The 57671-nt window shown below is 59.5% G+C and carries 47 protein-coding genes and 2 tRNA genes (2 of these 49 only partly in view); 23 read left to right on the top strand and 26 right to left on the bottom strand.

Going from position 1 to position 57671, the window contains the following annotated elements; all coding sequences use genetic code 11:
- The 4 genes from ACVWZU_RS00490 to ACVWZU_RS00475 form a co-directional block, all read right to left on the bottom strand.
- Positions 1 to 1991, bottom strand: the beginning of a protein-coding gene (locus tag ACVWZU_RS00490; protein WP_457442795.1) for a PAS domain S-box protein. 2332 nt of this gene lie to the left of the window's left edge; the window shows 1991 of its 4323 coding nt (coding positions 1-1991); its start codon is at positions 1989 to 1991; its stop codon lies off the left edge, out of view.
- Between the two features lie 241 nt (positions 1992 to 2232).
- On the bottom strand, positions 2233 to 5019 hold the full coding sequence (locus ACVWZU_RS00485) for a cation-translocating P-type ATPase (protein WP_457442793.1): 2787 nt from the start codon (positions 5017 to 5019) through the stop codon (positions 2233 to 2235).
- A 134-nt stretch (positions 5020 to 5153) separates the two neighbouring features.
- Positions 5154 to 5225: transfer RNA gene (locus tag ACVWZU_RS00480), tRNA-Thr, on the bottom strand.
- An 8-nt stretch (positions 5226 to 5233) separates the two neighbouring features.
- Positions 5234 to 5319, bottom strand: a tRNA-Tyr gene (locus tag ACVWZU_RS00475).
- Positions 5320 to 5540: 221 nt separating this feature from the next.
- On the opposite strand from ACVWZU_RS00475, the gene lysA reads away from it, so the two are divergent.
- The 3 genes from lysA (at position 5541) to ACVWZU_RS00460 (ending at position 8815) form a co-directional block, all read left to right on the top strand.
- Positions 5541 to 6920: a diaminopimelate decarboxylase gene (gene lysA / locus ACVWZU_RS00470; protein WP_457387260.1), complete on the top strand. Its 1380-nt coding sequence runs from the start codon at positions 5541 to 5543 to the stop codon at positions 6918 to 6920.
- A gap of 218 nt (positions 6921 to 7138) precedes the next feature.
- On the top strand, positions 7139 to 8062 hold the full coding sequence (gene cdaA / locus ACVWZU_RS00465) for a diadenylate cyclase CdaA (RefSeq protein WP_414328940.1): 924 nt from the start codon (positions 7139 to 7141) through the stop codon (positions 8060 to 8062).
- Between the two features lie 6 nt (positions 8063 to 8068).
- Positions 8069 to 8815: an isoprenyl transferase gene (locus tag ACVWZU_RS00460; RefSeq protein ID WP_414350149.1), complete on the top strand. Its 747-nt coding sequence runs from the start codon at positions 8069 to 8071 to the stop codon at positions 8813 to 8815.
- A 38-nt stretch (positions 8816 to 8853) separates the two neighbouring features.
- Here ACVWZU_RS00460 and ACVWZU_RS00455 read toward each other — a convergent pair whose 3' ends face one another.
- From ACVWZU_RS00455 to ACVWZU_RS00435, 5 genes are all read right to left on the bottom strand, one after another.
- Positions 8854 to 9453, bottom strand: a complete 600-nt coding sequence (locus ACVWZU_RS00455; RefSeq protein WP_011433251.1) for a CPP1-like family protein — start codon at positions 9451 to 9453, stop codon at positions 8854 to 8856.
- A 68-nt stretch (positions 9454 to 9521) separates the two neighbouring features.
- The gene (locus ACVWZU_RS00450) at positions 9522 to 10727 is read right to left on the bottom strand and encodes a cysteine desulfurase family protein (protein ID WP_457442791.1); all 1206 of its coding nucleotides are present in this window, start codon (positions 10725 to 10727) and stop codon (positions 9522 to 9524) included.
- A gap of 120 nt (positions 10728 to 10847) precedes the next feature.
- Positions 10848 to 12158 (bottom strand): rod shape-determining protein RodA, encoded by a 1311-nt coding sequence (gene rodA / locus ACVWZU_RS00445; RefSeq protein ID WP_457442789.1) that lies wholly within the window; start codon positions 12156 to 12158, stop codon positions 10848 to 10850.
- 223 nt (positions 12159 to 12381) lie between these two features.
- Complete coding sequence (locus tag ACVWZU_RS00440; protein WP_457442787.1) at positions 12382 to 17004, bottom strand: NINE protein; 4623 nt, start codon at positions 17002 to 17004, stop codon at positions 12382 to 12384.
- A gap of 410 nt (positions 17005 to 17414) precedes the next feature.
- Positions 17415 to 18947, bottom strand: a complete 1533-nt coding sequence (locus tag ACVWZU_RS00435) for an ABC transporter ATP-binding protein (RefSeq protein WP_457442785.1) — start codon at positions 18945 to 18947, stop codon at positions 17415 to 17417.
- 119 nt (positions 18948 to 19066) lie between these two features.
- Between ACVWZU_RS00435 and ACVWZU_RS00430 the strand changes: the two genes are divergently transcribed.
- From ACVWZU_RS00430 to ACVWZU_RS00420, 3 genes are all read left to right on the top strand, one after another.
- On the top strand, positions 19067 to 20065 hold the full coding sequence (locus tag ACVWZU_RS00430; protein WP_011433256.1) for a ribose-phosphate pyrophosphokinase: 999 nt from the start codon (positions 19067 to 19069) through the stop codon (positions 20063 to 20065).
- 158 nt (positions 20066 to 20223) lie between these two features.
- A complete protein-coding gene (locus ACVWZU_RS00425; RefSeq protein ID WP_457442783.1) occupies positions 20224 to 23292 on the top strand; it encodes a PAS domain S-box protein in 3069 nt (1022 codons plus the stop codon).
- On the top strand, positions 23289 to 24299 hold the full coding sequence (locus ACVWZU_RS00420; RefSeq protein WP_414350654.1) for a response regulator: 1011 nt from the start codon (positions 23289 to 23291) through the stop codon (positions 24297 to 24299). Before ACVWZU_RS00425 ends, ACVWZU_RS00420 begins: the two co-directional genes overlap by 4 nt.
- Here the strand turns inward: ACVWZU_RS00420 and ACVWZU_RS00415 are convergent, their stop codons facing one another.
- Positions 24300 to 25478: a septal ring lytic transglycosylase RlpA family protein gene (locus ACVWZU_RS00415; protein ID WP_457442781.1), complete on the bottom strand. Its 1179-nt coding sequence runs from the start codon at positions 25476 to 25478 to the stop codon at positions 24300 to 24302. It abuts the gene before it with no gap.
- 144 nt (positions 25479 to 25622) lie between these two features.
- On the opposite strand from ACVWZU_RS00415, the gene purM reads away from it, so the two are divergent.
- From purM to ACVWZU_RS00390, 5 genes are all read left to right on the top strand, one after another.
- Positions 25623 to 26687, top strand: a complete 1065-nt coding sequence (gene purM / locus ACVWZU_RS00410; RefSeq protein ID WP_457442779.1) for a phosphoribosylformylglycinamidine cyclo-ligase — start codon at positions 25623 to 25625, stop codon at positions 26685 to 26687.
- Between the two features lie 215 nt (positions 26688 to 26902).
- Positions 26903 to 27937 (top strand): ABC transporter ATP-binding protein, encoded by a 1035-nt coding sequence (locus ACVWZU_RS00405; protein ID WP_457402528.1) that lies wholly within the window; start codon positions 26903 to 26905, stop codon positions 27935 to 27937.
- 240 nt (positions 27938 to 28177) lie between these two features.
- Positions 28178 to 28963, top strand: a complete 786-nt coding sequence (locus ACVWZU_RS00400) for an ABC transporter permease (protein ID WP_011433262.1) — start codon at positions 28178 to 28180, stop codon at positions 28961 to 28963.
- Between the two features lie 47 nt (positions 28964 to 29010).
- Positions 29011 to 30573, top strand: a complete 1563-nt coding sequence (locus tag ACVWZU_RS00395) for a GldG family protein (RefSeq protein WP_457442777.1) — start codon at positions 29011 to 29013, stop codon at positions 30571 to 30573.
- A 14-nt stretch (positions 30574 to 30587) separates the two neighbouring features.
- On the top strand, positions 30588 to 32072 hold the full coding sequence (locus ACVWZU_RS00390) for a DUF4340 domain-containing protein (RefSeq protein ID WP_457442775.1): 1485 nt from the start codon (positions 30588 to 30590) through the stop codon (positions 32070 to 32072).
- Between the two features lie 4 nt (positions 32073 to 32076).
- Here ACVWZU_RS00390 and ACVWZU_RS00385 read toward each other — a convergent pair whose 3' ends face one another.
- From ACVWZU_RS00385 to rpsF, 4 genes are all read right to left on the bottom strand, one after another.
- Positions 32077 to 32610: a universal stress protein gene (locus tag ACVWZU_RS00385; RefSeq protein WP_414343284.1), complete on the bottom strand. Its 534-nt coding sequence runs from the start codon at positions 32608 to 32610 to the stop codon at positions 32077 to 32079.
- Positions 32611 to 32819: 209 nt separating this feature from the next.
- Positions 32820 to 33518, bottom strand: coding sequence for a M14 family zinc carboxypeptidase (locus ACVWZU_RS00380; RefSeq protein ID WP_457442773.1), 699 nt, complete (start codon positions 33516 to 33518; stop codon positions 32820 to 32822).
- A gap of 27 nt (positions 33519 to 33545) precedes the next feature.
- Positions 33546 to 33944, bottom strand: a complete 399-nt coding sequence (locus tag ACVWZU_RS00375; protein ID WP_414380957.1) for a single-stranded DNA-binding protein — start codon at positions 33942 to 33944, stop codon at positions 33546 to 33548.
- Between the two features lie 73 nt (positions 33945 to 34017).
- Complete coding sequence (gene rpsF / locus ACVWZU_RS00370) at positions 34018 to 34308, bottom strand: 30S ribosomal protein S6 (protein WP_011433268.1); 291 nt, start codon at positions 34306 to 34308, stop codon at positions 34018 to 34020.
- Positions 34309 to 34540: 232 nt separating this feature from the next.
- Here rpsF and ACVWZU_RS00365 point away from each other — a divergent pair, with 232 nt between their 5' ends.
- The 4 genes from ACVWZU_RS00365 (at position 34541) to ACVWZU_RS00350 (ending at position 37284) form a co-directional block, all read left to right on the top strand.
- The gene (locus ACVWZU_RS00365) at positions 34541 to 34786 is read left to right on the top strand and encodes an acyl carrier protein (RefSeq protein ID WP_041436540.1); all 246 of its coding nucleotides are present in this window, start codon (positions 34541 to 34543) and stop codon (positions 34784 to 34786) included.
- A gap of 45 nt (positions 34787 to 34831) precedes the next feature.
- Positions 34832 to 36112, top strand: coding sequence for a beta-ketoacyl-ACP synthase II (fabF, locus tag ACVWZU_RS00360; protein ID WP_457442771.1), 1281 nt, complete (start codon positions 34832 to 34834; stop codon positions 36110 to 36112).
- A 12-nt stretch (positions 36113 to 36124) separates the two neighbouring features.
- Positions 36125 to 36394: a hypothetical protein gene (locus tag ACVWZU_RS00355; protein ID WP_414343277.1), complete on the top strand. Its 270-nt coding sequence runs from the start codon at positions 36125 to 36127 to the stop codon at positions 36392 to 36394.
- Between the two features lie 77 nt (positions 36395 to 36471).
- Positions 36472 to 37284: an HAD family hydrolase gene (locus tag ACVWZU_RS00350; protein ID WP_457442768.1), complete on the top strand. Its 813-nt coding sequence runs from the start codon at positions 36472 to 36474 to the stop codon at positions 37282 to 37284.
- Here ACVWZU_RS00350 and queA read toward each other — a convergent pair.
- From queA to ACVWZU_RS00330, 4 genes are all read right to left on the bottom strand, one after another.
- Entirely contained in the window at positions 37281 to 38459 is a 1179-nt protein-coding gene (gene queA / locus ACVWZU_RS00345; RefSeq protein WP_457442766.1) for a tRNA preQ1(34) S-adenosylmethionine ribosyltransferase-isomerase QueA, read from the bottom strand. The two genes, ACVWZU_RS00350 and queA, sit on opposite strands and share 4 nt — an antisense overlap.
- Before the next feature lie 142 nt (positions 38460 to 38601).
- Positions 38602 to 39183 carry a dCTP deaminase gene (gene dcd / locus ACVWZU_RS00340; protein ID WP_414344682.1) on the bottom strand — a complete coding sequence of 194 codons (582 nt, stop codon included), beginning with the start codon at positions 39181 to 39183 and terminating at the stop codon, positions 38602 to 38604.
- A gap of 123 nt (positions 39184 to 39306) precedes the next feature.
- Positions 39307 to 40014 (bottom strand): cob(I)yrinic acid a,c-diamide adenosyltransferase, encoded by a 708-nt coding sequence (locus ACVWZU_RS00335; RefSeq protein WP_457442764.1) that lies wholly within the window; start codon positions 40012 to 40014, stop codon positions 39307 to 39309.
- Positions 40015 to 41092: 1078 nt separating this feature from the next.
- Positions 41093 to 42304: a phosphodiester glycosidase family protein gene (locus tag ACVWZU_RS00330; protein WP_457442762.1), complete on the bottom strand. Its 1212-nt coding sequence runs from the start codon at positions 42302 to 42304 to the stop codon at positions 41093 to 41095.
- Between the two features lie 336 nt (positions 42305 to 42640).
- Between ACVWZU_RS00330 and ACVWZU_RS00325 the strand changes: the two genes are divergently transcribed.
- Positions 42641 to 43567: a D-isomer specific 2-hydroxyacid dehydrogenase family protein gene (locus tag ACVWZU_RS00325; RefSeq protein WP_457442760.1), complete on the top strand. Its 927-nt coding sequence runs from the start codon at positions 42641 to 42643 to the stop codon at positions 43565 to 43567.
- A 56-nt stretch (positions 43568 to 43623) separates the two neighbouring features.
- Here ACVWZU_RS00325 and ACVWZU_RS00320 read toward each other — a convergent pair whose 3' ends face one another.
- From ACVWZU_RS00320 to gltX, 5 genes are all read right to left on the bottom strand, one after another.
- Entirely contained in the window at positions 43624 to 44706 is a 1083-nt protein-coding gene (locus ACVWZU_RS00320; protein ID WP_457402509.1) for an isocitrate/isopropylmalate dehydrogenase family protein, read from the bottom strand.
- 167 nt (positions 44707 to 44873) lie between these two features.
- The gene (locus ACVWZU_RS00315) at positions 44874 to 45092 is read right to left on the bottom strand and encodes an ATP-binding protein (protein ID WP_457442758.1); all 219 of its coding nucleotides are present in this window, start codon (positions 45090 to 45092) and stop codon (positions 44874 to 44876) included.
- A 20-nt stretch (positions 45093 to 45112) separates the two neighbouring features.
- Positions 45113 to 46348: an RNA-guided endonuclease InsQ/TnpB family protein gene (locus tag ACVWZU_RS00310; RefSeq protein ID WP_457442756.1), complete on the bottom strand. Its 1236-nt coding sequence runs from the start codon at positions 46346 to 46348 to the stop codon at positions 45113 to 45115.
- A gap of 4 nt (positions 46349 to 46352) precedes the next feature.
- Positions 46353 to 46691, bottom strand: a complete 339-nt coding sequence (locus ACVWZU_RS00305) for a hypothetical protein (RefSeq protein ID WP_457442754.1) — start codon at positions 46689 to 46691, stop codon at positions 46353 to 46355.
- 79 nt (positions 46692 to 46770) lie between these two features.
- The gene (gene gltX, locus ACVWZU_RS00300) at positions 46771 to 48210 is read right to left on the bottom strand and encodes a glutamate--tRNA ligase (protein ID WP_457442752.1); all 1440 of its coding nucleotides are present in this window, start codon (positions 48208 to 48210) and stop codon (positions 46771 to 46773) included.
- 234 nt (positions 48211 to 48444) lie between these two features.
- Here gltX and ACVWZU_RS00295 point away from each other — a divergent pair, with 234 nt between their 5' ends.
- Positions 48445 to 48795: a hypothetical protein gene (locus ACVWZU_RS00295; protein ID WP_011433285.1), complete on the top strand. Its 351-nt coding sequence runs from the start codon at positions 48445 to 48447 to the stop codon at positions 48793 to 48795.
- 286 nt (positions 48796 to 49081) lie between these two features.
- Here the strand turns inward: ACVWZU_RS00295 and miaB are convergent, their stop codons facing one another.
- Positions 49082 to 50416 (bottom strand): tRNA (N6-isopentenyl adenosine(37)-C2)-methylthiotransferase MiaB, encoded by a 1335-nt coding sequence (gene miaB / locus ACVWZU_RS00290; RefSeq protein ID WP_457442750.1) that lies wholly within the window; start codon positions 50414 to 50416, stop codon positions 49082 to 49084.
- Between the two features lie 121 nt (positions 50417 to 50537).
- Here miaB and ACVWZU_RS00285 point away from each other — a divergent pair, with 121 nt between their 5' ends.
- The 3 genes from ACVWZU_RS00285 to argB all read left to right on the top strand — a co-directional run bounded on the left by ACVWZU_RS00285 (position 50538) and on the right by argB (position 52943).
- A complete protein-coding gene (locus tag ACVWZU_RS00285) occupies positions 50538 to 50972 on the top strand; it encodes a BlaI/MecI/CopY family transcriptional regulator (protein WP_011433287.1) in 435 nt (144 codons plus the stop codon).
- On the top strand, positions 50969 to 51850 hold the full coding sequence (locus ACVWZU_RS00280) for a M56 family metallopeptidase (RefSeq protein ID WP_457442748.1): 882 nt from the start codon (positions 50969 to 50971) through the stop codon (positions 51848 to 51850). Before ACVWZU_RS00285 ends, ACVWZU_RS00280 begins: the two co-directional genes overlap by 4 nt.
- A 154-nt stretch (positions 51851 to 52004) precedes the next feature.
- The gene (argB, locus tag ACVWZU_RS00275; RefSeq protein WP_457442746.1) at positions 52005 to 52943 is read left to right on the top strand and encodes an acetylglutamate kinase; all 939 of its coding nucleotides are present in this window, start codon (positions 52005 to 52007) and stop codon (positions 52941 to 52943) included.
- Here the strand turns inward: argB and ACVWZU_RS00270 are convergent.
- Positions 52940 to 53749, bottom strand: a complete 810-nt coding sequence (locus tag ACVWZU_RS00270) for a hypothetical protein (protein ID WP_457442744.1) — start codon at positions 53747 to 53749, stop codon at positions 52940 to 52942. The genes argB and ACVWZU_RS00270 overlap by 4 nt on opposite strands.
- 262 nt (positions 53750 to 54011) lie before the next feature.
- Between ACVWZU_RS00270 and ACVWZU_RS00265 the strand changes: the two genes are divergently transcribed.
- Entirely contained in the window at positions 54012 to 55223 is a 1212-nt protein-coding gene (locus ACVWZU_RS00265) for an RNA-guided endonuclease InsQ/TnpB family protein (RefSeq protein ID WP_457442742.1), read from the top strand.
- A gap of 30 nt (positions 55224 to 55253) precedes the next feature.
- The gene (locus ACVWZU_RS00260; protein ID WP_457442740.1) at positions 55254 to 57122 is read left to right on the top strand and encodes an ABC transporter ATP-binding protein; all 1869 of its coding nucleotides are present in this window, start codon (positions 55254 to 55256) and stop codon (positions 57120 to 57122) included.
- A 21-nt stretch (positions 57123 to 57143) separates the two neighbouring features.
- Here ACVWZU_RS00260 and ACVWZU_RS00255 read toward each other — a convergent pair whose 3' ends face one another.
- Positions 57144 to 57350: a hypothetical protein gene (locus tag ACVWZU_RS00255; protein ID WP_041436551.1), complete on the bottom strand. Its 207-nt coding sequence runs from the start codon at positions 57348 to 57350 to the stop codon at positions 57144 to 57146.
- Between the two features lie 178 nt (positions 57351 to 57528).
- Here ACVWZU_RS00255 and ACVWZU_RS00250 point away from each other — a divergent pair, with 178 nt between their 5' ends.
- On the top strand, positions 57529 to 57671 hold the beginning of the coding sequence (locus tag ACVWZU_RS00250) for a hypothetical protein (protein ID WP_041436554.1). The gene runs 229 nt beyond the window's last position; 143 of the gene's 372 nt are visible here — the first part of the coding sequence; the start codon lies at positions 57529 to 57531; the stop codon falls past the right edge of the window.

Genomic DNA, 57671 nt, shown 5'->3' with positions numbered 1-57671 from the left:
AGGGGCTGCACAAACACGTCTTCCCAGACAACTCGGCCATCCTGCCGCTGCCATTGCCACTCAAAGCGGGCGGATCCCTGGCAGCGGGCTTGCTCCAAGTAGGACTGCAGCGAGAACTCCCCGCCCCGAAGAGCCTGGCGATAGGGAGACTGCTCGGAAGCGTCGAAGGCTCGCAGCTCCTCCAGGCTGAAAAACCCGTAGGCGGCAATGGCTTGGGAGTTGGCCTCCAGGATCTCGCCGGTCTCGGCATGACGGATGAGGATGGCCACAGCGGCATTCTCAAACAGCGCCCGGAACTTCTGCTCGCTTTCCTGGACGGCCTGCTGGGATCGCACCCTGTCGGTTACATCCCGGACGATCACCACCACCTCTTGGGGGTTGAGGGGCACAATGCGCACCTCTTCGTGGCGGGTCTCCCCTTCAATCTCGATGCTTTGGTCGTAGCGCTGCCGCGTCTGGGTAGCTATAGCCTGCTGAACAAAGAAAAGCCGCCGCTCGGCCAACTCCGGTGGCAAAAGCTCCTGCAGGGATCGGCCCACGTAGGTGTCGGGTGAGCTATAGGGAACAACCTCGCCCCCCCAGACAAAGCTCAAGCAAATGCCCTGGCTATCCAGGCGGAAGATCAAGTCGGGAATGGCTTCTAGAATGGCTCGCTGCACCTGTTCAGCGGCTTTCAAGGCCAGCTCTGCCTGCTTGGCTTCTGTAATATCCCGCACGATTGCCAGGACTTCCTGGCTGTTCAGAGGCACAATGCGGGCCTCTTCGTAGCGTACCTCCCCTTGAACTTCAATGCTGTACTCGTAGCGCTGTTGGGTTTGGGTGGCCAGAGCCTGCTGAACATAGAAAAGCCGCTGCTCTGCCAGCTCCAGCGGCAGAATTTCCCGGGGGGATCGGCCCAAGTGCTGCTCGGCTGGAGTGTAGAGATGGATATCGCCTCCGGAAATAAAGCTCAGGCAGATGCCCTGGCTATTCAGGCGAAGGATGAGGTCGGGGATGGCTTGGAGAATGGCCCGCTGGGTGGCTTCCATTTCTCTAAGGGCCAACTCCGCCTGTTTCCGCTCGGTGATATCTCGCACCAGGATGTAAATTTTGTCTCTCCCGTGAGCGACAACGCAGGCTCTCCGATAGCAGCGGATCCCCGGCTCAATCTCAACTTCGTACTCTAGGTACTGCGGCGTCTGGCTGACCAAGGCCCCCTCCGCCAGAGATGGATACTGCTCTTTCAGCGAGCCAGTAAACACGTCTTGGGCGCGGCAACCCACGTAAAACTCAGGCGGATGTCGGGTGGGAACGTAAGGGGAAGGCTTGCAATGAAGAATGACTCCCTCGGCGCTGAGCTCAAAAATCAAGTCGGGAATGGCCTCGTAGAGGGCGCGGTAGCGAGACTCGCTTTCCTGTAGAGCCCGCTCCATCTTGACCCGCTCGCTGATGTCGCGGCTGGTGATGAGGATCCCGTCTCCCACCGGCACCACTTGGTGATGGATCCAACTGGCCTTCAAGCCCGGCTGCCCCGAAATGGGGAACTCCTCTTCCAGAGGAATGCCGGTTTCCACCACTCGCTTGTATTTCTCAAAAAAGCCCCCCCAGCGGTTGATGGGCAGCAGCTCGCACAGCCGCTGGCCGATGATCTGCCGGCGCTGGAGGGAAATGAGCTCTTCCCCCTTGGCGTTGACATCCACAAAGACAAAGTCGCGGATCTCGCGGGTAACGGGATCCCGCACCGCCTCCAGCAGGTAAATAGCATCCAAGCTGGCTTCCAAGGCTGCCCGAAAACGAGCCTCTGGGCTGGGGGTGCCTCTAGGAGGTTGGAAGGGAAATCTTCGAGAAAGGCATCCCAGGATCCCTCTGAAGACAGAAAGCGGCTGACTTTCCCCCAGGCTGACGCCAAGCAGCAGGAGAGCCAAGAAGAGGGATCCCAGCAGCCAAAAGGCAAGGCCAGAGGGATCCACCAGGCCCACCGTTTTCCCTACCGCCCATAGCTCTCTGTGCATAGAACCCAGAGATTCCTGCCCCCTTTCCACAGTATCCCAGCAAGTCTTTCCAGCTTATCTTGGAGGTCAAAAGGGGAAGCTCAGCTAACTTGCGGAAATGGCCTCTATGCAATGGGCAGGATTCCTCAAGAGTGGCTTTTTGGGGAAATGAGTCTTGGCTCAAAGCTTTGTTTCTGGGTGCAGCAGGGAGAGAGACTCTTTATTGTGAAGATGCTTTATTGTGAAAAATAATTGTGAAGATTCAGCGGGATCCCTTGCGCCAGCGGCAATAGAGTTTTTCCAACTCCACCCAGACCATAACCACGGTGCTAAAGCCCAAGCAGATCAAAAGTTCAGTGCGGGTTAGCTCCTCTGTGCCAAAGAAGCTGCGCAAGAAAGGCACATAGAGCAGAGCCAATTGCAAGAGCAGAGTGGTCAGGACCGCGCCCAGCAGGTAGGGGTTGGAAAAAGGGTTGGTCTCGATGGTGAGCTTCTCGTTGGAGCGCACGGCCAGCGCATGGCCCATCTGGGCGATACACAGGGTGGTGAGGACCATCGTGCGCCAGTGGGGGATGTAGGCTTCCACAATGGCCATCATGAGGATTGTGGAGATGGCAAAAACCACGCCGATGCGCACCATGTAGGCTCCCAGCCCCTGGGCGAAGATGCTCTCTTTGGGGTTGAGGGGGGGGCGCTGCATCACCCCTGGCTCCGCCGGTTCCAAAGCCAAAGCCAGAGCGGGCAGGCCGTCAGTCACCAGGTTCATCCACAGGATCTGTAGGGGCGTCAGCGGCACTCCCAAGCCCAGGATGGGGGCGGCAGCCACTGTCAGCACCTCACCGATGTTGCTGCCCAAAATGTATTTCACAAAGCGGCGGATGTTGCTGTAGACCACTCGCCCTTCTTCAATGGCGGCCACGATGGTGGCGAAGTTGTCGTCCAGCAGCACCATGTCGCTGGCCTCTTTGCTCACATCGGTGCCCGTGATGCCCATGGCGATGCCGATATCCGCCTGGCGCAGAGCAGGCGCGTCGTTAACCCCATCCCCGGTCATGGCCACAAACTCGTTTTGCTTTTGCAGGGCTTGCACAATGCGCAGCTTGTGTTCGGGTGCCACGCGGGCATAGACGTTGACCGTCTGCACCGTTTGCAGCAGCTCCTCGAAACTCAGGCGGGAGAGGGTGCGTCCGTCAATGGCCTGATCTTCGGACTCGAGAATGCCCAGCTGGCGGGCAATGGCAACAGCTGTCAGTTGGTGGTCGCCGGTAATCATCAACGTGCGGATCCCAGCTTCTCGGCAGCGGGCCACGGCCTCTCGTGCCTCTGGTCGCGGAGCATCGTGCATCCCCATCAGGCCCAGCCAAACCAGGTTGTGCTCCACCTCTTCCCCGTTGTCCGGGATCCGCTCTAGCCTCTGGGTGGCTACCCCCAGAACCCGGATACCTTGGGCGGCCAGGCGGTTGTTGGTGCCGAGGATGGCCTGGCGATCGGTTTCCGACAGCTCCTGCCAAGTGCCCCCTTTCTGGATACGATCACACCGCTCTAGCACCAGCTCTGGGGATCCCTTGGTGTAGACGCAGTAGCCGCCATTTTCTTGGATCACCACGCTCATGCGTTTTCGTTCCGAGCTGAAGGGGAGCTCCTGCACCCGTGGGTAGCGCTCCTGTAGGGAGCCTTTATGGAGGTTGGCTTTGGCGGCTGCCACCAGCAGGGCGGCCTCGGTGGGATCCCCCAGGATGGACCAGGTGGGCGTTGAAGGGGGAGAAGAAACTGCAGACCGTGGGTTGCGACCGGCAACGGGTTGGAGACTGGCCTGCAACAGGGCATCGTTGCAGAACACCACGGCCCGCAAGATGGCCTGCAGATCCGGGGCGCTCCCGGGATCTATGGGCTGGCCGCCGCAGTAGAAGGATCCCTTGGGAATGTAACCGCTGCCGCTGACGTGGTAATGGCGGTCGGGGGTAATGATGTCGGTTACCACCATTTTGTTTTCCGTGAGGGTGCCGGTTTTGTCGGAGCAGATGGTGGTGACGGATCCCAGGGTCTCTACTGCCGGCAGGCGGCGGATGAGGGCGTGGCGGCGCACCATGCGTTGGGTGCCAATGGCCAGGGTGACAGTGATAACCGCGGGCAGCCCCTCTGGTACCACGGCCACGGCCATGCTCAAGGAAGTTTCCAAAAGCGAGGTAAAGGGGGCCATGCTCCCGGCTTGCAGCAGCCCTATCCCCACCACCAAGGCCACCAAAGCCAGGGATCCCGACACCAGCACATTGCCCAGTTGGCTCATGCGCCGCTGCAGGGGAGTGGGCTCGTTTTCCACCGTTTGTAGCAGCTTCGCCACCTTGCCCAGCTCCGTGTTCATGCCGGTGGCAGTAACCAAGAGGATCCCTCGCCCCTGAATCACTTCGGTGCCCATGAAGGCCATGTTGCGCCGTTCCCCCAGCTCGATGTCCGGCGGGAGGACGCAGTCTGCCTGTTTGGTTACAGGGGTGGCTTCTCCGGTCAAAGCTGCTTCCCGCACCTGCAGGTTCACGGCCTCGGCCAAGCGCCCATCGGCTGGGATCTGTACCCCGGCTTCCAGCAGCACGCGATCCCCCGGCACCAGTTGGCTGGCTGGAACTTCTTGCCACAGGCCATCCCGCTCCACCCGCACGGTAGGGGAGGCCAGTTTTTTCAGGGCCGCCAGCGCTTTTTCCGCCCGACTTTCTTGCAAATAGCCCAGGCCACCGTTAAGGCCAACGATCAACAAAATGGCCAGGGCATCTTTGGGAAACTCGCCTTCTTGCAAGTCCAAAGTGGCTGAGATCGCCGCTACGGCGATCAGCATCAGCAGCATGATGTTGCGGAATTGATCCAGCAGGACTTGCCAGGAGCTACGGCCAGAAGTGGTGATCAGCTCATTGGGGCCATATTGCCGCTGCCTCTGGATCACCTGCTGAGTGGTGAGGCCGCGATCGGGATCGGTCTGCAACTTCTGGATGGCAGTGGCGAGGGTGAGGCTATGCCAGGCAGGAACAGAAGCAAGGGGGGATCCATCCGGTGGGATCATCGCGACCACTCGAGGGTTCTTGCCGCATTTTGACATACTCCCCGCCCTCGAGGGGGAGGATTCTTGTCATCTCCCCAGTTGTTCGGGCCATAGCTCTTCTGGCGCCAGCGGCTGGGATCATCTTCAGAGCGCCAAGCCCACGACGAGGATCGAACTCGTGACCTCCCCCTTACCAAGGGGGTGCTCTACCACTGAGCCACGTGGGCAAAGCCGATGGTGGGCCGAGTTGGATTCGAACCAACGTAGGCGTAAGCCAGCGGATTTACAGTCCGCCCCCTTTAACCCCTCGGGCATCGACCCGTTGACACCGGTCTTTCATCATAGCAGAAGGTGTTGCGTAAGTCAGACACACTCCCACTGTGCCAATTGTCAGCCATCTCAAAACCGAGGAGTCAGAGTCGAAGCGGAACGAGGCAGCCCCAGAGCTGGGTATAAAGGGATCGGGTTAGGGCTGGGCACTTTTCAAGACAAACTGAATAAGGAACTTGATATCGTTTAAGACAGTTTTCTGACTCCTGACCATGATTTCGACCCTCGGCACTCCCACCCATCCAGAGCAGACCCTTTCCCCCAACCAGTCTTTGCGCCCCTTGACCAGCCGTATCAACAGCCGGGGGCACTTGGAAATTGGGGGGTGCGACGTGGTGGAGCTGGTGCGCCAGTTTGGATCCCCTCTCTACATCCTGGACGAATGGACGCTGCGCCGCGCCTGCCAGCTTTACCGTGACACCTGGGCCCGCTGCTACGCCGGGGGATCCCGGGTTTTGTACGCCACGAAAGCCTGGAACTGCCTGGCCATTTGTGCTCTGGCGCTGCAAGAAGGGCTGGGGTTGGATGTGGCTTCCGGCGGGGAGCTGTACACGGCCCTGCAGGCGGGGGCCAAAGGTGAAGATCTCTATCTGCACGGCAACGCCAAGTCTCTCGACGAGCTGAACTTGGCCCTGGAGACGGGCTGTACTTTGGTGGTCGATAGCCTGTACGAACTGCAGCAGGTGTCGGCCCTGACCACGCCCGCACGGCCAGCGCGGCTGCTCCTGCGGGTTAACCCCGGTATCGACGTCCACACCCACGAGTACATTCGTACCGGGCAAACCGACAGCAAATTCGGCATCGGGCGATGGCAATTGCCGGAAGTGCTGGATTTTTTGGCCGCCCATCCTCAGTTGCAGTGCGTCGGGCTCCATGCCCACATTGGGTCACAGATTTTTGATCTACAGGGCCACCGCGACCTGGCGGGGGTGCTGGCCCAGATCTGGCGGCAAGGGCTGGGCAGAGGGTTGCCCCTACAAGAGCTGAATGTGGGTGGGGGCCTGGGGATCCGCTATATCGAATCCGATGATCCCCCCTCCATCCCGGAGTGGGTGGAAACTGTGGCAACGGCGGTGCAACAAGCCTTTGCCCAGTCCGGGATCCCTTTGCCCAAGGTGCTCTGCGAGCCTGGACGATCTGTGATTGGGCCGGCTGCCGTGACCGCCTACACCCTGGGAGGGCAAAAGCGGATCCCTCCCAGCGATGACCTGCCCCAAGGACGCACCTACATCACCATCGACGGTGGTATGTCCGACAACCCCCGCCCGATCACCTATCAAGCCCGCTATACCGCCCTTCTGGCCAACCGACCAGAGGCAGAGGCCACGCAGCGGGTAACGGTGGCCGGCAAGCACTGCGAGTCGGGGGATGTGCTGTTGAAGGATGTGCTTCTGCCCGCCCCAATGGCAGGAGAAGTGTTGGTGGTTTTGGCGACGGGGGCCTACAACTACAGCATGGCTTCCAATTACAATCGCTTCCCTCGGCCAGCCGCGGTGCTGGTCAACGAGGGAGAGGCCCAGTTGATTGTGCGGCGAGAAACTTATGCCGACTTAATCCGTCAGGATGTTCTGCCGGAGCGGTTGCTGCGTTGAAGGGGAAGTTTGCCCATACCCATCTGGTCAGTAGAGGCACAGCCTTTCCTGGCAGCGCCGACCGCAGCCAACGCACCTCATGCGAGAAAGACTGGAAAACAGCCAGGAGGTGAGTGGTAGGCTGGTCTGGGGGCCGCAGTCCAACAGGGGTTCTGAGGTGCAGAACGGCACCAGGCAGAAGGTCCGCAATGAGGGGAGCGTGAACGGGGTTTTTCGCCATGCTGGCGGCCTTATGGGCTTGGCTACAGCAGTTTAACTTTCTCAGCCTCTTGGACTGGGCTCTGGCTGTCTTTCTGTTGGCTTTGGCTCTCTACTACACCCGCGAAAGTCGTGCTGGGGTGCTGGTGAGGGGATTTATAGTGCTGCTGGTGCTGTACCTGGCCACAGCCTCTCTCCCCTTGGTTCACCTGATCTTGGATCGCCTGCTCCTGGGCGCAGCTGTAGCCATGGGCGTGCTCTTTCAACCGGAGTTTCGGCGGCTGCTGGAGCAATTGGCAAGAGCCATCCGCATGGAGTGGCCGAGCAACGCAGGCGATGACGAGGAGGATCCTGAGGAAGATTTGGTGGAAGAACTGGTGCAAGCAGTGCGAGAACTTTCCCAAAACCGCACAGGAGCGCTGATTGTGATCGAGCCGGAGCAGCCAATTGACTCGCGGGTATTTACCGACAAAGGAGTACCTCTCCAGGCGCGGGTGTCGCGGGAGATCTTGCAGACCATTTTCCAGACTTCAACTTTGTTGCATGATGGGGCTGTGGTCATCCATCGGAATCGCATTCGCGCAGCGGGGGTCATCCTGCCGGTTTCGGAGCGGGCCGCCTCTCGACAGCTGGGCACACGGCACCGCGCTGCGATGGGGATCACAGAGCAGACCAATTGCTTGTGTATTGTGGTCTCAGAAGAAACGGGATCCATTTCCCTGGCGGAGGGTGGGCGCATCGAGCGGCCTCTGACCAGTGCCAAGTTACACGAACTGCTGGTACAGCGGTTGCGCAATCCCCGCGATGCCAAAAAACGAGATGCTCCGCTAAAGGGATTGTGGGCCCACCCCTGGTTTCGCAATGGGCCGCTGCGCTGGTGGGGATCCCTTGCCGATCTGACTAAACTCTTTCGCAAACCTGAGAAAACCCTCCCCGAAGACTGAATCTCCATGACCCTTTCTCCTGCCCATCTTCTGCAGTTGCCTGCCGACCTAGATCCGCAGTTGTTGCCCCGCCATGTGGCGGTGGTGATGGATGGCAACGGGCGTTGGGCGCAAAAACGGGGTTTACCCCGCAGCGTTGGGCATCAGCGAGGGGTATCGGCCCTGAAGGAGCTGCTGCGCTGTTGCAATGATTGGGGGATCCCAGCCCTTACCGCCTATGCCTTCTCCACCGAGAACTGGGGCCGGGCCCGCGAGGAAGTGGATTTCCTCATGACTTTGTTCGAGCAGGTGCTGTGGCAGGAATTGGGGGAAATGGTGCAGCAGGGGGTGCGCATCCAGTTTGCCGGCCAGTTGTCGGCTCTGCCCCACTCTCTGCAGGAAACCATCGTGCATGCGGTGGAATGCACCCAGCACAACAAGGGCATTTGCCTGACGGTGGCCCTCAACTACGGGGGACGACAGGAGATCCTACAAGCCTGCCGCTCCATTGCCACCTTGGTGCAGCAGGGGCTGCTGCAGCCGGATCAGATTGACGAGGCCCTCTTTTCCCAATTTCTCTACACCACCGGCTTATCGGATCCTGATCTGCTGATCCGTACCAGCGGCGAGATGCGCATCAGCAACTTCCTGCTCTGGCAGATGGCCTACACCGAGCAGTATTTCACCCCCATCCTCTGGCCGGATTTCGACCGAGCCGCTTTTCACCAAGCCTTGCTTAGCTATCAGTCGCGGCAGCGGCGGTTTGGCAGGTGAGGATGATCCCTGGTTGGATATCCGTTGCCAACCGGCAGCTAGCGCAGAAAGCTGGTCACCAACCACATCACCGTAAACGTGATCCCCACCAACAGCGCACCAGGAGCATCGCCACCGGTGAGGGGAAGGGCAATGCCGTAGGCCAACATCAGCCCCAGGCTCAGGCCCGCCAGGGCCAAGAGAAAAGCGCGAATGAAGCGGCGCTCTTTGCGGTACAGGAAATAGATACAAGCCATCAGCCCCAAGGCCAGTTGCAGCGAGGGGTACTCATCGGGAGCCAGGATAACCCAACCCCCCAGCCCACCCAGCAGCGCCGCAGGCCAGAGGGCATCGGCGGTAGAGGGGGTATCCAACCAGCGGCTGACCCAGGGGGGATTTTGGGCAGCAGGGCGGGGCAAACTCAGCTCCGGCTCAGGATGGGCAGCCCGTTGTTCGGCGTAGCGGATGCGATCGGGAACGGCGATTTTGCCCTCTTTGCGCAGGCGCAGGCGCTGCATCAGGATGGCATCGTAGGCTTGCTCCACCCGCTCTTGCTGCTGTTCATCGGCGCCCAAGCTGGCCAGGAGCCGAGCCCGCGCCGATTGAATCTCTTCAAAAGAGGCTTCTTCGCTAATTCCCAACACCTGATACGGACTCATCTCAGCCATAGCGACCAGCCCTGTAACTCTTTATCACCTTAACCCAGCCTGCCCGACCTTCGATCCGGCTACGTGACGGGGATCGACAACGGGGATTGAGTTGCCGCATTCCCCAAGGCTACGGATTTGGAGATGGAGGCAAGCTCCGTTTGTAGACATCGGGCCACATACTCAACCGCAGCGTAGGTGGTGGCTTTGCCAAGGCTAAGGCGAATGGATCCCAGCGCCTCGGCTTCTGAGTGGCCCATGGCCAAGAGGATGCGGCTGGGGATCAGTTGGCCGCTGCTACAGGCGGAGCCGGCGCTAATGGCGATCCCCTGGCGGCTTAGGGCCCTGACCAGCACATTCCCCGGGATCCCTGCGGCGCAGTAGCTGAGGTGGTGGGGCAGACGCTGCTCCAAACGGACGGGGCCGGTCAGCCGCAAACCGGGCGCCTCCGCTAGCAACTGGGCCAAATGCCGTTGCAATTGCCGCAGGCGGGCCGTTTCTTGAGATAGCTCTTGGGCCGCCAAAGCTGCCGCCACTCCCAAGCCGACAATGCCCGGGATCCCTTGGGTGCCAGCCCGCAGCCGCCGTTCTTGCCCACCCCCCCGCAGCAGCGGTCGCAGCTCCACCCCTGGGCGCACGTACAGCGCCCCCACCCCCTGGGGCCCGTAGAGTTTATGCCCGGAAAGGGAGAGCAGATCCACCGGCAGTTGCGCCAGATCCAGCGGGATCCGCCCCACCGTCTGCACAGCGTCGGTGTGGAAGAGCACCCCCGCCTGGCGACAGATCTGACCCAGCTCTGCAATGGGCTGCAGGGATCCCACCTCATTTTGGCCGTGGACGATGGAGACCAAAACGGTATTGGGTTGCAGCGCCTGGATCAAAGTCTGGGGATCCACCTGGCCGGCGGCGTTCACCAGCAGACGGGTGACCTGCCAGCCTTGGGACTGCAACTGGCGGGCAGCATTCTCCACCGAGGCGTGCTCGACGCTGGAGATGATGAGATGTTGGGGAGTAGAGTAGCGCTGGGCCACCCCAAACAGGGCCAGGTTGTTGGACTCCGTCCCGCCTGAGGTAAACAGCAGCGCCTCCGGCTCACAGTTAAGCAGCTCGGCCACCTGCTGCCGCGCCCGCTCCATGGCCATGGCGGCCCGTTCTCCCCACCCGTGCAAGCTGGAGGGGTTGCCCCAGCTTTCCTGCATCGCCATCTGCATGGCCTCGATCACCTCAGGCCGAGGCGGAGTGGTGGCGCTGTGGTCAAAGTAGAGGGCAGGATCCAAACGCAACATGCCAGCTCGACCAGCCGGGGCTCCGTGTTCCTATCTTAAGATCCTTGGCCAGTGTTGCCCAACGCTGGCAGCAGCTTCCCCTTGTTGAGGCCAAACCCGCTGGAGGCAAATTGAGCCTGCCTACTTGAAAAGACTAGTACGCTGGCGGTGCATCACCACCGATTCCACCAAGCCAATGGCCAGAAAATTGGTCAGTAGAGCCGAGCGGCCATAACTTAGAAAAGGCAAAGGCAAGCCGGTAATCGGGGCCAGGCCGATGGTCATGCTGATGTTCACCACCGCCTGAAAGAGGATCATCGCCAGCACCCCAATGGCAATCAGGGATCCAAAATTGTCCTTGGCCCCTTGGGCAATCCAGATCAGCCGCGCACACAGGATCCAAAACAGGATCAGCACCGTCAGGGTGCCGATAAAACCCATCTCTTCCCCAATGGCCGAGAAAATAAAATCCGTGTGCTGTTCGGGGATGAAGTCCAGCTGGGTTTGGGTGCCCTGCTGGATACCGCGGCCCCAGAGGCCGCCGGCTCCGATGGCAATGCGGGATTGAATGAGGTGATAGCCGGATCCCCAAGGCTCTTGCATGGGATCGATGAAAATCTCCAGCCGCCGCCGCTGATAGGGCTTGAGAAGGTGCCAAGCTAGCTGCCCCAACTGCCCCGAGAGCAGGTTGATCACCCCAAAAGTTACGGCCCCCGTCCACCGCCAGGGGAGACGCCAAGCGGCCAACCCCGCCATTCCCAGACACCAGAGCAGCCAAATCCAAAGCATCCAGCTCTGCTCTGGGCGAGTGTGTAAGCCATAGAGAATGGCTCCCACCCCCGGCGACAAAAGCAAGAGGATCCAACTGCCCTTGGCCCCGGCCCAGTAGAGCATGACCAGCACAATCACCACAAACACCAGGGCAGTGCCCAGGTTGGGCTGCAGGAAAATCAAGATCCAGGGGGGAGCGACGACGGCAACAGCCACCCAAATCTGGCTGAAGTACTTGATCGGCCAGTGGTGCAGGAGAGCAGCCAGGGTAACAATTACCCCCAGCTTGGCAAACTCAGAAGGCTGCACCTGAAAGCCGGCGATGGAGAGCCAGCGCTCCGCTCCTCCGCCTGCTGTGCCGAAAAAGAGCACTGCAATTAAACTCGCCAAGGTCAAGAAGTAGGTGAACCAGTGCCAGCGCAACAGCCGCTCATATGGAATCCGGGCCACCACTCCCAAAAACGCCAGGCTGATCCCGGCCATGATCAACTGCTGCAGCCAATAGTGGCTGATGGGACGCTCCCAGACTGCGCTGCGGATGGCAAGAATGCCGATGCCTGTCAAGGCCAGCACCGTGGCCAGCAACATGCCATCGAACTCGCGCCAAGGAGCCAAGATCTGCCGCAGAAGCTTTTTCCACCTAGGCTGAGAAGACACCTTTGGGTCAACGTTGCCCAGCAATAGACCCCATCCTCCAAAGAAAGGCCAGCCTCAGTTTGACATACCCCCTGCCCTACCGACTTGTTTTCTCATCACTCGCGTTGAGTGTCGATTCCTCGTCGATCCATTTTCTGGCGTGTTCGCCTCCTCTGATAGGGCCTCAGTAGTGCTCCGCACCGCTGTCGCGAACAGGTCAGCCCTCCTCAAGTTGATCCTGCTCAGATTGGCTGGACTCAGGATTCTTTCATTCCCAGCTCTGCAGTTGCCCTAGCCAAGCGGAGAGGCGGGATCCCACCTCTTCTCGACGCCTTTCAAGATTGGCTGCCGTCCAAATCAGAAGCAGGCCCAGCAGGATCCCAGTGGCCCAGAACAGCAGCGAATAAGCTGTCACCAGTAGCCATCCCTGCCGCAGGATCCCCAGCCCAAAAGCCAGCGTGCCCACGAAGAGATAAGCTCTTACCCGCAAGGCCAAGCCCAGCAGACCCAAAGCTAAGCCCAGCCCCACCGGCCAAAATCCCGCCCACAGTTGCCCGTGGGTTTCCACCATCACCACCAGCAGCCATGTGCCCAAGGAAACCAGCCGCAGCCAATGTCGCCCCTGTCGCCCGCTGGCTTCCTGTAATCCCGGATCCACCTGAGCCACATAGAGCAGGGATCCCACCAGGGGCAGGGCATAGAACGTCAGGGAAGCCCAATCCTGATGCCAGCCGTAACTCCACAGGATCCAGTTGCTCAAGAACAGGCTGACATAGCCCAGGCGCACCTGGGATCTCCAGATAGCCAGCAGGGCATAGTAGGTTGCCCCCAGCAGCAGATTAAGGGTGTTATTTCCTCCCGCGGTTACCAGAAACGCAGTCAGGGGTAGCACCAAGGCCGTATTGTGCCAGGGATCCGACGGCCAGCCCCACCCTCGCCAGGGCAAGCCATGGTAAACCAGCCCCAGCCCACAGAGCAGGGATCCGGCCCACCGCGCTATGGATAGCTGCGGCAGCCCCAGGAACACACCGCCCAGCAGAACCCCAGCCCCCTGCCATGCGCTGAGGTAACCCCAGACCGTTGGCGCCCAATTTCGCTCTGTTGGAGATTCTAGAGTTGAGGTTCTCCCCTGTCCGGCGGCATAGGCCACCAGGCCGGATCCCGTCAGCACCCAGAGCCACTTCCCCCAAGGGCTGAGACCGAGATCCCAAAAGGCGAACAGAAGGAGTAGGCTGGCCAAGCCCCAGTTGCCGGCGCCTATCCGCTGCAGCCAGGCCGCTTTCAGCCGCAGGGTCGCCACCAGCCAAGGGGGACAAAAGCCGTAGCCCCAGGCCAAGCTCAGCCCTAACAGAGCGATCAACACCAACCCATTTGCCAGGGATCCCCCAGTTCGCTGGCTGAGGAAGTAAACCCAGCTCTCGTAGGCGGCCACAGACACGCCCCAAGCGCCCAGGAGCCCTTTCCAGTTGGCAGGACGGAGGTCTTCCCGGCCTTGCTCTTGCGCCCGTTGGACCGCCTGTCGACGCCCCAGGCCCAGCAGCACGATGGAGAGACCTAAGCTGCCCAAGCCCGTTACCTCACTCCACTGGGCATGGGATCCCAGCCAGCCCAACCCTGCATAGATCAAAGGCCCCGTCCGCCAGAAGCTCAGGGCCCTGACCTGTTGCAGGAGCTGCCCCCCCAAAGACTTTGTCCCGCCAGCGCGAGCGGCCCCCTCAAGCAAGAGTTTTTCCGGCCCAATCCAAAAGAGGATCCCCAGGCTCAGATTGATGACGGCAAGCAGAGGGGCAACAGGACGGGATCCCTGTACAGCCCACAACACGCCGCTTGCCGCCAGTAGCTCCAAAGCCCAGCCCAGCCCGTACAACAACCCATCCATCTGACCCTTGATCTGGCCAGATGAAAGGGCTTGGGCAATTTCAGGGGCATCCCCTGTCGGAGAGGACTCCGTCCCGCTAGCGCTAGGGGGGAGGGTCTGAGAGGATCCCGTCTCGGCAATGGGAGCAGAGAAGACCGGAGCAACCTCTACCCAAAGTCGGAGACCAATGGCCAGCCAGGTAACCCCAGAGGCCAGCGGTATGGCTGCCGAGAAAGCAGGGGGCGAGGAAGGGGTGAAGAGGGCCGCCGCGGTGGGCAACGTTAGGGAGAGCAAGAGCACCAACCCCAAGGGTATACCCCAGCCATCCAGGGCTGGCCGGTAAGCGGCTTGCAGGCGAGAAGAGAGGTGCCGGATGCCGTAGCGACAGCCGCTCAAGAGCAACAGCAGCGCTGCCAAGACCAGCAGCCATTCCGCTTCCGTAAGTGTCGGCAAGAGCCGGCTGATCCCCACCAGGCCGAACCCTGAGCCGAAGGCCACCGCCAGCAGGGCTTCCCCCTCTGCTCCAGGAGTAGGGGAACTTGGCAAGGGACAAGCCCATAGCCACACCTGGGTAGCTAGCAGCAGCAACCCCAGCCCTAGCCCGAGCAGATCCGGGCCCGGCCTGCCCAAGGTGAGCAACTGCGCCATCACCAGCGAGAGCACGGCCCAAAGACGCAGGGATCCCCGCACTGGGATCCCCTGCTGCCAGGAAAGGGATCCCAATCCCCCTTGCTCTGGGCTCTGCAGCCAGCGGGGCATGAACTCCAGGGGGGGCAGGGCCAATACCTGAGCTGCCGTTAAAGCAAGAGGCACCAGCAGCCACAGCCAGCCAAAGGATTGTTCACCCGTCGCAGACAACTCGGGGAGCCGTTGCAGCAAAAACGCCAAGTAGCTGGATCCCACCAGCACCAGCCCTATGCCATCTGCACTTCGCTGCCACAGCTCCGCAGGCACTCCCCAAAAAAAGCGCTCTGACCCACCCAGAGCCACCCGCCCTGCCCATTGCAATAGGCCCACCAGCAGCAGAACCACTCCCCAACTGGACAGGCTAGTGCTCCGCACCGCTGGCGCGAACAAGTCGGGCAAAAGCCAGCGGATCCCGGCTAGCAGTGCCCCCACTCCGTAGGCGTGGGTCAGGAGTACCCAAAGAAAGTTGGGAGTTTCTCCTGATCTGGACTTTTGTTGTAGCCACCAGGCCAGGATCCCGGCGCTCAAAAGCAAGTGCCAAAAGCGAATGGCCGGATAGGGAAGGCTCAAGAGCAGCAGGGATCCCCCTAGCCCCAAAACCAAGCGCTCTGTTGGTTCCACCAGCCCAGAAAAGTCTGTCTCGCCGGCTTCTGGAGTGCTCCTCTGCCAGCGGGCCGCCAACCCCAGCCACAGCACCTCGTAGGGCAGCAGCGCCAACCCCAGCAAGCCCCAAGGGGAATCAAGGGGCTGAAACCAGTTGGTTACTGTAGCTACAACCTCTTGCCGCCAGCTTGCTGGCCACACCTGCCAAAAAGCCCAGCAAGTTTCCAGGCCCAGCAAGAACAGCAACGTCAAATGCACCCTAAGGACTTCGTCCCGCTGGGGCGACTGGGTGTGTCGGCGCAAGCGCCCGATTAAGACATGGATCCCCAGCAGGCTAATCCCCAGCAACTGCCAGCCGCTGAAAGGGCTCTCCGCCAAGCCAATGGCAGCCAGCAGCCAGCCCACCACCAACAGCACCCAGCTCCCCTCCCACCAGCGGGAGAGCGTCCCCTCCTGAGCGCCTTCTGCTACGACGTCCGGGGATCCCTGGGGCCATTCCGCTGCCAGCCAACCCAACAGGGCCACCGCCAACCCCAACTGCGGCACTTGGACATGCCCAGACAGCAGCCCCCGTAGGATTAACAGGGATCCGGCAGCCCCGATTAGCCAGATCTTGGAGCCCCGTAATTCCCGAGACCGGCGGCTCCAGGTGTAAATCACGGTGCTGAGGATCCCCAGATACAGGATCCCCAGGACAAAAGCAGGGCGAAGCTCCTGCGGCCCCAAGCTCCAGAAAGCTTGCAAGCCAGAGAGGGCCAAAAAGTTCACCAAGGTTCCGTAAAAGGCATTGGGCTCCACACCGCTGTCGCGAAAGCCGGCACCTGAACCCAGCGAGCGCACCCGACCCTCAGCCGTCAACGGGATCCCCAGCAGCAAGCCCAGCGCCAGGATGCGGATCCCCCAAAGGATCCCCAGCCCATCCAGGGCCCACACGTTCACCGGCACCAGCAGCAGGGCAATAGCCTCCAAGGTTTGACCGGTTAGACGCAGCCCTTCCTGCCGTTGGATCCATCCAGCACCTACCCCAAAAGCCGCCGTATAGGCCAAGAGCACCCCATACTGAGCAGTTGGAGAAAATTGCTCCCAGTGGCTGGCCGCCAGCACCCCGGAGGACACCACCACCAAAAACAGGCCCAGCAGCAACAGCCAAGTCACGCTTAGCTCGGACAGCAAGTTCCGCAGCAAAACAGCCAGTGCCGGGGTAGGGGGGGGCAAGGACTCCGTCCGAGTAGCGCGAGTGGATTGAGGGGCAGCTTGGGGCTCTTCTCCCCCCTCGACCGCAGGTTCCTCAACCCCAGATCCGGCCAGGCGAGCATTTCTTTCTCGCACCATCCCTGGGATCCAAATCAAATCCAGGAGCTGTCCGATCCCCAGCAGCCCAAAGGTCAACAGCCAGAGCAAACCCGTCCGCCAGCGGCCCAGATAAAAACGGTGCAGGCCACAGATGCCAAACAAACCCAAAATCCAGAGCACGTAGGCCGAGTCAAGACGAGCCGGGATCTCGTCGCTGGGGGAAACTGCCGCTGACCTTGGTTCCTCCGCCTCCAGCCGATACTGCTCCACCAGCAAGCGAAAGTGCTCTGGAGTCAGCAAGCTCAGCTCCAGCCAGGCCCGCAAACCCTGCAAGACTTGCTGCCGGGATCCCCGAACGGTGAGCTCCAAAAGGACTTGCTCCGAGGAGGGCGAGCGGTCAGATTGCAGCTCCTCTGCTCCTGGAGGCAAGAGGCGATCCTGGGATCCCATGGCCGGACTCCTTGAGCAAAAGGCTTGGGGCTACTGCTACTCTAAGCCTTGCTCTAGCCGGTTGCCATGCCGTTCTCAAATCCTTCTGATACATTTACGCTGAACACTGCTGAACATCACTGTTCAACTATGCAGCGATAGCATTCTGTTTGTTTCCAAACAGAATGGCGGTATCCCGCAAAGCTTTGAGTAGAATACCCAAAGCGCAGTTTCCGTGTCGTCTTACTACCAATTTTCTGCTTTGCTTTGGCTACCATGTTGGCAGACTCGAAAGTAAACAGAAAGATCAACTGGTAGTAATCCGTACTGAACATATTATACACTATTTTCAGTATAGTTGAGCTTATTATTGACTAGAGTCATGCTCTTGCTCCGGCAGAGTGTCAGTTCCTGCTGATGCGACCAGCCCTCTAAACCTCAGTTGGGATCCCTGGGATCTCGCTGCTGTGAGTGCTGCGCAAGACGGGAAGCGTCATCATCTGCCCCAGCCGCGAAACGGTGAGCTCCGCCGCCGGAATGGGCTCCGAGACCTGTCCGCCGCTGAACACCATCACTCGGTCGCTGTACTGCAGGATCTCGTCCAAATCCGCCGAGGCAAAAAGAATAGCCGTACCCGCTTGGGTGCGTTCCAGCAATTGCCCCCAGACCCACAGCGCCGACTCAATGTCCAACCCTCGCGTTGGGTGCTCCATCAGCAAAAGACTCAGGGGTGTGGGCAAGAGAGCCAACTGGCTGCGCTGTTGGTTGCCCCCCGAGAGTTGCTCCACCCGGCTGTAGGGGTGACCGCGAATGCTGAAGTATTCAATGGCCGCTTGGGCCTGTTGACGGGCCAGAGCCCAGTTGATCCAGGGATCCTGCTGCTGGAGGGCAAAATGCTCCTGCAAGGTTAAGCCGGGGATCAGCCCTTCCCGCAGCCGATCCGCCGGAGAAAACCCCACCCCACAGCGCAGATAGTCGCCGTAAGGACGGCCTGTCATCTCCTGCCCCCCCAACAAGATCTGGCCCCGCCTGGGCGGCAACAACCCTGCACAGGTGAGCAGGAAAGAGCGTTGCCCACTGCCTTCCAAACCGGCCAACCCAATCACTTCCCCCGGCTGCACCGCCAGATCTGGCAAAGCCAAGGCAAACGGCTCATGCCGCACCACCAGGGAGCGCAACTCCAACAGGGGATCCGCTCTCCTTTGCGGAGAATGGGGCCGAGCCGGGGGTGTCAACTCCCGCCCGAACATCCAATCGATCAACCGCTGTTCCAACAGGGCAATGTCTTCACCCCTAACAGGCAGCTCCCCCACCACCTCCCCCTGCCGCATCACCGTCACCCGATCGCAAAGGCATTCCACATCGGCCAGCTTGTGGGAGACGAAGATCACCGATTTGCCCTGCTCCGCCAACCTTCTCAGAGCCGCGAACAGAAGATCTTTTTGCGCTGCAGAAATGCCCGTCGTTGGCTCATCCAAAATCAAGGTGTTGATCCCCAGGGAAAGCAACCGCAGCATTTCCAGTTGTTGCCGTTCCCCCACCGTCAAGCTGCCGATGGCTCCATCGGGGTTGAGGTTGAAACCAAACTCTTCACAGGCTTTCTCGAGACGTCTTCGGCTTTCCCGCAGCCCCAAGCCCAAGCGCCCCCGCTGCCCGGCAATAAAGTTTTCTAGTACCGTCAGAGAAGGAAAATCCAAGGGATCCTGGTGCAACATGCCAATGCCCAGGCGAATGGCCGCTGCAGGGCTGTCGATGCGAACCGGTTGCCCATCGATCCAAATCTCCCCCTGATCGCAGCGCAGAAAGCCGCTCAGGATCTTGACCAAGGTACTTTTGCCGGCCCCGTTTTCCCCAAGCAGGCCGTGGATCGTGCCCGCCTCCACCCGTAAGGACACATCGCGGTTCGCCTGTACCGCCCCAAAACGCTTGTGGATGTGCAGCAGCTCGACCTTCATTCTGCTCATAGTAACCTGCCTCCCCAGAAAATCCCCAAGAATACAGTTGCTGAGGTTGCAAGTGCTGGTGCTACGATAGCGACAGCTCGCCGTTAGGCGTTGGCTGCGGACGAGTTCAGCATCGATCTGTGGTTCGCCCTGCCCCTCTTCTCCGCCCTTCCCCCCTGCCACCCATCTCGGATAGCAACCGCCTCAAAATCTTCTCAGGCAGCGCTAACCCGGCTCTGGCTCAAGAGGTGGCGCGTTACTTGGGCATGGATCTGGGCCCGATGTTGCGCAAGCGCTTTGCCGATGGCGAGCTGTACATCCAAATTCAGGAGTCGATTCGGGGTGCCGATGTCTACTTGGTGCAGCCCACTTGCCGCCCCGTCAACGACCACCTGATGGAACTGCTGGTCATTATTGACGCCTGTCGCCGCGCCTCTGCCCGGCAGATCACCGCTGTCTTGCCCTACTACGGCTACGCTCGTGCCGACCGCAAAACGGCAGGACGAGAAGCGATCACCGCCAAGCTGGTGGCCAACATGATCACCCAGGCAGGGGCCCATCGCGTGCTGGCCATGGATCTGCACTCGGCCCAGATTCAAGGCTACTTCGACATTCCCCTCGACCACGTCTACGCCCAGCCGGTATTACAGGCTTACCTCAAGGAAAAGGGCTTGCTCGACGAAGACATTGTGGTCGTCTCTCCCGATGTGGGGGGTGTGGCTCGTGCCCGTGCCTTTGCCAAAAAACTCAAGGAAGCCCCTCTGGCAATCATTGACAAGCGCCGCCAAGCCCACAACGATGTGGAAGTCATGAATCTGATTGGGGATGTGCGGGGGAAAACTGCCATCCTTGTGGATGACATGATCGATACCGCAGGCACCATCTCGGAAGGGGCAAAATTGCTGCGCAAGCTGGGGGCCAAGGCGGTTTACGCCTGCGCCATTCACCCTGTTTTTTCTGAGCCGGCCATTCAACGCCTGCGGGGTGGCCTGTTTGAAGAGGTGATCGTCACCAACACCATCCCCATCCCTCCAGAGCAGCACTTTCCCGAGTTAACCGTTCTCTCGGTAGCCAATGTGCTGGGGGAAGCGATCTGGCGCATCCATGAAGATAGCTCCGTCAGCAGCATGTTTCACTAAAGTAAGTTTCAAAGTAAGTTTCTCCAGAGTATCGCTAGAGTAGAGTGGGTGCAGAATGGGTGCGCCTGCTCCTTTTCCCTGTGGAGATCAGCCCAACCAGGCACCCCCGATCTGTCGTGATGGACTGGGTTGAGCCAGCTCCTCGGCCAGGTTTTCCCATGTCACCTCCCATTTCTCGCTCGCCAAGATCCGTTGTGCACGGTTTTGCTTTCCCGCGGACTGCTCCCAGGGAAGGGCAGTCCCTTCAAACCGAACTGGGTACAGCGCTGTACCCGCTGTTGCAATTACTGGGTCAACTGCTGAAAGTGCCCTTGGTCTATCTGGAACTGGATCAGCCGGGATCGGATCCCCACTCATCTTCAAAAGGGATCCTCTACCGGGATCCGCAAGGGATCCCAGCCGGCGAACCCTTCAACCTCAATGCCAGTCCTGGGGCTGAGCAATGGCCTTTTCATGAATCCTTCCTCTTGCAGACTGAGCAGGGGATCCGGTTGGCCGATCTGCACCTGCTTGACTGCCATCCTCGCCAACTGAGTTCCTTTGAACGGGAACAGATTGACCTCGTTGCCCTCAGCCTGAAGCACATTCTTCTCCAGGCCCAGGAGCATCGGCAAACCCTCGAGCAGCTCCAATCCCAACTGCAGGACAGCCGCAGCACTGCTGCCCGCTACCAGCAGATCTTCGAGAACGCCGTCGAAGGCATTTTTCAAACCACCCTAGAGGGCAAATATCTGGTTGCCAACCCGGCCTTGGCCCATATTTTCGGCTACGAATCCCCTGAGGATTTGATGCACAACGTCTCCGATATCGGCACCCAAATCTATAGCGATCCGGAGCAGCGAGCCGAATTCATTCAGCGCATGCTGAGAGAAGGTCAAGTTGTGAATTTTGAACACCAAGTTTGCCGCAAAGATGGCAGACTGATTTGGATTTCTTTAAATGCCCGCACCATCTACAACAACCAAGGGGATCCCCTCTATTTTGAAGGATTTGTTACCGACATCACAGCATCCCGTCAACTGAAAGAACGACAACAACAATTGGAAGAGGCCCGCCGAGAGAGCGAGCATCGTTTTCTGCAACTGGCAGAGAATACGCAGCAACTGTTTTGGATCACAACACTCTACAGCAAAGAGCTGATCTACGTCAGCCCAGCCTGCGAAGCCCTTTGGGGCCTTTCCGCCGAAGAGGCTTACGCCAACCCCCAAGCCTGGATGCGCCAAATCCACCCCGACGATCGCTGGTTGTTCCCCACCATCCTCAAAGCCCAATCGGAGGGCAAATCCACCGATGTCGTCTTCCGCATTTATCGCACCGATGGCCGCCTGATTTGGCTGCGGGAACGCACCTTTCCCATCGCCGACAAAGAGGGCAAAATCTATCGGGTGGCAGGGATCGTCGAAGACATCACCGAGTCCAAGCAACTGGAAGCCGAACGGCGTCGTATAGAGCAAGCCTGGCAACAAAGCGCCAACCATTTTCGGCAGATTTTTGAGCTGGCCCCCAATGGAATTGCCCTTGTGGACTTGCAGGGGCGATTTATCCAGGTCAACGATGCCTTTGCCCAGATTGTCGGCTACACCCCCGAAGAATTGAAGCATCGGCAGCAACTGGACATTCTCCACCCCGAAGATGTCAACCCACTGCTGGGGGCCAATGAGGCTTTGTTGGCGGGGAAGGTCTCCGTCAGCCAGCGCCAGATTCGCTACACCCATCGTTCCGGTCAGATTGTTCATGTGCTGTTTCAGGCCACCCTGCTCACCGACGAGGAAGGACAGCCCACCCAGTTTCTCAACCAGGTGATCGACATCAGCGCCCGCGTGGAGGCAGAAATTGCCCTCAAAGAAAGTGAAGAACGCTTCCGCCAATCCTTTGAATGGGCCCCCATTGCCAAGGCCATGACCCACGTGGATGGCACCTATTTGCAAATCAACGCCGCTTTTACCGAAACCCTGGGCTACACCCTGGAGGATCTCAAAGGGAAAACCGTCCTCGACATCACCCATCCCGACGACATCGCCACCACTCTGGAAAACAGCAACCGCCTGCTGGCCGGCCAGGTGCATCAGTGCGAACAGGAACAACGCTACATCCACAAGAACGGCCAAATAGTCTATGCCATTCTTCGCATCACCCTGGTGCGCACGGCCCAAGGGGATCCCAGCTACTTTCTAAGCCAGATTTTGGACATTACCGAGCGCAAGCAAGCCGAGGCAGCCCTTCGCCAAAGTGAGCTGAGTTTACGGGGCATCTTCCAGCAGTCAGCCCTGGGCATTTCCATCGTCGATCATCGGGGCCATTACCTAAAAGTGAACCCCGCTCTGGAAGAGATCTTGGGCTATGGCGCTGCCGAACTGACCCACATGAGCTTCTGCGACCTCACCCATCCCGAGGACATTCAGGAAGATTGGCAACTCTTCCAGGAGGTTTTGAACGGCCAACGGGATCGCTACCACCTGGAAAAACGCTACATCCACCGCAGCGGAAAGGTGGTTTGGTGCCGCCTGGCAGTCTCTGCAGTCCGGGATCCCAAGGGCAAAAACCTCTTCATCATCGGCATTTGCGAAGACATTACCGAAGAAAAACGGGCAAAGCTGCAGATCCAAGCTGCCCTTCAGGAAAAAGAAGTCCTGCTGCGGGAGATTCACCACCGCGTCAAAAACAACCTGCAAATCATCTCCAGCCTGCTGCGGCTCCAAGCTGACCAAATCAAAAGCCGCAAGTACGCCCGCGTTTTTAAGGATGCCGGCAGCCGTATTCAAGCCATGTCTTTGATCCACGAAGGTTTGTACCAATCCAACAATCTGGCCGCTGTGGATCTCAAGCAGTACCTACACAATTTGATCTCCAACCTCTTTCACTCTTACGGGGTAAACCCCGAGAGCATTCGCGCCAACATCCGCGCCGAAGGGATCCGCCTCAACCTGGACGATGCGGTCTTGTGTGGCCTGATCATCAACGAGTTGGTGACCAACAGCCTCAAGTATGCCTTCCCGAAGGGCCGCAGCGGGGAGATAGAGATTCATTTCAGCCAAACCCGCAAATATACTCAGTTGCGAGTCTCCGACAATGGCGTTGGCTTGCCCCCGAACTTTGACTTCAAGGAAACTCAATCTCTGGGTTTACAACTGGTTGCAACCCTCACCGATCAGCTACAGGGCAAGATACAATTGAGGAGCAAACCGGGTACCACCTTCATCATTACCTTTCCGAGGAGCGAGCCTTGAAGAGAGTTCCACCCCTTGTCAAAGGCAGTATCCTGGTCGTCGAAGACGAGAAGATCATCGCCAAGGACATTGCCAACGTTCTGAAAAAATTTGGCTACGCTGTGCCCGCCATTGCTTCTTCCGGGGAAGAAGCAATCCGAAGGCTGGAAGAGATGCCGGTGGACTTAGTCTTGATGGATATCGTCTTAAAAGGCGATATCGATGGTATAGAAGCCGCCAAGCGGATTACCGAGCGCTTCAACATTCCGGTGGTGCATCTGACGGCCTACGCCGACGAAGACACCCTCTCCCGCGTCAAAGAGACCCGACCCTTTGGCTACATCATCAAACCCTTCAAAGAGCGGGAACTCTACACCACCATCGAAATTGCCCTGCACAACCACCGCCAGAGCCTCGAGAACCGCAAGCTGGAAGAAAAAAGAATCGAAGAGCTGCGGCAAAAACTGCAGCAGTTGCAGCAGTTCACGGACGTGAAGGGCACTCTGTTCAAGAAATTCTTGCAGGATCTGAGCGAGCCCCTCTCGAACCTCAGCTTTGCCTTGGGGCTGCTCAAAGATGCCGAGTCGGAGCAGAAGCGGGAACACTACCTGCAGGTGCTGGAGGATGAATTTCGCCGTGAGCTGGAGCTGATCCACCAAACCTCTAACCTGGAAAATCTTTTAAACCTGGAAAATGTCGGCCTGTTGAGCCAGTTCAGCCTGCTGCGTCCCCAGGAGCCCAGCCGTAGTCACCGGTTGGAGGAGGAAGCGCCCACCCCTGCAGCCACGGCCCCCCAAGAGTCGGCAGGCTCTGCCCCCACACCCAGCCCCACCGCCGTTACGGCGCCACGGGCACCGCTGCGCCCCCTCAACCAGACTCAGTTGGCGGAACGTTTGGGGGTGGTGGTTTCCGCCATTACCTATTGGAAATTCAAAACCGGGTTTCCGGAGTGGAGCCGCAGCCGGGATCCCGAGGGCATTTCTTGGCGCTATTCCCCCGATTCCAAGCGCTTTTCACCCGTGCCCTAGCTAGCGTTGCACCACTTCCACCCGCACAGGCGCCAGCCCCGAGCGCACCATCCCCAACACCTCTGCCGCCCGCAGGGAGAGGTCGATGATCCGACCGGGGATAAAAGGGCCGCGATCGTTGATGCGCACGACAGCCTGGCGTCCGTTTTTCAGGTTGGTCACCCGTACCTCGGTGCCAAAGGGCAGGGTGGGGTGGGCAGCCGTCATCTCATGGCGGGTTGGGTGCAGGTCATACCAAGAAGCAATGCCCTCTTGCACAGGCCCAACCACGCGGACAGGGGCGGGTTCCTGTTGAGGGGCTGTTTTCGGCTTGGAACCTGCAACAGCGGCTTTGGCGGTCAGAGCAGCCGGTTGAGGCAGGGCCGGAGCTGAAATGGGCGGGGCATCGAGCAGCAGACGGCGCAGACGATTGGCAGCCAAAACAGCCACATCCACCGGGCGCTGGTTGTCGATCAACAGCACTCCATCGTCGATGCGCAGCAATTCCTTGTTGTTGACCTGAATGGTGTAGAGAGGAACACCCAAGCCTTGTTCGGCCAATTCCAAACCTGCCCAACCTAGGGTGATGGTGGTGTCTTTCAGGGATCCCTGGGCCATTTGGTTGAGCTGGGCCACAAGGGTGCTGGCCCGCATCAGCGGTGGTTCTAGCCCAGGGTGCTCGACAAAACTGACAATGGGCAGATCCCGCACATAGACAGTAACCACCTGTTGCCCGTCCATCTGATAGTCGTAGAGGGTGGAGATGGGCTGGTTGGTGTGCTGCTGTTGTTCGCCGATCTTGAGAATGGGTTCTTCTGCTCGACGGGGCAGGATCGCCTGGCGAGATCGGTTCAAGGGATGATCCAAGTTCAGGGTACCCAGTTTGGCAGGGGCAAGACCCTCGTGGCCGGAGATAGGGGTTTGGGGAATTCTCGGCAGCGTTCTGACTGGGGCTGCGGCAGCAGTGGCGGGTTGGGAAGGGGGAACGAGGTCGGTGGCCGGGGAGGGCAATTGGGAGTCAGATGACAGCTCCGCTGCTCGGGTGCTCAGGGATCCGGTTCGCGTTGAGGCTTGTGCTCGCGAAGTCAAGCTGCCCAACATGCCTGCCGGCAAGCCCAAAGCCGTGACACAGAGACAACTGACCAAGCCCATTTTGCGGGCGGGATCCAGTCCCTGTCCAAGCTGTTTCCAATTTCGCATGAGGCCGCGCTCCTCTCCAATCTCGTACAACTTCCAGTGCGACGGTTAAAACAGAAGTTAATGTACCATAGGTTTCTGAGTTGACCCGTTTGTACGGTCGGACACAGGAGCTCAAGTCTTGATAGCATAAGGGGTTTTGGCATTTTGGACTACCGCTCAGCAGGGGTTGACATCGATCTGGGCCACGCCTTTGTCAGGGGGATCCGCGAGCGCGTTGAACGGATTCAAGTTCCGTCTTCAGGTTCTTCAGAAACCTTGGGTGGCATCGGCGGCTTTGCCGGCCTGTTTGAGCTGCCGACAGGGTATCAAGCGCCGGTGTTGGTGGCGGGCACCGATGGGGTGGGGACAAAGCTGGATATTGCCCAGCAGTGGGGTCAGCACCAGGGGGTGGGCGTCGATCTGGTGGCGATGTGCGTCAACGACGTGCTGACGGTGGGGGCCCGGCCGCTGTTTTTCTTGGACTATGTGGCCACTGGCAAGCTGGAGCCAGAAGCCCTGTGGCAGGTGATCGACGGCATCTTGGCGGGCTGCCAGGAGGCGGGCTGCCAACTGCTGGGCGGGGAAACGGCGGAGATGCCGGGGTTTTATCCCCCTGGGAAATACGACCTGGCGGGGTTTTGTGTGGGAATTGTGGAGAAGGCGGCCATTCTGGATGGGTCGCGGGTGCAGTTGGGGGATCGGTTGTTGGCTTTGCCCAGCAGCGGCCTGCACAGCAACGGCTACAGCTTGGTGCGGCGGATTGTGGCCGACCGGGGCTGGCGCTGGGATCACCGGCCTCCCGGCTGGGATCGGCCTTTGGCGGAAGTATTCCTCACCCCCACCCGCATCTACGTGCAGGCGGTGCAGCGGCTGCAGGCAGCAGGGATCGCCATCCACGGCATGGCCCACATCACTGGCGGCGGGATCCCGGAAAACTTGCCCCGCTGTTTGGCCCCCAACCAGGCGGCGCGGCTGCAGCCCCATAGCTGGCCCATCCCACAGGAGTTTCTCTGGCTCCAAGAGCAGGGCCAGGTGGAGACCTTGGAGATGTTCCGCACCTTCAACCTAGGGGTGGGCTATGTGCTGGTGATCCCCCCTGAGGCGGAAAATCAGGTGAGATCCCTGCTCCCCGAAGCCTTCCCCATTGGGGAGGTGGTGGCGGCCTGTCCAGGGGAAAGCCGCGTTCTGGGACTGGAACAGTGGGGATCCCTCACAAGCCCTGCCGACTAGCCAACCGATGGATCCCCACCAAAAGGGGGAAAGGGATCCCAGTTCCCTCGACTCATCCTCGCTGCCGCTATGCTAAGTTGGCATGTGGCCTCAGCGCTGTTGCCCGCCTTCTTGCCCGAGCCTGCTTCCCGACATTTGTCCTCTTTGGGAATAGGGGTAACTCGGCCTTGGACCGTTTGCTAATCGCTGCTGACCCTCTAGGTTAGGAGTTGCTGATGACAGGTTTACCCACTGCTCGTGCAACCGCGGGTGCCATCGAAGTTGAGCATCTGAGCAAAACCTACGGCAGCTTCACTGCCATCCGCGATGTTTCCTTCCAGGTGAACGCCGGCGAGATCATGGGTTTTTTGGGGCCGAATGGGGCTGGCAAGACCACTTCCATGCGCATTTTGGCGGGGTATCTGCCTGCCAGCGAGGGGACGGCGCGGGTGGCCGGGTTTGATGTTCACGAAAACTCGATGGCGGTGCGGCAGCGCATTGGCTATCTGCCGGAAAACCCACCCCTCTACCCCGACATGACGGTGGAGGCGTACCTGCACTTTGTGGCCCAGATCAAGCGGGTCAGCGCTGGCGACCGGCCCAGGCGGGTGGACGAGGCGATCCGGCGCTGCAGCCTGGAAGAAAAGCGCCACACCCTCATCCGCAAGCTCTCCAAGGGGTTTAAGCAGCGGGTGGGCATCGCCCAAGCTCTGGTTCACGACCCGCCGGTGATCATCCTGGATGAGCCCACCATTGGGCTGGATCCCAAGCAGATCATCGAGGTGCGCAAGCTCATCAAGAGCCTGGCGGGGGAGCACACCATCATCCTCTCCACCCACATCCTGCCCGAGGTGAGCATGACCTGCGACCGAGTGGTGATCATCAACCGCGGCCAGGTGGCGGCTATTGGCACGCCTGCCGAGCTGACAGCCCAGCTCCAGGATCGGCAGCAGGCAAAGCTGGTGGTGGGGGCAACCGAGGCAATGGCCATCCGGACGGCCCTGCAGCCTTTGCCCCAAGTGGAGGTGGTGAGCCTACAGCCCTTGGCGGCGGATCCCTCCCGCTGGCAGGTGCAGCTCAAGAGCAACGCTGCCGCGGACGGCTGGATCCCGGAGGTGGCCAGGGTGCTGGTGCAGGCAGGGATCGACCTCTACGAGATAGGCCGCCCGCAGGCTTCTTTGGAAGAGATTTTCCTGCAGCTCACTACGCAAGAGGGATCTGAGGGCGCATTGGAGCATGCCTCTAACCCCCAAAACCCTGAACTTTGCTGAATTTACTGAGCTTTAGGCGGTTTGGCAAAAGTCATTGAGAGGGATATAGTAGACCAAGTTTCCCCCTGATCCTTGAGTCCACCGCAACGGTTGCCGGGAAGTGAAGGGGGAAAGCGCTCGGGGGGTATTCCTCAGGGCTTTGCGGGATACCGCCTTCCTGCTCAGAGATAGGCAGGATGCGATCGCTTCTTTCCTGAACCATGTTCAGGAGAGTTCAGCGTGAATGTATCAGGAAGCGGCATGAACGGAGTGGTTGCCATTTTTCGCAAAGAGCTGCGCGGCTACTTCACCTCCCCCATTGCCTATGTGGTGGCCGCGGTGTTTTGGGGACTGGCGGGGTTTTTCTTCTTTAATATTCTGGTGCGGGTGATCAGCTTTTCTCAGCAGGTGGATCTTTTCGCCCAGTTCGGCCAGGAGAACAATTTCGACGCGGCCACCATCCTGTCACAGCAGTTTCTCAACCTCTTGGGCACCCTCTCCTTATTTCTATTGCCCATCTTCACCATGAGCTCCTATGCCGAGGAGCGGCGGCGAGGCACGATGGAGCTGCTGGCTACTTCTCCCATCACCAACTTGGAGGTGGCCCTGGGCAAATGGTTGGCGGTCTGGGTGTTTTTCATCACGCTGCTGCTGCCGCCGCTGGTCTACCATGTGCTGGTGCTGAGCAGCGCCAACCCGGCAGTGGACTACCGCCTGACCTTGATGGGCTATGTGGGCCTAACCCTGCTGGCGGGCAGTGTCATGGCCTTGGGGTTGTTTATCTCGTCTCTAACAGACAGCACGCTCATCGCAGCAGTGGCCACCTTTGGCTTGATTTTGTTGCTCTGGGTGATCGACGCGGCAGCCGGCCAGGAGGAGAACTGGATTGCTGCAACGCTGCGGCATGTGTCTTTGCTGCAGCAATATAGCAACTGGGTGCAAGGGATCCTCAGCAGCAGCAGCCTCATTCTTTTCTTGAGCATCATCGTCCTGGGGCTGTTTGCCACGGTGCAATCGGTGGAAAGCCTGCGCTGGCAACAGAGCTAGGGTCAGATGGGAGGAGTGTGGTGTTTGCGGCAGCGGTGCGGAGCATTATGAAGGACTGGCGCGCGTTAAAGGACTGGACAGGGATCCTGGGCATCGGCGTCATCGCCATTGGCCTGGTGGTGGGATCCGCCTTTACCGGTTGGACGGCTGTGCCCCTGAGCATGCTGGCAACAGGTTTGGCCCTGCTGGTGGCTTGGGGCATCACCCACCGGCAGGAGGTGGGGGTCTTCCTCGGTTTGCGTTCCACCCAGACCAACGCCAACATCCTGGTGGCGGTGGCGGCGATGGCCGTCATTCTAGTGCTGGTGAATGTGGTGGCGGTGCGCTACGACCTGCGGCTGGATCTCACCGAGGAGGGCCTGTTTACCCTGTCGCCCCAAACCCGGCAATTGGTGCAGGGATTGGTGCAGCCGGTCAAAGTTTGGGTGGTCACCACTGCGCCGGATCCCAATCTGCGGGAACAACTGGAGCGCTATCGCCGCCTCAACCCCAACCGCTTCCAGTTTGAGTTTGTGGATCCCAACCGGGATCCCCTGACCATTCAGCGGCTGCAGGTGACCCAGAACAACACCCTGGTGGTGGAGGCCGGAGAAAGCCGGCAACAACTGCCTCAGCCCCCTGCCCCTGATCTGGAGAGCAAACTGACCCCCGTCCTGTCCAAAGTGGTCAACCGAGGGGAGTTGCTGGCCTATTTCGTGCAAGGGCACGGGGAAGTGGGGCTGGAAGCGAGGGAAGGTACTCCAACTCTGGCCCAGGCGGCGGCAGCCCTGGGTCAGGAAGGCTATCGGGTAGAGTCCCTCAACTTGGTGCAATCGGGGATCCCAGAAGAGGCGGATGTCCTGGTGCTGGCGGGGCCACAGCGGGCTTTGTTCCCCGGCGAGGTGGAGAAACTGCAGGATTATCTGGCCGAGGGAGGACGGCTGCTGTTGTTGATTGGGCCACGGGTGGATGCCGGCCTGGATCCCTTGCTGGAAGAGTGGGGCGTGGTCTTGGGGGATGACATCCTCATTGAGGTGAGCAGCGTCAGCCAACTGTTGGGGACAGGGCCGGCGGTTGCCCTGGTTACTGACTACGGGGATCACCCCATTACCGCCCCCTTGGCCGCCCAGCGGCTGATGACCCTGTTCCCCCTGGCCCGCTCTGTGGAAACCGAAGCCCGCGAAGGGATCCAAGCCACGCCCCTACTGCGCACCGGCCCGCAAAGTTGGGGGGAGACCAGTCCTGAGCTGGAACGTGGCCCCCTGCAGTTCGATCCGGAGCAGGACAAGCCTGGCCCCCTTACCCTGGGCGTTGCTTTAACCCGCCGTCTGGACACCGACCCAGAACAGGGCTCGGGATCCCGGCAGGAGGCCCGCCTGGTGGTGATCGGCAATGTCAACTTTGCCCTCAACGGCAACTTGCGGCAGCAGGGCAACCGGGATCTCTTCTTGAACACCCTCAACTGGCTGACTGAGCAAACGGAGCAGATCTCCATCCGCCCCAAATCCATCACGGATCGCCGTCTCACCCTGACCGGTCAAAACTTCCGCTGGCTGGTGCTGGGATCGACGGTCCTTTTGCCCTTGGCGGCCCTGGGTTCCGGAGCTGCCCTGTGGTGGCAAAGACGGTAGGAGGAGAGTCCAGTATGTTCAAGCGAACCACCTGGGTTCTTTTGGGTTTGGCGGTGGCCTGTCTGCTGGGCTACTTTCTCTTGGACAACATCCGGCAACTGCGCCAGGAGCAACAGGCGGAGCGAGCGCGGCTGTTCCATTTTGCCACCGATACCATTGCCCGCATTGAAATCCGCCAACAGAAAGAGGGGGAACCCGTTCGCGGCAGCGGTGCGGAGTACTTGGAAATCCTTTTGGAGCGCACTCCGGAAGAAGAGGGATCCCGCTGGCGGATCGTCGGTCCCATCCAGTCGGCGGCGCTGGACTTCCCCATTGAGCAGTTGCTCAACACCTTCTCCCGCCTCACCCCCCAAATCACTCTGGAGGGGGTCACTGACCTGGCCGCTTTTGGCCTGGATCAGCCGCGACACCAAATCGCCCTTTTCCCCAAAGAAGGGGATCCCTACCGCCTAGCCATCGGTAACGACAACTTCGATGGCTCTGGCTTCTACGCCCAGCCCGAAGGGGGACAGGTGGTGCTTCTAAGCAGTGCCCAGAAGGGATCCCTGTTGCCCTCCCTACTGGCTTTGCGGGACAAAACCTTGCTTCGGTTTGACACTGCCGAGGTGAAAGCCCTGCAAGTGCAGTTGGCAGAGGCGGAGCCGGAAGTTGTTCGCCTGCAGCGGCAAGACGTTCGCGCCAGCGGTGCGGAGCACTTTACTTGGCAGATTGTCCAGCCCCGCGAGCTGCCTGCCGATGAGATCAACGTCAACCGCTTGCTCAATACTCTGGCCCGCCTGCAGGCCGTGGAGTTCCCCGCCGAGACCCAGACGGATCTAGCCCCCTATGGCTTGGAGCAGCCTTCCGCCCGCCTGACGGTGGAGCTGGAGGGCGGCAAAACCCTGAACGTCGCTTTGGGATCGGAGAAAGATGGCCAGGTGTACGTCATCACCTCTGAGCACCCGGCAGTGGCCACCTTGCTCACCAGCACCGCCGATATTCTCCGCTCTGACTTGGAAGAGCTGCGGGATCACCGCATTGCCCGCCTCAACGCCAACCAAGTGGGCCAAGTCACCTTAGAATCCCAAGGGGAAAAGGTCACCCTCACCCCTCGGCCTTCAGAGAAGGGATCCCTGGAGCTGCGCTGGGAAAACCCGGAGCAACCGGGCCAGCCTGTGGATCTCAGCTCTCTGTTCTCCAGCCTAAATGCTGCCCGCGCCAAAGAGTTTGTGGAACAGGCCGACGCGGAAGCCCAGAGGGTGTTGTCTGATCCGGACCTACGGCTGACCTTTGAGCCCAAACCCGACGCCGAGCAGGATCCCTTGGCCCTGAGCTTGGCCTCCTCTGGCTTGCGGGCCTATGTGCAAAGCAGCCGCCAGCCGGACATTGCCGTGATCGAGCTGAGCACCTTCAACAGCCTGGAAACCGAAGTGAATCGCCTCTTGGAAGGCCAGCCGGAGAGCAAGGACTCCGCCCCACTCAAGCAACCGCCTTCCACCCCCTCGCCCCCGAGTTCCTAGAGCCTTAGCCAGCAGAGGTAGCTGTCTTCTCCTCCGCGGTTTGGGTTGCTTTTTTCAGGGCTTCCCCTTGTATCGTCAACACCGAGCAGGGGGCGCGGTGCAGCACGTAGTTGCTGACGCTGCCCAGAAACAGCTCGCTCAGGCCGGAGTGGCCGCGGCGGCCCACCACCACCAAGTCCGCATCCCAAGAGCGGGCCAGATCGCAGATGACCCGACCGGGGTTGCCGTAGTTGAGGGTGTACTCAGCGCGGATCCCGTGCTCAGCCGCTTTCTCCACCAGCGAGCGCAGGTAGTCCATCTGGTTTTGCTCGAAGATGGCACATTGCTCCCGGTAGGACTGCCACAGCTCGGCGCTGATGGTGGAGCTGTAATCTACCCCCAGGATCATCGGCGGCTCTGGGGCGCCCGGCTCTTCCTGAGACAGAACATGGAGAATCATCATCTGCGCCTGCATGGCCTTGGCCACTTGGACGGCCTTTTGAAATACTCCCTGGCTCAGCTCCGACCGATCCACTGCCACCAAAATCCTGCTGAACATATTGGCTTCCTCCAGATGGCTAACAGCGGGGCACAAGGCAGAAGCAGCGTGACTTCGGGGTTGACCTCTGACCCCTTTTCCCTCGACTCCAAGCTCCCCTCTGCTCTGCCCCACCTATCTGTGTTGTAGAAGATTTGGGCGAGAAAACCCCAGATATCTTGAACGAACTAGGCAGATTGGCAACGAAAGTTCAGAGATCTTGACACCGGTCAGAAGGCATTGCCTTGGGCTGCCCACTCCAACACCGCCTGCAGCGCCTCGGCCTGCTCTTGCCAGACTTGATCGAGGGGAGTGCCCCGCAGGATTTCCAGCGTTAGGGTTGGGATCCGCCGTTCCTGCCCTGCCCAAGTGCCCAGAGAACCAGGGGTAGGGTAGCCAATGTCGGCGGTAATGGGCAAGCCGTTGCGAGCAGCCATCACCTGGGCCAGCTCAAGGGCAGGGCCGTTGTAGTTCACGCAGGGGTGCGCCTGGCAGGAGTGGGCAGAAAGGATAAACTGGGGCTGAATCCGGGCCAAACTCGTCAACAACACTTGCGTTTCGGGCTCGGAGCCTGGGGCTGCTCCGGGCGGATAGCGAGCTTCCAAAGAGGCCGGGATCCAATCTTGGGTGGGCAGATTGCGGTTGAGATCCACACCGTTGGCATTGAGACGTTGCCCCAGGGCACAGCCATCCGGGTTCAAGCGAGGGATCGCCCATAGGGTCGCTTTCCCGGCCAGGGATCCCCATTTCCCAGAAGCCACATAGCGCTCGATCAGGGCATAGCCCTCCACCTCATCCCCGTGTACCCCGCCGATCAGCAGCAAGGAGCGGATCCCTTGGGTGAGCTGCCAAAGGTGAATAGGACGTCCCTGCACCGAGTAGCCGATGACCTGCAGGGATCCCAAGGGTTCGCCAAGTTTTTGAGACATGGGGGATCCCGACAAATCTCACAACCTCTAGAACGGGATATCGTTGGGATCGGGTGGGGAAGGGACATCCCCTTCAGAGGATTCCCCAGTTGCCGGTTCACCCATCCCCGTCAGAGAGAGGACGCGAGCGGATCCCAGCTGATGGACACGGCGCGCGGTGATCTCGGCCAGCTTTTCCTTGCGCCCATCTCGCTCCACCACATTCATGTGCAGTTGGCCTTCCACTGTGATTTGGTCGCCCACATGGCAGGTGTCCACCACCCTTTTGGCCAGTTCTCCAAAAGAGGAAACGCGCACCCGGTAGGGCGGCTCATCCGGGCGCAAGCTGGGAAAGCCAATCACCAAGGACGCAACAGCTAAGTTATCAGGGGTGTAGCGCAGCTCTGGCTCAGACAGAACCTCGCCCATCAACACAATCGAGTTCATAACGGAGCCATCCAGGGATAAGAGGCAGCTCAGGGCACTTCCATCATGCCCGCAGGCCAGGATGCCGTCAAACCTAGCCGACGCGGAGAGTCATGTGGCGCAGCACACTCTCGTTGATGCGCAGGTTTTTCTCCCAGGCAGCCACCGCATTGGGTTCGGCTTCATAGTTGAACTGGATGTACAGACCCTCCTTGAACTTTTTCATCTCAAACCCGGCAAAGCGGCGCTTGCCCCTATTGGTAATCTCCACGTGGGTTACTCCGTTCTCTCGCAGGATTGCCTCCTGACTGCTGAGCAGTTGTTCGAGGGGTTCATCTGACAGATCAGGACGCACAATCAGCATCGTTTCGTAAGCGCGGGGCATGGAAGCGAGTTCTCCTTGAGGATCCAGTTGTAGAGATGCAGCAGACTATACTAGCTTTTCTTTCCTGCAACCGAAAAGGCTGCCGCCCAATTCCCATACCCTGGCCGCAGCAGCCAATGCAGGTGAGGCTGCTCACAAGAGGGGATCCATTGTCCGATACAATAGGGATTGCTTCATTGGCCGCTGGTTGGCCCGGCCAAGACACGCTGAATCGAGAGTTGGGATTCCAAGCATGAGCGCAGACGAAGTTTACAGCCGTGTTCGTAAGATCGTGTCCGATCAACTGGGCGTGGAAGATGACAAAGTGACCCCAGAAGCCAATTTCCAGAACGACCTGGGGGCCGACAGCCTTGATACGGTGGAGCTGGTCATGGCTTTTGAAGAGGAATTCGATCTGGAGATCCCCGATGAAGATGCAGAGGGGATCGCCACCGTGCAAGACGCTGTTAACTACATCCTCTCGAAGAAAGCTGCCTAGTCTGCCCCCAGTTCTGACTCTATACCCCCGGGCTAACACCGGACGATGGCTACCACAGATCCCGCCACTGCTTACAGACCAACCCGCCGCGTTGTGATTACGGGCCTGGGTGCGGTCACCCCTATCGGCAACTCTCCTGCCGAGTTTTGGCAGAGCCTGCTGGCAGGGCGCTGCGGCATTGGGCCGATTACCCATTTTGATGCCTCCCGCCACGATTGCCGTATTGCCGGAGAGGTGAAGGGATTTGATCCCCTCGACTACTTGGATCGCAAGGATGTCAAGCGCACCGACCGCTTTGTGCACCTGGCGATGGCGGCCACCCGGCAAGCCTTGGAGGACGCTGACTTTCGCATCACCGCTCTCAACGCTGAGCAAGTGGGGGTGATCTTGGGCACCGGCATCGGCGGCATCCGCGTCTTGGAAGAGCAGCAGACCATCTATCTGCAGAAAGGGCCGGATCGCTGTAGCCCCTTCATGGTGCCCATGATGATTGCCAACATGGCTGCAGGTCACCTGGCCATTCATTTTGGCGCCAAAGGCCCCAATTCCTGCACAGTTACGGCCTGTGCCTCTGGCTCCAACGCCATTGGCGATGCCTTTCGGCTCATCCAGAGGGGAGAGGTGCAAGCGGCGATTACAGGTGGCACGGAAGCGGCGGTCACCCCTTTGTCCATGGCGGGGTTCAGTGCCATGAAGGCCCTTTCCACCCGCAACGACACCCCGGAGCAAGCCTGTAGGCCCTTTGATCGGGATCGGGATGGCTTTGTCATGGGGGAAGGAGCAGGGATCCTGGTGCTGGAGGAGTTGGAGCACGCCCGCGCCCGCGGGGCCAAGATCTATGCGGAGATAGTCGGCTATGGCCTCACCTGCGATGCCCACCACATGACCAACCCTGCCCCCGGCGGCGAGGGAGCGGCCCGGGCGATGCAGCTGGCCCTCAAGGATGCCGGGCTTCAGCCTGGGGATGTGCAACACATCAATGCCCATGCCACCAGCACCCCTGTAGGGGATATCGCCGAGGTCCAGGCCATCAAGTCGGTCTTTGGCGAGCATGCCCCCCGTTTGGCCATCAGCGCCACCAAGTCCATGACCGGCCACCTGTTGGGGGGAGCGGGCGGCATTGCCACGGTGGCCACAGCTTTGGCCATCCACCACGGCTGGGTTCCTCCTACCCTCAACTTGGACAACCCTGATCCCGAGTGCGAAGGGCTGGATTTTGTCCCCCACAAGGGGCGGCAGATGGCCGTTGAGGCCGCTTTGGTGAATGCCTTTGGGTTTGGTGGGCACAACGTCACGCTGGCCTTGCGCCGCTACTCTCCCGCTTGAAAGGCTTGGCCTATGTCTTCTCCCGAAAGTTCACTGCCCTCAGTTCGCCAACAGGCCTTGGCCGCTTTGACAGCGGAGCTGGCGCAGCAGGGTCACCCGCCCGAATATGCCCAGCACATGGCGGCGGCGGTTATTTTTCAAGCGGATTTGGATCTGTGTGCAGCTCAATTGGCGCGGGTGCTCAGTTGGCTGAAGCAAAACCATCCTCAGCTCTATCCAGAGGCGGTGCAATTGGTGGACGCCACCCGCGAAGAGTTCGAGCGTCGCGTTCAAAATGGATAGACAAGCCATCTGCTGTGATCTGAAGCAGGGATCCGGCAGTTGGGTTGCGGTCGTTAGCAGAGGGTGATGTCGCCCATATGGGGCTGCAAGGGGTGATCTTGAGCTGGAGTGGAGTGGTGGCCGATGACGAGAGCTTGCACCTACAGGCCATCAACCAACTGCTGGTGGAAGAGAACCTGCGCCCCTGGAACCTCTGCTGGCCCAAGTCGGGATCCCCTGGGCAGCGGGAGCTTTACCGGCTGCAATACCCGGGCCGACCGGATCGAGAGCGCCTGCCGGCTCTGTGGGGGGATCAAGGGCGGGTGCTCAGCCCCAAACAACTGGAAGAGCTGCTGAAACGCAAGGCCCTATACTACCGACAGGCTTTGCAGGGGCAGAGGGAATTGCCTCTCATTCCCGGTTTGGCGGAAACTTTGGAGACGCTGGAGCGGCTGCAACTGAAGGTCGGCCTGCTGTGCGGCCAATCGGCAGCCGAGGTGGCCGCTTTTCTAGAGCGCTTCCAGCCATGCTGCCCGGCCCTGACGCGGTTGACCGATGGGGGATCCTACCGAGTGACGGGGGATGATGCAGGCCCAATGCTTTCCCCAGGACACTTGCACCGCCTGCTTTTGCAGCGGATGGAATTGCCTGCCCAGGCGTGTTTGAGCATTGAGGCCACCTACCCCGGCATTCAGGCAGCCCGTTCGGCAGGGATCCCAGTCCTGGCTCTGGCCACCTTCTTTCCTCTGCACATGCTGCAGCGGCGGGCCAATTGGGTGGTGGACGGCTACCATCAGGTGGAATGGGATCGCATCCGGAACTGGTTTGCCGGCGGCCAAGACCGTCCTTCGACCCCAGAAGCAGAGGCCGGTTCCTGCAAGGGATCCCAGGGAGAGCAGCCCCAGCCCTAGGGCAAGATGAGCATGCCATCCCCAAAGGAATAGAAGCGATATCCCTGCTCGATGGCCTCTCGGTAGAGATCCAGCAGCCTTTGCCGCCCGATCAGCGCAGCCACCAGCATCATCAGGCTGGAGCGGGGCAGATGAAAATTGGTGACCAGTCCCTGAACCACCCGCCAGGAGTAGCCGGGGTAGATGAATAGATCGCTTTTCCCCTGCCAAGGCTGCAAGGTGCCAGAGGCTGCCGCGGTTTCCAAAGAGCGCACCACAGTCGTTCCCACCGCGATCACCCGCCCCCCTCGGGCTTGGGCTTTTTGGATGGCTGCCACCGTTTCTGCCGGCACCTTGAGCCACTCGCTGTGGAGACGATGCTCGGTTACCCGCTCCGCTTCCACCGGTCGGAAGGTACCCAGGCCGATGTTCAGGGTGATGTAGGCCGTTTGGATCCCTTTTTGGGCCAGCCGCTCCAGCAGCTCCTGGGTAAAGTGCAGCCCTGCCGTGGGAGCAGCCACCGAGCCGGGGTGTTTGGCCCAGAGGGTTTGGTAGTCTTCAGGGCGAACTTGTCCTGAGCCCGGGGATCCGGAAGCCTTGATGTAGGGAGGAAGCGGGATCCGGCCCACCTGTTCCAGGATTTCCTCAAAAGGTTGCGCCCCTTCCCACTCAAACTGCACCACTCGCCCGCCGGTTTCCAGATCCAAAGCCAGAACGGTGGCCCTCAGCCCAGAGGGGGATCCCTGCTTGCTCCAAAAACCAATCCGATCCCCCACCTTCACCCGTTTGCCCGGCCTGACCAAAACCCGCCAGTTCCACGCCTGATCCGGCAGAGGTTGGGCGGCGGCAGGGATCCCTTCCAGACAAGGCTCCAGCAGCAACACTTCGACCCGCGCCCCGGAGGGTTCCTTGGCCCCGAACAGGCGGGCCGGGATCACCTTGGTATCGTTGAGAACCAGCAGATCCCCTTCCTGCAGGTAGTCGGGCAGATGGCAGAAGCGGCGATGCTCGTGCCTATCCGGGTGCACCACCAGCATCCGCGCCTGATCCCTGGGCTCCACCGGCGTTTGCGCAATCCGATCTGGAGGGAGGGTGTAGTCGTAGGAAGCTGTGAGCAGATCGGGATTGGACTCCCTATCGCCCAAAGGCTCGGCCTCACCGGGGGGAGCGGCAGCAGGCGAAAAAGAGTCAGGCATGGAGATGAATCAAGATGGGGTTCTACGTGGATCCAGCATAGCCAACCGGATCCCGCCAACTCTTTCCCTTTTGGAGGAAGAAAGACGGGTAACGCCCTCCCCCCAATAAACTGAGGGGGATTACTGGCATTCCCCCGTTTCGCTAAACCCTGGCCACCACCACCTGCTGCGGCTGATCCTGATACTTGCCGGCGCGGTCGGCGTAGGTCACTTGGCAGGGATCCCCTTCCAGAAAAAGAAGCTGGACCACCCCTTCGTTGGCGTACACACGGCAGTCGGCGCTGGAGGCGTTGGAAAACTCCAGGGTGAGATAACCCCGCCATCCCGCCTCAGCGGGCGTCAGGTTGGCAATCAGGCCCACCCTGGCATAGGAAGATTTGCCAATGCAGATCACGGTAATGTTATCCGGGACTTGCAGCCGTTCCAAGGACACCCCCAACCCATAGGAATGGGCCGGGATGATAAAGTAATCCCCCATCTCGTCGTGGTGCAGCTCCACCGCTTCCAGATTCTTGGGGTTAAACCGCTTGGGATCCACCACCGTGCCGGGCACATGGCGAAAGATCTTGAACTCCACCGGCGACAGGCGGATGTCGTAGCCATAGGAGGACAGCCCGTAACTCAAAACGGGCCGAGATTCAACAGCGCGCACCAGCTCAGGGCAGAACGGCTCGATCATCCCTCGCCGCGCTTGCTCACAGATCCAGCGGTCGTTTTTCAACATGGCTACAGCCGGCTTCCTGGAGAGTGAGGGCACATCTGGTGGACAAGCTCCAGTCTTATTGGGACTTCGCCCCCCTGACGCGACCCGTGTTGCCTAGGTCTTTCGGAGCGGAAACTGTTTGCGCTAGCGGTGCGGAGCAACATGGGCTGCTGTAGGCATAGCACCTGTGCCGCTGACTTGAGGGGGATCCAGAGAACAGGCAACATTCCCATCGGCAGTGCGCAGCCCTGGGCCTGGGATGCCACGTAGGCGCAACTGCGTGATCAAGTCGGCCCGCTCCAGAAACGAATCCGGCATCTCCGGCCCGGTGATCACCATGTCCATGGAGATGGGGCGCTGGTCGATTAAGCTCAGCACTTCCGCTTCTGGGATCAGGCCCAACTTCACAGCCAAGCTCAGCTCATCCAACACCACCAAGTCATAGCGGCCACTCCTGACAGCCTCCTGGGTAAATTGCCACAGCTCATCCAATGCCACCCGCTCCTCAGGCTCTAGGTGAGGTGTATCGATGCACCGGTGCAGGCGACAACGAACCCACTCTAGGGATCTGCCCAGGGAGAGACGATTTGCGGGCCCCTGATTGATCCCACCCTTGAGAAATTGCACGATCAGCACCCGCGTTCCCTGGCCTGCCAAGCGCATCGCCTGAGCCATGACGGGCGTAAACATGCCCCGGCTGGGGTGGGTGTAAAGCTGCAGGGATCCCTGGGGAACCAACTGGGCGGAGAGGGATCCATTCTGCTGAAGGAAAAGCTCGCCGGCAGCAGGGCTGGCTTGAGCCGCAGTCTGTTTGGCGCGGGCTACAGGAGCGGCATCCTTGGAGGAAGGCATAGGATTTGGAGAAGCAGTGCAAACCACGTTCTATCTCGCGAGCAGGCTAGAGAACACGGCCCTAGGTTACAAGGCCTACAAGTGGTGGAGAGCGTCGGCTATGGATTCCATGAAACACCACCTGTGCGTATCCGTCAATGAGTCGGTTCTGCTTCTAGCTGGCATACAAATCATCCCCAATAGAGTAATAGAAAATACAATCCTTGCCCATCCTAGCCTTTTGGCACAAGAGGCAATACCTGAAAAGCTTTGACAGGGGATCTCAATAAAATTTCAGGCCTAGCCCAGAAGCTTGTGTGTGGGGCTATCTCACTTGAGTATAGAGGTGCTCTATAAAAATTTGAGAAAAAGATCAATTTCTTCCAAATAAGATTAACTCTCACAAACAGGAATGCCAGTACCAGCAGCCCACCCACGAGAGAGGAGCAAGGGTCAACCTACCCCAAAAGCCTTGTCCACCAGGAGAGATAGTCATTTTTAAAATAACTATACATTTGGTCGGGAGCCGGGTAGGCCTACACATTAGCGAACATTCGTAGTAGAGAGAATTGTAACCAAAAGTCCAAGGAGTTAATTTCTAACCTCGAGAGTGAAGAAATATAAATTCGTCAATCATCTTCGTCAAAAAATGGATTATTGACAATACTTTTTTGAAAACCAGCATCTGATTTAGCAGAAGCGTAAAGAATTGCGTGCCTTTTATACTCTGAGGTCGTCTTCTTCAAGAGATCGCCTCTTTGATCATTTTTCTTACCGGTCTCAAGGCCAATGTTTTCTACTTAATTTAATCTCTATTTCTGTTATGAGAAATGAGCATTGGGCGTTCAGTTTGGATCCCACTTAAAATTGACCTGAAAAAGCTCTGGGGCTTTGGGTGCTGAGATTGCCGGGATCCCATTGCGCAATCAAAGCCGAGTCCTTCCTCTGGCGGGGGGAGAGATCTTTTTCTTGAGAAGGTAGATCCAATCCTGGAGAATACTTGACCCCTCATCCAATCAGCCAGAAAGTCCGGGGATCCCACCCTCGATCCCTGGATCAAAGGGAAAAGACTCCATCCCGCCGGCACAAAAGTTTTCTGTCACCGACTTGGGCTTGGGAAAAACCCTAGGCCATTGTGAACTCGGGGTGTACGCCGCCGGGAGGGACTGGGATCCGTCTCGCTGTTAAGTGGGCTGGCTTCTGGGTGCCGGTGTTCCCAATTGACGGCCTCTCCCCCCAGCACCAAGGTGGAAGCATTGCCCCCATCCAAGTTCAGGGCATGGCGACAGCCCAATTGCTGCATCAACTGCGCCATCTCCAGCAGGGTAAGCCCTTGGTTTTCCTGGGCATTGCCGGCGGTCACCAGCAGCAAATGTCCGCTGTCCAGTTGGCCGATGGCACTGCGGGCGGCTCGCTGCCGGCGAAAGAGAGGCTGAAATCCCTCCAATCGGGCATCCAAAACCACCTGCCCATCCAAGAGCAAGAGCGGCCCTGCCCCTAGGATGTGGGGATAAGCTTCCAGCTCGGGCGGATCCAAGCGCAGATGAAGGCTGAGGCGATCCCCGGGAACCAGCTTGCGGGCTTCTAGGGCACCTTCTAGCCCCCGCCCTGCCAATACATACCCCTCACTGGGAATCTGTACCGTCAAACTGCCGGCCAGGCCCGCCATCAGAATCTCTTGCACCCGATCCTCCCGCACCATCACGAGCATTTCGTCGTCCGTTTGGGTGGTGTAGGTGGATCCCCAGTCGGGGGTGAACTGGGAGATGCCGGGCAGGATATAGCCTGTATTGATGCCCACCACTGGGATTTGATCCCCAATGGCATTGCGCAGCTCTGCTTGCATCCGCAAACGGGCAAAGCGCACGGATCCCCCTTCTTGCCCTGCCGTCCCATCCGACCAGGCGATGACCCCACGACCCAAAATGGGGCTGGAGATCCAACAGCCATCCCGACGAATTGCCCCCAGCGGCTGACGGGTGTTGCGGTTGAAAAACCCACCGTTAATGGCGGCTACTGCTCCCTGTTCGGGGCCAAAGGAAGACAGCTCCCCCAGACCCACCAGCCCCGCAGGTGCAGCCCAGATAGGCCGCAGTTGGCCCGCTGCGAGAGAAATGACCACGATAGAAACGGGGATCCGATTGTCTCCAACCCAAACCTCCTTCTGGTACAAAGGGATCCCTTGCACCACCCGCACCGGCTGCACACCGAGGGTCACCTGAGCTTGAGCAGCCACGCTGGGCAAAAAGAGAGCAGCAGTGCAGGCTAACCCCCAGCCCATGACCCAGGCGCTCAGCTTGGTTTTGGACATGTCTTCACGTCTTTAGGGCTTCACCATTGTCATTGAGAGATGATTATCCCCCTGCGGCAAAGGTTCCCATCACAATGAGCGACAACAGGATCCCGGGAAAGAGCAGCGTCACCAAGATCAGCAGTTCGGATAGGGTCATTGGGGAATGCTACCTACTTAAGGATTGAGCCAACACAGCAGCCCTAATTTTCACCCTAGCGATCCTATGGAAGTGGCCCAGGATCCCTTTGGGATCCCTTAACACTCGATCACCGGTTTTTGCGGCTGCCCGTGCATGCCATCTCTCGCTCTGCCGACAGTATCCTGGCAAGGGGAAAGCCTTATCCAACGGTTCCTATGGGCATCCAAGGCAAACGCATTGCCGTCGAACCCGACAATCTTCGCCCCTGGCTCAAAGAGGCTGTTTTGGCAGGGGGTGGCGAAATTGTGCCCCTGGCAGAAGCAGAAGCCTTGGTCTGGGCCGATGCCTTTGATGTGCCCGGCCTGAAGTGCTGTCTGGCGGAAGGGAAAGGGATCCGCTGGGTGCAGTTGCCCTGGGCGGGGGTAGAGCCTTTTGTCCGGGCAGGGGTTTTGCATCCTGCCTATGTGTGGACTTGTGGCAAGGGAGTCTATGCTCAACCGGTGGCGGAACATGCCTTGGCCCTGACCTTGGCCGGCTTGCGCGACTTGAAGATCCGCGCCTTGGCCCAAACTTGGCAGGAGGGCTCCGGTACCAGCCTCTGGGGTAGCCGTGTGGTCATTTTCGGGGCCGGGGGCATCGCCCAAGAGTTGATCAAGCTGTTGCGGCCTTTTCAGTGCTCCATCGACGTGGTGCGTCGTAAGGCGGATCCCTTGCCGGGGGCCACGCGGGTGGTGACACTCGCGGAACGGCAAACGGTGTTGGCAGAGGCAGACGTGGTGATCTTGGCCTTGGCTCTCACGCCGGAAACTGAGGGGATCATCGCCCAAGCTGAGTTGGAGCAGATGGGATCCCAGTGCTGGCTGGTGAATGTGGCGCGAGGCAAGCACATCGTGACCTCCGACTTGGTGGCCGCCCTGCAGCAGGGGGTCATTCGCGGGGCCGCCTTGGATGTCACGGATCCCGAGCCCCTACCGGATGGGCATCCCCTCTGGAGCTTGCCCAACTGCCTGATTACCCCCCACACTGCTCTTACCGATGCCATGATTGTCCCAGCCCTCTCTAAGCGGGTGCGAGAAAATGTGCGGCGCTTCCGGGCCGGGGATCCCTTGCTGGGGGTGGTGGATCTGGCTTTGGGGTACTGAGGCCCCCAGTCCCTCCCTTTTGAGGAGCCTGGGATCAGAACATTTGACGCCAAACCCTACTGCGGAGCCATCTCCTGCACGCGGGCAGCAATGGCCTCTGCCATCTCCTGAGTGCCGACAGGATCCCCTGTGGCCAGGTCATAGGTGACCTGCTTGCCCTCGGCGATCACCGCCTGCACCGCCGCCTCCACCCTTGCGGCAGCCTCCCGCTCTCCTAGGTAGCGCAGCATCATCGCCCCGGAGAGGATCAGAGCGCAGGGGTTGACTTTGTTTTGGCCAGCGTACTTGGGAGCAGAGCCGTGAATGGCCTCAAAAACCGCAATGCCGTCGCCGATGTTGGCCCCCGGCGCCACCCCCAGCCCGCCGATCATCCCCGCGCACAAGTCGGAAATGATGTCCCCATAGAGGTTGGTGAGCACCAGCACATCGTAGAGCTGCGGCTTTTGCATCAGTTGCATGCACATGTTGTCCACGATGCGATCTTCAAACTCGATGTCGGGGTACTCCTGGGCCACCTCCCGTGCCACCTGCAAAAACAAGCCATCGGTGAATTTCATGATGTTGGCTTTGTGAACTGCCGTCACCTTCTTGCGGCCATTCTGGCGGGCGTACTCAAAGGCAAATTTGACAATGCGGCGGCTGCCGAAGTCCGAAATGGGCTTGATGCCGATGGCGGATCCCTCGCGGATGGGTTTGCCGGAGAGGCGCATCATTTCCTCCCGCGCTTGGATGGCTTCCGGCGTGCCCCGTTCAAACTCGATCCCGGCATAGAGATCTTCAGTATTTTCCCGCACCACCACTAGGTCAATGTCTTGAAAAGGGCTTTTGACACCGAGCATGGATTTGGCCGGGCGCAGATTGGCGTAGAGATCCAGCTCCTTGCGAATGGCCACGTTGACCGAACGAAAGCCAGTACCTACGGGAGTGCCAATCGGCCCTTTGATCGCCACTTTGGTTTCCCGAATGGACTCCAACACCTGGGGTGGCAAGGGGGTGCCGTATTTTTCAATCACCTCCACCCCTGCCTCTACCGGGATCCATTCCAACCCAACCCCGGTAGCCTCCAGGACCGTGGTCATCGCCTTGGCCACTTCCGGGCCAATGCCATCCCCAGGGATCAAAGTCACACGATAGGCCACAGATGCTTCTCCTCGCAGTGTTAACGACAGCGCAAAAACTCCGCCTTGCCAGCGTGAGAGGATCCCTCCACCAGACAGGTTAGAGAACCGGGAACCCTTGAGCTTAAACGACTATAGAACAGGTTGAGACCGAAAATGCTGCGTCTGCTACCTCAGAAAAGGGGGGGCTAGCCGCAAGATCGGGGACTCGGCGGCAGAGGGACTCGCAGCTCTACAACTGTGCCACTGCCAAAGCGGCGATTACGCCAAGCAATGCTTGCCCCGATCAACTCGGCTCGGTAGCGCATGTTGAGCAACCCGTGGCCATGGCCGGGCGGCTGGGCGGGATCCGCCCCACTCTTGGACTCCGGCATACCACAGCCATCGTCGATGATCTTCAGCTCCAAGTGGGTGTAGGGAGCGTAAACTACCCGACTCCGACCGCTAAAGCGGTACGGAGCGGGCTTTCAGTAGCCCTGAGCCTGTTCTGCTCTACCAGAGAACAAAACAGGCCCGAACCTCTAGGCTGGTTTACGACAGCCCCCAAAAGCGCAATCACATTCGCACCATTCAAATCCGCATCCCCTTCCCATCCACAGTGCCCACACTTGAACGACTTACCACTGCGATAGGATTGCGCAGGGTCGGGATGGATGTGCAAACACCGGTGGCAGGTCTGCGACGTGTAGGCAGGCGGAACAAGAATCAGAGAAACCCCTGCAACCCTCGCCTTGTATTCCAGAAATTGACGTAGTTGGTAGAACGCCCAACTGTTGGCCCTGCGCCTTTCGGTTTTGCTGCGTGGCTGTTGATTGACCCTTTCCCGGATCCCTGTCAAGTCTTCCAGAGCAATGGCGCTGTTTGTGGCTTTTGCCCTAGAGACAATAGCTTTGGAGATGCGATGATTGACCCACGTTTGAAAGCGTCTCTCCTTGCCAGACAGCCGTTGCAACAGTTCTCTGCATCTGCGCCGCGAACTGCGGGTGCCCTTACTGGCTTTGCGTTGAAGTACCGCCCTCAACCGCGAGTGATGGTCTCGGACTTTGTTCAACTGCTGTCCATTCCAGTTATCTCCTTCCGATGTATGAGCAATATCCGTCCTTCCCAAATCCACCCCCAGCACTCTATCCGTGCCTTGCGGTGGGCACGGTTCCGTTTCCACACAGATTTGAATGGAGTAGGAACCGTCTTTGCGCTTGACCAGAGTGGCGGATTTGGGGTTGGAGCCTGCCAACTGTTCTCTCTGGTAACGGCCAATCGCCAGCTCAAAGCGCTCCCGACCCTCCACCGTGGTCAGCGACACCGTCCAGTCTTTCTCGCGAAACGAAAAGATACGGGCATCGTAGGTCGCAAAGCCTCTCTTGAACGCTTTGACCGGACGGTTTTTCTGTCGGGCAACTTTACGGGCACCGGCCAGCCGTCTGCAGACCTGCTGGTCGCGTAAGCGGGACGTAGTCCTTGCCAAGTTACTGGACAAGCCAAACCGAGCGCGAATCTGGTAATAGCAAAGGGACTGGAGTTTGACTGCGTTGACTACTTTTTCTGGTGTGTTTTGGTTGACCCAGTTCAACGCCTGCACAAAGGCATCCATTGTCGCATCCAACTTTGCGGCTTGCGACTGGGCTACCTTGAGCTTGCAGGAGACGGTCAGGACTTGGGTCATGGTTCTATTGTAACCTCGCATTCCTCCCGACACTGACCCTACGGGTACAGTGCGGGGCTCCTGCGATTTCTAGCTGAATTTGGTCATGAGCAGGGCTGAGCAGGCCGGCATGGGCCACCGACTGAAAACATCCTTCCTGCGGGTCGAAAATCCAAAGGCGAGCTGAGGCTGCACCCAGACGATCCACCATCTGCCGTACCAAGGTCTGGGCCAACTTGAGCACACACTGCTCCAGCTCCCTGGTCTCTACAGAGTCCGAAGAGGATGGGGAAGACAACTGAGAAGAGAGCAGCACCAGTTCTTGGACAATTTGGTTTGCAGCCTGTAGCTGGCGTGACAGCATGGGATCCCGATTGCGGCAGCGGTGCGGAGCACTTTCAACAGAGGCAACCGAAGGCATGACAGCAAGAGATGGGCTTCCATCAACAAGGAACCAACTTCTGCACAGCCTCTAACCGCCCCAAAGCCCAGCCCCGCCGCTGGAGAAGGGCAAAAGATTCCAGCAAATCCGGCCCCTGCAGATCCCCTGTCAGGGCGGCCCGCAAACTCTTCATCAGCAGGCCCTTTTTCATGTTCTGGCCCTTGGCCACCTGATCCACCAGCGGTTTTAAGCTGTCCGCCGAAACCTGGGGCAGCTCGGCAGCAGCCAACGTGGTGGCCATTGCAGCCATAGCCTCTGCCACCCCAGGCAGGCGCAACTGTTCCAGAGCTGGCAACGTGTAGCTGAGGGGCTCCTGAAACAAAAAGCGGCTGAGCGGAGGAGCCTCTGCCAGGCGGTCGATACCATCGGCAATCAGGCGGGCCACATCTTCCAACCAGGTGGGATCCGGCACTCCGGAAAGGTCAAACCCTGCCGCCTGCCAAAAGGGGGTGAGCCGCTCCACCAGTTCTGGCGGGGAAAGCCGCTTGATGTACTGGCTGTTGATCCAGTTGAGCTTGTCCCAGTCAAAGCGGGCAGCCGCACGGTTAACCCGGTCAAAGTCGAACAGCGCAGCCGCCTTTTCCAAAGAGAAAAGCTCTTCCCCATCCGGGGGCGACCAACTGAGCAAAGCCAAATAGTTCTTGAGAGCTTCCGGCAAAAAGCCCAGTTGCTGGAACTCCGTCACCGAAGTTGCCCCATCCCGTTTGGAGAGCTTTTTCCCTTCCGGGTTCAGGATTAAAGGAGAATGGGCGAACTGGGGAGGTTCGTGGCCAAGAGCGCGGTAGAGCAAAATCTGCTTGGGGGTATTGCCGATGTGATCTTCGCCGCGAATCACATGGGTGATGCCCATGTCAATATCATCCACCACCACCGCCAAGTTGTAGAGAGGGTAGCCATCCGCTCGGGCAATGACCATGTCTCCTCCCAAATCCTGGGTGTTCCAGGTAATGGGGCCGCGGATGAGATCCACCCAAGACACCTCTAGGGGCTCCTCGATTTTGAAGCGGATCACTGGCTGCCGCCCCTCGGCTTCGTAGGCTCGTCGCTGGGCTTCGGTGAGAAAGCGGTGGCGGTTGTCGTAGCGGGGGGCTTTGCCGGCGGCCTTCTGGGCAGCGCGCATCTCCTCCAGCTCCGCCTCGCTGACGTAGCAGCGGTAGGCCAACCCTCGATCCAGAAGCTGCTGTACCACCGCTTGATAGCGCTCGATGCGCTTGGATTGGTAGACCGGCCCTTCGTCCCAGTCTAGGCCCAACCAGGCCAGGCCCGCCAAAATGTTGCGGGTGTAGCGGGGCAAAGAGCGGTCGCGGTCGGTGTCCTCGATGCGCAAAATGAACCGGCCACCGTGGCGACGGGCATACAGCCAGTTGAACACTGCCGTCCGGGCGGTGCCGATGTGCAGATTTCCAGTTGGACTGGGGGCAATGCGAACACAAACACTCACAGGTCTAAGGATCCCAAGCAGAGCATCCTGATCCTAGTCGGCGGCGAGATCCTTTGTCATGTTGGCCCTCCATTGGGTTGCAGGCGGTTGCCAATTGAGGCATTTCGAGTAGAATCCGCCTTAGCTGCCGGTCAAAAGGTAGGCTGCACGGGGATCAAGGTTGATTGGCAACGTCCAACCCCCCCTTTTTTCCGGTGTTGAGGAAAAGCTGTAGCGCAGGAGGAATCCCAGCACATGCGTCTGACTTTGGCCATTCTTCTGGGTTGTCTGTCCGCCGGGATCCCGATTGGATCCGCCTTGGCCCAAATTGCCTATCCTTCCTATCCGGTGGGAGATGCCCTGGATAGGATCCTGTTGGATACAGGCAGGAATGTGGATCCGGTCATTTTCCCTGAGGAGGTGGTGCGCTCCCAGGCCCGGCAGACCACCGCCTTCTTCACCACGCTGCTGAACCAACGCACCAACATCCCACCCCTGCGCTCGCTAGATTTGCCCAGTCCCTATCAGGCTTCGGTTCGTACCCAGGCCGGGTACTACCGCGTGACCCAGACAGAGCCCGTTTTGGATTTTGAAATCTTGCGCTAGGCAGGGCAGGTATTCGGGGCCTGTTCCAGCGCCGGCCTGTTGCTGTTGCCAAAACGTTGTGTATGAAGCTCCGTTCTACTGCTGCGCGGAAGAAAGCTAGCTAGGGCGGTGGTTGTGCCCTGGTCGGCGTGGCGGAAAGGGCAGTGACTGCCTGGCGGTTGCCTTAAAGCTGTTCACCCAGGAGGGCATGGTTTTTCTCAGCGAAACAGCTCCCTGGAGAGGCGCTCCGCCGGCGCAATCGGACAAGAGGGAACTGGGGAAAGTTGTGTTTGTGAGAGCCTTCATCCTATGGCCCGCTCGCGCGGACGGTAACTGCCTCTCCGGTCAGCGAAAAAGCTCGCGTGGCGGTAATGCGCACCGGCACCAGGGATCCCTGCAGTTGCTCTGGATCCCCTTCAAAGAACACCAAGCGATTGCCGCGGGTACGCCCCATTGCCTGGCGGGGGTTTTTCGGGTTGGGGCCTTCCACCAGCACCTCTTGCACCTGGCCTAGGAGTCGGGCACTGCGGGCGGCGGCCACCTCGGCCACCAGTCGGTTCAGCCGTTGCAGGCGGTCGCTTTTTTCCTCCTCGGGCACTTGGTCGGGCCACTCAGCGGCGGGGGTGCCGGGACGAGGGGAGTAGGCGGCGGTGTTCACTTGGTCAAAGCCAATGTCCTGCACCAGTTGCAGGGTTTCTTGGAACTGAGCTTCGGTCTCTCCCGGGAAGCCGACAATGGCATCGGCGCTGATGGCCGCTTCGGGCATGTATTGGCGGATGAGCTGGATGATCTGGCGATAGCGCTCGTGGGTGTAGCCGCGCCGCATCCGCTTGAGCACTTCGTTGCTGCCCGCCTGGAAGGGAATGTGGAAGTGCTCGCAGACTTTGGGCAGCTCGGCGCAGGTGGCGATCAGCTCCTCGGTAAAGTAGCGCGGGTGGCTGGTGGCAAAGCGAATCCGTTCAATACCTTCCACCGAATGGACGAAGCGCAACAAGCTGGCCAGGTTGGTTTTCGGATCCAGATCCCGTCCGTAGGCGTCGATGTTCTGCCCCAGCAACGTCACCTCGCGGTAGCCCGCTCTGGCCACGTCTTCGATTTCGGCGCGGATGGCCTGGGGCTGGCGGGACTGCTCTTGCCCTCGCACCCGCGGCACGATGCAGTAGGTGCAGCGCTCGTTGCAACCGTAGATAACGTTGATCCAAGCAGTGACCTGGCTGTCGCGACGGGGCTTGGTGATGTCTTCTGGGATCTCAACCGGATCGGTGGCCACCACCTGGTTTCCGGCTTCCACCTGCGCCAACAGATCCCCAAGGCGGTTCACGTACTGGGGGCCCATGACCAGATCCAGCTCAGGGACGCGGCGCAACAATTTTTCCCCTTCCTGCTGGGCCACACAGCCGGCCACGATCAGCTTGATGGCCGGGTTCTTGCGCTTGCGCTGTGCCTGGATGCCCAGGTAGGAATAGACCTTCTGCTCAGCATTGTCGCGGATGGTGCAGGTGTTGTAGAGAACTAAGTCCGCCTGCAACTCATCTTCGGTGGCCACATACCCCAGGGACTCCAGGATCCCGGCCATGCGCTCGGTATCGGCGCGGTTCATTTGGCAGCCGAAGGTGATGGTGTGGTAGGTGGGAGCAGCCATGGGAAGAAACAGTACGAAGAACCACCATCTTCGAGCTTAGCGGATCCTTAAAATGGCTGCGGGGCTTGAGACTCCAACAGTTAATCTAGCTAGATAGAAATTCCTACACCGGCAAAGGCTCATGTTGCCCAAGCATCGTCCCAAGCAACTGTCGCTGGGCCCTCTGGAGTCGGAAATCTTGGACATCCTCTGGGATCTGGGCAGTGCCAGCACCCGTCAAATCCACGAGCGCATCTTGGCCGATCCGGATCGGGAGCTGGCCTATGCCTCTGTGACTACAGTTTTGCAGCGCTTAAGCCAGAAGGGCTGGGTGAGCTGTGAGCGCCGCACCGATCCCCAAGGGCGGAATCTGCCCATGCTGTGGCGGCCTCGTCTTTCGCGTCAGGAAGCGGCCAGCCTCAGGGCCTTCACCCACCTGCAGCAGTTTTTGGCTGTAGGGGATCCCGATACGGTGGCAGCCTTTGCCGATAGCCTGGATCAGGCCAGTGTGTCCCAGTTGCAGGCGATTGCCGAACGGCTGCGGGCAGCCCGTCAAGCCAGGAGGGATCCGCGATGAGCCACTTGGGCATGTTACTGCTGGGCTTGGGCCTCAGTTGGCTGTGGCGGGTGCAAGTGCGCCTGGATAAGGGGGGCGGGTGGAGCCGGCGTTGGCAGCGGGCTTGGATCCACTTCTTGCTGCCCCCGCTGCTGTTGCTGACCACTGCTTTGGCCTTGGCCTGGATGGGGCCGTGGGGACAAATGGCCGGGGTGGGGGGCTGGTTCTGCTACGGCTGTGCTCTGCTGTTGCTGGCCGTGGCCGGCGGCGTGGCCTTGCACTGGATTTGGGAATACTGGCGCTCCTATCGACGTGCCCATCTGCAAGCTCTGGCCCAGGTGGATTTGCATGGCTCTCCGGCCTATGTGCTGGATTTGGAGATTCCTTTTGCTGCCCAAGTGGGGGTGTGGAATGCCCAGTTGGTGGTCAGCCGCGGCCTGCTGGAGCAGTTGGATGATGAGCACTTGCGGGCCGTAATCGCCCACGAAGAGGCCCATCGCCACTACCGCGATACCCTCTGGATGTTTGGAGTGGGCTGGCTGCGACGCCTCACCGGCTGGCTGCCCAACACCGAGGCCCTGTGGGAGGAATTGCTCACCCTACGGGAGCTGCGGGCGGATCGCTGGGCGGCCCAACGGGTGGATCCCTTGTTGTTGGGAGAGGCCCTGCTGCAGGTGGTGGGCTATGGCGTGGTGGAGCAACCGGCGGCAGCTTGGGTTGGCTTTGCAATGGCCGTGAGTTCAGACTCAGGGCAACGGCTGCAGGAGCGTATCGATGCCCTGCTGCAGCAGGCAGAGTCAGGGCCCGTCGATCCCCTACCCTATTCTTCTTCCATTCGGGGTTGGGCCTGGTTGGGGTTGTCCCTATTGCCTTTGCTGGCGATCCCGTTCCATACCTGAAGATTGACGGCGATTCCTCAACCAAATTGTCCTTGGGTTGGGGAAGCGAGCTTGAAAAAAAACCACCAGTTGACGCCCAAAGCCTGAGATCTGCTTTGCAAGCAGAATGGGATACTCTAGGTCAGGTTTTCTGGACTTCTAGGGACTTACAGCAGTGCAAACTAACTCTTCCCTTTCTGAGGCGACCGGGTCGGCGTGTGATCCCCTTACGCGGGCGCAGATCCTCATCGAGGCTTTACCCTACATTCAGCAGTACCAGGGCCGCGTTATTGTCATCAAATACGGCGGCGCAGCCATGGTGCACCAAGAGCGACGGGCCGAGGTGCTCCGAGACATCGTCTTTCTGGCCTGTGTGGGGATCCGCCCGGTGTTGGTGCATGGGGGGGGGCCGGAGATCAACAGTTGGCTACAAAAACTGGACATTCCCTTCAAGTTTGTGGATGGCTTGCGGGTTACCGATGCCGCCACCATGGAAGTGGTGGAGATGGTGTTGGTGGGCAAGGTCAACAAGCAGATCGTGCAGCTCATCAGCTTGGCCGGCGGATCGGCGGTGGGGCTGTGCGGGCGGGATGGCAACTTGATCAAAGCGCGATCCCAGGGCCGGGCGGAGATCGGCTTTGTTGGGGAAGTGAGCAGTATCAACCCCCAGTTGCTGCAAACCCTATTGGAAGGTGGACAGATTCCGGTGATCTCCAGCGTGGCTGCCGATGAGACGGGCCAAGCCTACAATATCAACGCCGATACGGTGGCGGGAGAACTGGCGGCCTCTCTGGGGGCAGAAAAGCTGATTTTGCTCACCGACACCCCTGGCATTCTCAAAGATCCTCAGGATCGCAGCTCTCTGATTACGTTGCTGGATATCGAGACGGCTCGCCAGTTGATCCAAGCCGGTGTCGTCAAGGGCGGCATGATCCCGAAGGTGCAGTGTTGCATTCGCGCCTTGGCACAAGGGGTACGGGCAGCCCACATTCTGGATGGGGGATCCCCTCACTCTCTGCTGCTGGAGCTGCTGACCGATGCCGGCGTGGGCACCAAGCTGGTTCCTTCTCAATTTGCCGCTCAGTTGGAAGGACTGAACAACGGATCCTGCTAGGCTTCCTTGATGAAGCGCAGGATCTCCCGCACATGGCCGAGAAATTGGCTATCCACACTGAGCTGAGCCACAGCTTGGCGGGTCTCCTGGCGCAATTGCCTGTGCTCCAGCTCGTTGCTGGCCCGCAACTGTTCCAGTTGGGCCTTGAGCGCGGCCAGCTCCTGCCGTAGGTAGCGCCGGGTTTCTTCCTCTTGTTGGGCCCAAGAACCGGGCTTGCCGGGATCCCATTGCTCCTGCAACTGCTCGACTTGGCGCTGCAACTGCTCTAGTCGTTCCGCCAGCTCGAGGGCATCTTCGCGAGGGATGCGGATTTGCCCTTGCAACTGGGCCAAGCGGTCGGCCAAATACTCGTAGCCGCGGATGGCCGGGCGCAGAGCCGTCAACAACACCGCAGCCACGGCGCTGGGGTAGCCAATGGGGGTGACTTGCCCAACGGCCAAGCCATAGAAAGCCAGAGCCGACAGCCCATGCAGGGCAATGGCCACGCGCAACGACCAGCAGCTGAGCTTTTGTAGGAAAGCCAAGGTTGAATCTTCCACCGGGATCCCTCGTTCCTGAGACACGACCGCCTCCTGCTGAACGGCCTTGGCCTGAAAGTAGAGGTTCCAGGGAAGGGTGACGATCACCACCAGCCACCAAAAGCTGGCGATCCCAATGGCCCAGTCGGCCAGCTCCCCAATGGGTAGCCCAAAAGCCCGCAGCAGGACAAACAGGATCCCGCCGCCGATCAACAACACCAGCCCCGCCACCCAAACTGGGAAAAAGATTTTCGAGTAAGACACGGAGTAAGAGGTTGAGTAAGACATTGCCGGTTTCTCCTCATCAAGCTGCCTACAGCCTGCCCGAACCGAGCGGCCAGAAGCTCCTGAAGCGGCCAGTTTTCCGTCCGTCCCAGAGCCATTAGGGGTGCAGCTATAGCCATTCCCAATGGCGAGGAAACCCTTGCGGATCCCAAACTCCCTCTCCCTCAGGGAGAGCGCTTAGAGTAGATCAGCTAGAAATCGCAGGAGCCCCGCACTGTACCCGTAGGGTCAGTGCCGGGAGGAATGCGGAAGTCACAATAGAACCATGACCCAAGTCCTGACCGTCTCCTGCAAGCTCAAGGTGTCCCAGTCGCAAGCCGCCAAATTGGACGCGACTTTGGAGGCTTTTGGCCAAGCCTTGAATTGGGTCAACCAGAACACGCCGGAGAAAGTCGCCAACGCCGTTAAGCTCCAGTCTCTGTGCTACCGCGAAATCCGTGCCCGGTTCGGCTTGTCCAGTAACTTGGCTCAGCAGGTCTGCAGACGGCTGGCCGGTGCCCGTAAAGTTGCCCAACAGAAAAACCGTCCGGTCAAAGCGTTCAAGAGAGGCTTTGCGACCTACGATGCCCGTATCTTTTCGTTTCGCGAGAAAGACTGGACGGTGTCGCTGACCACGGTGGAGGGTCGAGAGCGCTTTGAGCTGGCGATTGGCCGTTACCAGAGAGAACAGTTGGCAGGCTCCAATCCCAAATCTGCCACTCTGGTCAAGCGCAAAGACGGCTCCTACTCTATTCAGATCTGTGTGGAAGCGGAGCCATCCCCGCCGCAACGCACGGGCAGAGTGCTGGGGGTGGACTTGGGAAGGACGGATATTGCTCATACATCGGAAGGAGATAACTGGAATGGACAGCAGTTGAACAGAGTCCGCGACCACTACTCCAAGCTGAGGGCGGCACTCCAACGCAAAGCCAGTAAGGGCACCCGCAGTTCGCGGCGCAGATGCCGTCAACTGTTGCAACGGCTGTCTGGCAAGGAAAGACGCTTTCAGGCGTGGGTCAATCATCGCATCTCCAAAGCTATTGTCTCTAGGGCAAAGGCGACAAACAGCGCTATCGCCCTGGAAGACCTGACAGGGATCCGGGAGCGCATCAACCAACAACCCCGCAGTAAAACTGAACGGCGCAGGGCCAACAGTTGGGCGTTTTATCAACTCCGTCAATTTTTGGAGTACAAGGCTCTGCGTGCAGGGGTTGCTTTGATTCTGGTGCCGCCTGCCTACACGTCGCAGACCTGCCACCGGTGTTTGCACATTCATCCCGACCCTGCGCAATCCTACCGCAGTGGAAAGAAGTTTAAGTGTGGACACTGTGGATGGGAAGGGGATGCGGATTTGAATGGTGCGAATGTGATTGCGCTTTTGGGGGCTGTCGTAAACCAGCCTAGAGGTTCGTGGTTGGCTTGCCAACTGCAGGGCTACCGAAAGCCCGCTCCGTACCGCTTTAGCAGTCGGAGTCGGGTAGTTTACTGCTCTCTATGAGTTGTCTTTGTTGTTCTCGGGTGTAAGCCTGTGAGCCTTGCCGCCTCTCCCCCCGATACCGATTTAAGTAGGGATCCCCGCCCTCGGCGAGAAAGCGATTGGCGGCTGCTGCGGCTGCTCTGGCCCTATGCCCGTCGGCACCTGAAGCTACTGTTGGCCGCCTTGGCCTTTCTGCCCCCTTTGGCCTTGGCGGATGCAGTGCAGCCTCTGATCCTACAGCGGGCTCTGGATGGCCCCATTGCCCGAGCGCTGGAACGAGGTGAGGCCGGGATCCTCTCCGACCTTTGGCCCTATGTGGGGCTGTTGATCCTAACGGTACTGGTTCGCTGGCTCTTCCAAGCCCTGGAAGGGTATGTCAGCCAAAAGCTGGGGCAGTTGATGACCCGCGACATCCGCGACGATCTCTTCGCCCACATTCTGGCCTTGCCGGCTCAGTTTTTCGACCGCACCCCGGTGGGTAAGCTGATCACCCGCATCACCAGCGACGTGGAAGCCTTGGGGGATGTCTTTTCCACCGGTGCCGTCGGCATTGTCAGCGACCTGTTTACTCTGGGGGTGATCGCGGTGGTCATGCTCAGCCAACGCTGGGATCTGGGCTTGCTGCTAATCCTCATCGTCCTGCCCATCAGCGCTGTTGTCCTCGAGTTGCAGCGCCGCTTTCGCGATGCCAACTTTCGCGTGCGCGAAGAACTCTCCAAGCTGAACTCCTGGATCCAGGAGAACATCTTGGGCATTACCGTGGTGCAACTGTTTCGGCGGGAGCGGCTCAATAGCGAGATTTTTCAAACCATGAACCGCCGCTACATCCGGGAAGTGGATCAAACCATCCTCTATGATTCTGCCCTTTCTGCCGTTTTGGAGTGGGTGTCTTGGCTGGCCGTGGCGGCTTTGCTCTGGGTGGGCGGGCAGCAGGTGATGTCAGCCGGTAGGGGCTCACTTGGAGGGGGATGGACGGGATCCCTGCCCCTGCCCGGGGAACCCCTCACCTTCGGTAGCCTCTACGCCTTTATTCTCTTTTCGCAACGGTTTTTCAACCCGCTGCGGCAGTTGGCGGAAAAGTTCACCGCCCTGCAGGCGGGGTTCACCGCCGTCGAGCGCATCGACGCCATCCTCAGCCTGCCGGTTGCCATCCGGGATCCCGCTCAGCCCCGCCACTTGCCCCCCAATGCCAGAGGAGAGGTGCAGTTTGAGCACGTCTGGTTTGCCTACAACCCCGGGGAGTGGGTGCTCAAAGACCTCACCTTCACCATCCGCCCCGGAGAAAAAGTGGCCCTGGTGGGGCCCACGGGATCCGGGAAAAGCTCCATCATTCGCTTGCTCTGCCGTCTCTACGACGTAACCCAGGGATCTATTCGCATTGACGGCGTTGATATTCGGGATCTCCCCCAGGCTGAGCTGCACCGCCACCTAGGGGTAATCCTGCAGGATGGATTTTTGTTTTCCGGGGATATCCAGCAAAACATCACCCTAGGAGAGAAGGCAGATCTAGCGGCAGTGGAGCAGGTCGCCCGCCAACTCAACCTGCATGACTTCCTCCGCAATTTGCCCCAAGGCTACGCCACCCCTGTGCGAGAGCGGGGCAGCAACCTCTCCAGCGGCCAGAAACAGCTTATCAGCTTTGTGCGGGCCATGTGGCGGGATCCCAAAATCTTGGTTTTGGACGAAGCCACCGCCAGCCTGGATGTGGGCACCGAAGCCCTCCTGCAATCCGCTCTAGACACCCTGCTGCGGGATCGCACCGCCCTGATCATCGCCCACCGCCTTTCCACCATCCGCGATGTGGATCGCATCTTGGTTCTGCAGCGGGGGGAACTCAAAGAGCAGGGATCCCATGCCGAGCTCATGGCCCTCAGCGGGCTCTATGCCAGCCTCTATCGGCTGCAAGATCTGGGCGGCTAGCAGGGTGCTTCTGCCCAACCGTCAGCGACTGGCGCCAAAGCGAGACCGAATTGCCTTTAGGGTGGTGAAGCTGGCATCCGCGAACGCGATGCGAGCCTTGCAGAGTAACAGATTGCCGTTATCCACGGCAGTGTCTCTCAAGCTGGCCAAACCATCGCTGGCCTGCACCAGGGCACGGCGGCCCCAGCTAGAGAAATTTTTGCTGAGGGTGTTGATCAAGCGTTCCATAGGGATTGGACATTCCGCTCCTTGTCTTCCACCTAGCCTACTCCCCCAGCCGCAGGTATCCACAGAGGGCCATCAAGAAAATTGTTTGTTACAGATTGTTAAAAACTTGCCGTCAAGCCGGCAGACTGGCTATGATAGGCCCCAAGTTTGGCAAGCAATTCAAAGAAAGCGGTTAGCCATGAATCATCGGCCAGAGGTAGTGGAAGGCACAGAGTCCAAGCAGAAGGTGACCCTGTATCTCTCACCTGAGCTGCACCGGAATCTGAAGATTCGGGCTGCCGTGGAGCGGGAGCCGATGTCGGCAGTGGCAGAGAAGGCCAT

The sequence above is a fragment of the Thermostichus sp. MS-CIW-26 genome (genome assembly GCF_054059115.1).
Note: the sequence above shows the minus strand (reverse complement) of the source record. Positions and strands in the feature narration are given on the sequence as shown.

Excerpts from the sequence above, each read along its gene's own strand:
- ACVWZU_RS00285 (WP_011433287.1), top strand. The coding sequence starts at position 50,538 with ATGTTGCCCAAGCATCGTCCCAAGCAACTGTCGCTGGGCCCTCTGGAG.
- ACVWZU_RS00255 (WP_041436551.1), bottom strand. The coding sequence starts at position 57,350 with ATGGAACGCTTGATCAACACCCTCAGCAAAAATTTCTCTAGCTGGGGC.
- ACVWZU_RS00485 (WP_457442793.1), bottom strand. The coding sequence starts at position 5,019 with ATGATCCCACCGGATGGATCCCCCCTTGCTTCTGTTCCTGCCTGGCAT.
- ACVWZU_RS00405 (WP_457402528.1), top strand. The coding sequence starts at position 26,903 with ATGACAGGTTTACCCACTGCTCGTGCAACCGCGGGTGCCATCGAAGTT.
- ACVWZU_RS00395 (WP_457442777.1), top strand. The coding sequence starts at position 29,011 with ATGAAGGACTGGCGCGCGTTAAAGGACTGGACAGGGATCCTGGGCATC.
- dcd (WP_414344682.1), bottom strand. The coding sequence starts at position 39,183 with ATGTTGAAAAACGACCGCTGGATCTGTGAGCAAGCGCGGCGAGGGATG.
- ACVWZU_RS00270 (WP_457442744.1), bottom strand. The coding sequence starts at position 53,749 with ATGTCTTACTCAACCTCTTACTCCGTGTCTTACTCGAAAATCTTTTTC.
- ACVWZU_RS00400 (WP_011433262.1), top strand. The coding sequence starts at position 28,178 with ATGAACGGAGTGGTTGCCATTTTTCGCAAAGAGCTGCGCGGCTACTTC.
- ACVWZU_RS00330 (WP_457442762.1), bottom strand. The coding sequence starts at position 42,304 with ATGTCCAAAACCAAGCTGAGCGCCTGGGTCATGGGCTGGGGGTTAGCC.
- ACVWZU_RS00350 (WP_457442768.1), top strand. The coding sequence starts at position 36,472 with ATGGGGCTGCAAGGGGTGATCTTGAGCTGGAGTGGAGTGGTGGCCGAT.
- fabF (WP_457442771.1), top strand. The coding sequence starts at position 34,832 with ATGGCTACCACAGATCCCGCCACTGCTTACAGACCAACCCGCCGCGTT.
- ACVWZU_RS00460 (WP_414350149.1), top strand. The coding sequence starts at position 8,069 with ATGACCCTTTCTCCTGCCCATCTTCTGCAGTTGCCTGCCGACCTAGAT.
- ACVWZU_RS00435 (WP_457442785.1), bottom strand. The coding sequence starts at position 18,947 with ATGAGCAGAATGAAGGTCGAGCTGCTGCACATCCACAAGCGTTTTGGG.
- ACVWZU_RS00385 (WP_414343284.1), bottom strand. The coding sequence starts at position 32,610 with ATGTTCAGCAGGATTTTGGTGGCAGTGGATCGGTCGGAGCTGAGCCAG.
- ACVWZU_RS00375 (WP_414380957.1), bottom strand. The coding sequence starts at position 33,944 with ATGAACTCGATTGTGTTGATGGGCGAGGTTCTGTCTGAGCCAGAGCTG.
- ACVWZU_RS00310 (WP_457442756.1), bottom strand. The coding sequence starts at position 46,348 with ATGACCCAAGTCCTGACCGTCTCCTGCAAGCTCAAGGTAGCCCAGTCG.
- cdaA (WP_414328940.1), top strand. The coding sequence starts at position 7,139 with ATGCTGGCGGCCTTATGGGCTTGGCTACAGCAGTTTAACTTTCTCAGC.
- lysA (WP_457387260.1), top strand. The coding sequence starts at position 5,541 with ATGATTTCGACCCTCGGCACTCCCACCCATCCAGAGCAGACCCTTTCC.
- ACVWZU_RS00450 (WP_457442791.1), bottom strand. The coding sequence starts at position 10,727 with ATGTTGCGTTTGGATCCTGCCCTCTACTTTGACCACAGCGCCACCACT.
- queA (WP_457442766.1), bottom strand. The coding sequence starts at position 38,459 with ATGCCTGACTCTTTTTCGCCTGCTGCCGCTCCCCCCGGTGAGGCCGAG.
- ACVWZU_RS00425 (WP_457442783.1), top strand. The coding sequence starts at position 20,224 with ATGTCACCTCCCATTTCTCGCTCGCCAAGATCCGTTGTGCACGGTTTT.
- ACVWZU_RS00265 (WP_457442742.1), top strand. The coding sequence starts at position 54,012 with ATGACCCAAGTCCTGACCGTCTCCTGCAAGCTCAAGGTGTCCCAGTCG.
- ACVWZU_RS00455 (WP_011433251.1), bottom strand. The coding sequence starts at position 9,453 with ATGAGTCCGTATCAGGTGTTGGGAATTAGCGAAGAAGCCTCTTTTGAA.
- ACVWZU_RS00325 (WP_457442760.1), top strand. The coding sequence starts at position 42,641 with ATGGGCATCCAAGGCAAACGCATTGCCGTCGAACCCGACAATCTTCGC.
- ACVWZU_RS00390 (WP_457442775.1), top strand. The coding sequence starts at position 30,588 with ATGTTCAAGCGAACCACCTGGGTTCTTTTGGGTTTGGCGGTGGCCTGT.
- ACVWZU_RS00365 (WP_041436540.1), top strand. The coding sequence starts at position 34,541 with ATGAGCGCAGACGAAGTTTACAGCCGTGTTCGTAAGATCGTGTCCGAT.
- ACVWZU_RS00440 (WP_457442787.1), bottom strand. The coding sequence starts at position 17,004 with ATGGGATCCCAGGATCGCCTCTTGCCTCCAGGAGCAGAGGAGCTGCAA.
- rpsF (WP_011433268.1), bottom strand. The coding sequence starts at position 34,308 with ATGCCCCGCGCTTACGAAACGATGCTGATTGTGCGTCCTGATCTGTCA.
- ACVWZU_RS00295 (WP_011433285.1), top strand. The coding sequence starts at position 48,445 with ATGCGTCTGACTTTGGCCATTCTTCTGGGTTGTCTGTCCGCCGGGATC.
- ACVWZU_RS00380 (WP_457442773.1), bottom strand. The coding sequence starts at position 33,518 with ATGTCTCAAAAACTTGGCGAACCCTTGGGATCCCTGCAGGTCATCGGC.
- ACVWZU_RS00305 (WP_457442754.1), bottom strand. The coding sequence starts at position 46,691 with ATGCTGTCACGCCAGCTACAGGCTGCAAACCAAATTGTCCAAGAACTG.
- ACVWZU_RS00335 (WP_457442764.1), bottom strand. The coding sequence starts at position 40,014 with ATGCCTTCCTCCAAGGATGCCGCTCCTGTAGCCCGCGCCAAACAGACT.
- ACVWZU_RS00355 (WP_414343277.1), top strand. The coding sequence starts at position 36,125 with ATGTCTTCTCCCGAAAGTTCACTGCCCTCAGTTCGCCAACAGGCCTTG.
- ACVWZU_RS00280 (WP_457442748.1), top strand. The coding sequence starts at position 50,969 with ATGAGCCACTTGGGCATGTTACTGCTGGGCTTGGGCCTCAGTTGGCTG.
- ACVWZU_RS00415 (WP_457442781.1), bottom strand. The coding sequence starts at position 25,478 with ATGCGAAATTGGAAACAGCTTGGACAGGGACTGGATCCCGCCCGCAAA.
- miaB (WP_457442750.1), bottom strand. The coding sequence starts at position 50,416 with ATGGCTGCTCCCACCTACCACACCATCACCTTCGGCTGCCAAATGAAC.